This is a genomic window from Micromonospora sp. NPDC050686, from assembly GCF_040654475.1.
GTDB lineage: Bacteria > Actinomycetota > Actinomycetes > Mycobacteriales > Micromonosporaceae > Micromonospora.
This window is the reverse complement of the sequence record NZ_JBFAID010000025.1, coordinates 1-54582: the sequence shown is the minus strand read 5'-3', so window position 1 is coordinate 54582 and position 54582 is coordinate 1. Positions and strand designations below refer to the sequence as shown.

The following is a 54582-nucleotide window of genomic DNA, read 5'->3' as shown; positions in this document are numbered from 1 at the left end:
TCCGCCCCTGGGTCAGCGCCCGCAGCCGGGCCAGCCGGGCGTCGCTGAACGAGGCGAGCAGCACCCGCTGGGCGGCGCCGGTGCGCCGTACCGTCTCGACGGTGGGGTGGACCCCGCCGTCGGCCTTGACGTCGATGTTGAACCGGACCTGCGGCCAGGCGTCCAGCACGTCGGCGAGGCGGGGCACCACGGCGGCGCCGCCGACGCGTACCGAGGCCAGGTCGGCCCAGCGCAGGTCGGCGATGCGCCCCGGTTCGCCGGTGACCCGGCGCAGGGTGGCGTCGTGGAACACCACGGCCACCCCGTCGGCGGTGCCGTGCACGTCGGTCTCGACGTACCGGTAGCCGAGGGCGACGGCCCGGGCGAACGCCTCGGCGGTGTTCTCGTCGCCGTCGGCGGCGCCCCCGCGGTGGGCGAACGCCAGGGGCCCGGGGGAGTCGAGGTAGCCGCTGCCGCTCAGCACGCAGCGCAGTATGCCCCGCTCGGGTGGCCGACGGGCGACCGCCCGGCGACCATCCGGCGACGCCGGATGCCCCAACCTTCCCTTTCACTCCATCAACTGGCTAGGATGAGCGCTGATGAGCGAAGATGTGTACTCCGTGGAGAGGGCGGCGGCCCTGCTCGACCTGCATCCGCGCACCGTGCGCGGCTACATCCGGTCCGGGCGGCTGCGGGCGACCCGGATCGGCAAGCAGTACCGCATCACCCGGGCCGACCTGGACGCGCTGACCGGCCGGCCGCCGTCGCCGCCCACCGTCCCAGCGGTGGAGGTGTCCAGCATCGTGCAGGTCGACGGCGTCGACCGGGCCGCCGCCGACCGGCTGGGCACGCTGGTGCTGGCCGCCGCGAACAGCGCCCACGATCCGGGGCGTCCGCTGCGGGTGCAGACCGTCCACGAGCCGGAGCGGGGCCGGCTGCGCATCGTCGTGCTCGGCGGCGCGGCCGACACCGCCGAGTTGTTGCACCTGCTCGACGCCCTGCTGACCGGCGGGGGCGGGCTACTGACCGGGGAGGCCGAGGATGTCTGACGAGCTGCAGGACCGAGCCGGGGTGCCGGTGCTGGTGTGCGACCCGCACGGCCCGCCGGTGGCCACCGAGGCCGACGCGCTGGACCTGATCGGCGCCGCGTTCGTCGGCGCCGAGGTGGTGGCGGTGCCGGCGAGCCGACTCGACCCCGCGTTCTTCGCCCTCGGCACCCGGTTCGCCGGCGAGATCATGCAGAAGTTCGTCAACTACCGGCTGCGCCTGGCGATCGTCGGCGACATCTCGGCGCACCTGGCGGCCAGCGCCGCGCTGCGGGCGCTGGTCCACGAGTCCAACCGTGGCGGGCACGTCTGGTTCGTCCCGGACCTCGCCGCCCTCGACGACCGGCTGCGCGCCACCGCGTGACCGGTCTCGGCCGCCGTGGCCGTTGTGGCCCGAACGAGCGTGATACCTCAGAGGTATTTTGATGACTCTCAGGTATCACGCTCACGGGCACGGCATGCTCCTGGACCACGTGGTCACCAGGCAGGCGGCCCAGCCCGCCAGTCCGGAGGCGCGGCTGACGCCACCGGCTCACCCGGAGGTGTGGCGGCGGTGGGAGCGGCTGGTGTCGGTGGGGCGGCCCGGGTCGACGTGCCGGGGCCGCTCCGGTTCGTCGGGGCGCAGCGGGGCCAACTCCTCGGTGATCGCGTCGATGATCCGGTCGGTGGCCCGCCGGGCCGCTCCCGGGGTGCCGCGGTGCAGGTCGCGCAGCAGGACCGGAGTGCCGAAGTGCACCCGGATCGCCGGGCGGCGCGCAACCGCCCGGGCCAGGCCGCGCAGCATGCCCTTGGGCGCCCGGTAGGGCAGCACCTCGTGGGAGCCCCACTGGGCCACAGGCACGACGGCGGCGCCGCTGGCGAAGGCGAGCCGGGCGACGCCGGTCTTGCCGCGTTCGGGCCACATGCCGGGGTCCAGGCCGATGCGTCCCTCGGGATAGACCAGTACGACCGATCCGGCGGCGACGGCCGTGGCGGCCTGGTCGAGGGCCTGGTGCACGGCGGCGGTGCCGCGGTCCACGCGCAGGTGCCCGGCGTGGCGCATCAGCGCCCCGATCACCGGGGCGCGGAACAGTCCGCCGGTGGCCATGATCCGCGGGGCGACGCCGCGGGCGCGGCAGGCCGCGGCGAGCACCACGGGGTCGAAGGGGCTGATGTGGTTGGCGGCCAGGATCAGCGGTCCGCGGCGCAGTTCGGCCGGCACGTCGCCGGTGACCTCGAGGCGGCCGAGCGCGCCGACGAGGCCGCGGGCGAACAGTTGAGCGGCGCGCCAGAACAGGGGCGGGCGCCATCCGGTGGTCTCCATCAGGGGTGGATGGTCGCACGCCGGCGGGGGAGCGGGTGACCCGATCCCGGGTCGAGCGGCCGAGGTGATCAGGGTCATTGGTCCCGGGCCGATTCGGGCCCCCCGCCCCTGCCGGATCGTCTACGACGAGCAGTAGTATTTACTACGTCTCGTAGTATGCAGAGCTGGGGGTTTCCAGGTGGACGCGTTGGACGTCGCCCGCTGGCAGTTCGGTGTCACCACCGTCTACCACTTCTTGTTCGTGCCGCTGACCATCGGCCTGTCCGTGCTGGTGGCGATCCTGCAGACGCTGTGGCACCGCACCGGCAACGAGCGCTACCTCAAGCTGACCAAGTTCTACGGCAAGCTTTTCCTGATCAACTTCGCGATGGGCGTGGTCACCGGCATCGTGCAGGAGTTCCAGTTCGGCATGAACTGGAGCGACTACTCCCGCTTCGTCGGCGACATCTTCGGCGCGCCCCTCGCCATCGAGGCCCTCGTGGCGTTCTTCCTCGAGTCGACCTTCATCGGCCTGTGGATCTTCGGTTGGGACCGGCTGCACAAGCGGCTGCACCTGGCCAGCATCTGGGCCGCCGCGATCGGCACCAACCTGTCCGCCTACTTCATCCTCGCCGCGAACTCGTTCATGCAGAACCCGGTCGGCTTCCGGATCAACCCCGACAGCGGCCGCGCCGAACTGACCGACTTCGTCGCCGTGCTCACCAACAAGGTCGCCCTGATCACCTTCCCGCACACCCTGGCCGGATCGTTCCTGGTCGCCGGCTCGCTGGTGCTCACCGTCGGCCTGTGGCACGTGATGCGCAACCGGGACAGCGCCGACACCGGCGCGTACCGCTTCGCCACGAAGTTCGGAGCCTGGGTGGTCATGGTCTCCACCGCGGCGGTGCTGATCACCGGCGACATCCAGGGCAAGATCATGACCCAGGTGCAGCCGATGAAGATGGCCGCCGCCGAGGGCCTCTACGCCACCGAGAGCCCCGCCTCGTTCTCCGTGCTCACCATCGGCAGCCTCGACGGCAGCCGGGAACTGTTCGCCATCAAGATCCCGCACCTGCTGTCGTACCTGGGCACCGGCGACCCCAACGGCACCGTGCACGGCATCAACGACCTGCAGGCCCAGTACGCCAGCCAGTACGGCGCCGGCAGCTACACCCCGATCATCCCGGTCACCTACTGGAGCTTCCGGATGATGATCGGCTTCGGGCTGGCCGCCGCCGCCATCGCCCTGCTGGTGCTCTGGAGCCAGCGCAAGGGCCGCACCCCGACCAACCGCTGGCTGCTGCGCGCCGGCCTGGTCCTGCCCGTGCTGCCGCTGCTGGCCAACTCCTTCGGCTGGATCTTCACCGAGATGGGCCGCCAGCCGTGGATCGTCTTCGGCGAGATGCTCACCCGCAACGGCGTGTCCCGCAGCGTGTCGCTGGCCGAGGTGCTCACCTCGTTCACCGCGTTCACCCTGATCTACGCCACCCTCGCCGTGATCGAGTTCAAGCTGCTGGTCCGCTACGCCCGCGCCGGCGTGCCCGAGCTCGACCCGACCCCCGCCGACGACGACACCGACGACGCCGAGCGCCCGCTCGCCTTCGCCTACTGAGCCCCGGAGCCCATCGTGGAACTGACCACCATCTGGTTTCTCCTCGTCGCCGTGCTGTTCACCGGCTACTTCATCCTCGAAGGCTTCGACTTCGGCGTCGGCATGCTGCTGCCCGTGCTCGGCCGCGACGACCGGGAACGCCGCGTCCTGATCAACACCATCGGACCGGTCTGGGACGGCAACGAGGTCTGGCTGATCACCGCCGGCGGCGCCATGTTCGCCGCCTTCCCCGAGTGGTACGCCACCCTCTTCTCCGGCTTCTACCTGCCGCTGCTGCTGATCCTGCTCGCCCTGATCGCCCGTGGGGTGGCCTTCGAGTACCGGCACAAGCGGTCCGAGGCGTCCTGGAAACGCCGCTGGGACCAGGCCATCTTCGTCGGCTCGCTGCTGCCGGCGGTGCTGTGGGGCGTCGCCTTCGCCAACATCCTGCGCGGGGTGCCGCTGGACGCCGACCACGAGTACGTCGGCGGCCTGCTCGACCTGCTCAACCCGTACGCCCTGCTCGGCGGCCTGACCACCGCGGCGCTGTTCGGAACGCACGGCGCGGTGTTCCTCGCCCTCAAGACCACCGGCGACATCCGCGACCGCGCCGGCGCCCTCGCCGTGAAGCTCGGCGCCGGCACCGCCGTGGTCGCGGTGGCCTTCCTGGCCTGGACGTTGACCATCCGCTCCAGCGCGGCGGCCGTCGTGCTCGCCGTCGGCGCCGCGCTCGCGCTGCTCGCCGGCCTGGCCGCCGCCCGGGTACGCCGGGAGGGCTGGGCGTTCACCGGCACCGCGCTGGCCATCGCCCTGGCCGTGGCCACCCTGTTCGCCGCGCTGTTCCCGAACGTGCTGCCCTCCACCCTGGACGCGGCCGGCACGCTGACGGCCACCAACGCCGCCTCGACCCCGTACACCTTGAAGATCATGACCTGGGTGGCGGTGGTGTTCACCCCGATCGTGCTGGCCTACCAGGGCTGGACCTACTGGGTGTTCCGCAAGCGGATCGGGGTGGCGAACATCCCGCAGCACTGAGGCCGAGCGGGGCCGGTTGCCACACCGGCCCCGCTCGGCGTTCACCCGGCCAGCTCGGCGTCGGCCCGCTGCCGGATCAGGGTGAGCACCCGCCCAGCGACCGCCAGGTCGTCGGGGGCGATGTCGCCGTACAGCCGGGCGGTGAGCGCGGCGACGACGCCGGCGAGGCGCTGCTGCACGGCCCGGCCGGCGTCGGTGAGGGCCAGGCCGGAGCCGTCGGCGGGCAGCGTCCGCAGCAGCCCGGCGCCGATCCCGTCGTCGAGCGCCGCGAGCGCCGTCGCCTCGGCGACCTTCAGCGCCGCGGTCATCCGCCGGGCGAGCAGGGCCCGGGGCGCGGCCCCGCCCTCGGCCGCGACGAGGTTGAGCGCGACCGACTGGTGGAAGGTGATCCCGAGGCCGGTCAGCTCGCGCTCGAGGACCGCTCGGGTGGCGTGGTGGGCCTGGCCGATGACCTGGCCGTTGAGAACGGACACCGTCGACTCCTATCCCGTTGGCCGAGCCAACGTTGGTTACGCCAACGTATCAGTTTTCGTGGGTGCCGCCAACGATTCTGGTAACGTCCCGACCATGAACCCCGGCACCCAGCCCCCGGCCCGGCTGCACGCCACCCCCAGCTGGCTGCTCACCCAGACCGCCGCCCACGCCGCCCGCCTCGTCACCGAAGGGCTGGGCGCCGTCGCCGCCCGCGGCTACCACTACCGCCTGCTCGCCGCCCTGCACGACGACGGCCCAGCCAGCCAGGCCGACCTCGGCCGGCGCAGCGGCATCGACCGCAGCGACGTGGTGGCCGCCCTCAACGAACTCGCCGCCCGGGACCTGGTCCGCCGCGCACCCGACCCCGACGACCGGCGCCGCAACGTCATCACCCTCACCCCGGCCGGCCGCCGCCAACTGCACCGCATGGAACAGGCCCTCGACCACGTCCAGGCCACCCTGCTGGCACCCCTGTCCAGCCCCGAACGCGCCGAACTGACCCGCCTGCTCACCGTCCTGCTCGACCACCACCAGCAGCCCCGCTGACCCGCGCCCCGCTCAACCCGCCTCGCGCAGCTCCGCCAACCGGGCCTCGATCTCCGCCAACTCGGCACGCAACTTCTCCGCCTGCTGCTCCGCCTCCGACCGCTCCGCCGCCAGGATCTGCTCCACCGCCTCCCGCACCCCGGCCACGTCCACCAACGCCACCATCCGCAACGCCTCCGCCGGCTTCACCACGTACGGCTTCGCCAGCGCCTTGCTGCCCTGCTGCGCCGCCACCGTCCACTCACCGTCGGCGTACGCCAGGGTCACCGTCAACCCCGCCGGGCCCTTCGGCCGGGCCGCCTTCGCCGCCCGCCGCGGCGCCGGCCGCTCCACCTGCTGCTGGTCCACCTTCGGTTCCTCCCGCCGCGGCGCCGGCACCCGCGGCCGATCCAACACGAACTCCGGCTCCTCCGCCGCCGCCGGTTCGGGCTCCGGCGCCGGCTTCGGCTCCACCACCCGACGCCCCGCCCCCTTCGGCGCGACCGCCACGTCGGCGGGGGAGAACGGCAACTCGTCCCGCCCGAACCGCACCACCACGAACTCGTCGGAAACCGCCGGGTCCGTCAGCTCCACCACCTGACCCACCTGACCGGCGACCTGCCCCGCCGACGCGGTGAACACCACCTTCGGCTTACGGCCCGCCGCCAACGCCTCCCGGAAACCACGCACATCCTCATCGGACAAACCCTGGCCCGCCATCACAGCCCTCTTCCGTACCCGTGTCTGATGCCTGCCTTGATACCAGCCCACACCGACACCCCGAAGATCAACCCCCGAGCGCCCGCAACGCCCGATCAGCGTGCGCGTTCATACCGACCTCACTGTGGATCACCTCGATCACCCGCCGGTCCGGCCCGATCACGAACGTCATCCGCCGCGTGCCCAACGCCCCCAACGGCAGCCACCGCCGCACCCCGAACGCCGCCGCCACCACCCCGTCGACGTCCGACAACAGCGGAAAGTCGAAACCGTGCCGGCGGGAGAACTCCGCCTGCCGCGCCACCGGGTCCCGGCTGATCCCCACCCGCTGCGCCCCCACCGCCGCGAACTCCGCCGCCAGATCCCGGAAATGACAGCTCTCCGCCGTGCACCCCCGGGTCAACGCCGCCGGATAGAAGAACAACACCACCGGACCCCCGGCACAGAACTCCGACAACCGCCGCGGCACACCCGTCTCGTCCGACAGCGCGAAATCCGCCACCACGTCACCCACGCCCACACCCACCGCGCACCTCCACCCCGACCCCACCGACGCGCCGAGCGTAGGGCAGCCCCACCGTCAACCCCACACCGCCGCCACCGCCGCGCACACCGCCTCCGCCTGCGCGTACCCCGCCCGCGCCGCCCCGGCCCGCCGCCCCTGATCCAGCACGTTGCGCCCGATCGCCGCCCGCGCCGCCCGGTCCGGACACACCACCACCACCCGCGCACCCGCCGCCCGCAACCCCGCCACCTGCGCCGACAACCTCGGCATCGGCCCGAACGACCGCGTCACCGGCGCCACCACGACCACCCGCCGCGCACCCGCCGCCAGATCCGCGTTCACCAACGACCGCACCCCACCGTCGACGTACCGGCGCCCACCGATCGTCACCGGCGGCCACACCCCCGGCACCGCGCAACTGGCCCCCACCGCATCCACCAACGACACCCCGCTGCCCGCGTCGAACACCACGAACTCACCCGAGGACGCCTCCACCGCCGTCACCCGCAACCGCCCCGCCGGCCACGCCTCACCCGGCAACCGCGCCGCGATCACCGCCCGCCGCGCCGCCTCCGGCTCCGTACGCGCCGCCAACGCCAACGCCCCGATCCGCGCCCGCGCCCGCCGCCCGTCCCTCGTCCGCCCACCCGCCCACACCAGCCGCGCCACCTGCCCCAACCCGAACCGCGCCGACGCCTCCGGCGCACCACCACCGGCCAACTCCGCCTCGTACCACCGCGACACCGGCGCACCCGAGCGCAACTGCGCCCCCACCACCGACCCCGCCGACGTGCCCACCACCAGATCCGCGCCCGCCAGCACCACACCCCGCCGCGCCAACCCCGCGATCAACCCCCACTCCCAGGCCACCCCGGTCACCCCGCCGCCACCCAGCACCAACGCCCGCACCATCTGTGACCACCCTCTCCGTCGACCGGCACGCGCCGAAACGGTAGCGTCGCCAGCACACCGACCCGGGGGAGCGGTCCGTTGAATCCCGTCACCGTCATCACCGGCGCCGGACGCGGCATCGGCGCGGCCACCGCCCGCCGCCTCGCCACCGCCGGCCACGACCTCGTCCTCGGCTACCGCAGCGACCACGCCGCCGCCGCCACCGTCCTGGCCGACGTGCACGCCACCGGCCGCCGCGCCGTCGCCATCGCCGCCGACACCGGCGACCCCGACCAGGTCCAGCGGCTCTTCACCGCCGCCGACGACCTCGGCCCCCTCACCGGCCTGGTCAACAACGCCGGCGTCACCAGCCCCATCGGACCGTTCACCGACCTCACCGTCACCGACCTGCGCCGCGTCGTCGACGTCAACCTCATCGGCTACGTCCTCTGCGCCCAGCAGGCCGTCCGCCGGATGCGCGACGGCGCCGCCATCGTCAACGTCTCCTCCGCCGCCGCCACCCTCGGCAGCCCGGGGGAGTACATCCACTACGCCGCCGCGAAGGCCGCCACCGACACCCTCACCGTCGGCCTCGCCAAGGAGTTCGCCCCGCACGGCATCCGGGTCAACGCCGTCGCCCCCGGCATCATCCGCACCGACATCCACGCCGTCTCCGGCGTACCCGACCGGCCCGACACCGCCGCCGGCCGCATCCCGCTCGGCCGCGCCGGCGAACCCGACGAGGTCGCCGCCGCCATCGCCTGGCTGCTCAGCCCGGAAGCCAGCTACACCACCGGCGCCGTCCTGCGCACCGCCGGCGGCCTGTAGCGGAAAGGAAAGGGGCGCCGGCCACCGCCGACGCCCCCGTTCCGCCACCCGCCTCAGTGGGTGAACAACTTCGCCGCCGTGAGCAACGTCTGCACCACCCCATAACCGAGCAGTACCGACACCACCACCCACGACACGACCAGGCGCGCCTGCTGCCCGCCGCGCGACACCTCACCACTCATCGCGAACCACTCCTCTCCGTCACCGGCTGCCCACCGGCCACATCGTCACCGTCACCAGCCGGCTCGTGGAACCGCTCCGGCACCGGCCGCACCAGCAGGTTCGCCAGGAAACCCACCGCCAACACACCGACCATCGTGAACAGCGCCGGCCGGTACGCCGCCGCCGTCAACGTCCCCGGCTTGCCCTGCGCGTCCAGGAACGCGTTGACGATCAGCGGCCCGGCCACGCCCGCCGCCGACCACGCGGTCAACAACCGCCCGTGGATCGCACCCACCTGGTACGTGCCGAACAGGTCCCGCAGGTACGCCGGGATGGTGGCGAACCCACCGCCGTAGAACGACAGGATCACGCACGCCAGCAGCACGAACAGCGCCGTCGCGGTCTGCCCGAACAACGCCAGCAGTGCGTACAGCACCATCCCGACGCCGAGGTACACCAGGTAGATCGGCTTGCGGCCGATCACGTCGGACGTCGACGACCACACGAACCGGCCCGCCATGTTGAACAGCGACAGCAGGCCCACGAACCCACCGGCCGCCGCCACCGTCACCGCCGACGTGCCACCGGACCGGAAGAAGTCCTGGATCATCGGACTGGCCTGCTCCAGGATGCCGATGCCCGCCGTCACGTTGCAGAACAGCACCACCCACAGCAACCAGAACGAGCGGGTCCGCAACGCGTTCGCCGCCGACACGTTCGCCGTGGTCACCAGCGGCTTCGCCGCCACCCGCGCCGGGTCGAAGCCGGCCGGACGCCAGTCGTCCGCCGGTACCCGCACGTTGAACACCCCGAACATCATGATCAGGAAATAGCCGATGCCCAGCGTCACGAACAGCCACACCAGCGCGCTGCCGGACGCCACCGACCCCGCGTTCGACGGGTCGTAGCCGGAGTCGTAGAACGACAGCAACTGCCGGGACAGGGGAGAGGCCACCATCGCCCCACCACCGAACCCCATGATCGCCAAACCGGTCGCCAGACCCGGCCGGTCCGGGAACCACTTGATCAACGTGGAGACGGGGGAGATGTATCCGATCCCCAGCCCGATCCCGCCGAGCAGCCCGTACCCGAGGTACAGCAGCCACAGCTGCTTCGTCGCGATGCCCAGCGAACCCACCAGGAACCCGGCCGCCCAGCAGCAGGCCGAGACGAACATCGCCTTGCGCGGACCGTTGGCCTCCACCCAGGTCCCGGCCACCGCGGCGGACAGCCCCAGCATCACGATCGCGATGCTGAAGATGACCCCGATCGCGGTCTGGCTGGCGTCGAAGTGCGCGATCAGCGAGTTCTTGTACACGCTGGTCGCGTAGACCTGCCCGATGCAGAGGTGGATCGCCAGGGCCGCCGGCGGGATCAGCCAGCGACTGTAACCAGGCGGCGCGACGGTGTGCCGCCGATCGAGCGCGGAAAGCATGAGGCTGCTTCCTCTCCGAAGATGTCGAGAAACGTTCCCGCTTCTTGCCCGCTTCGAAGTGCGGCGCTAAACCCCACCTGCGCCCGACGGTCCGAAATATGAGCCGAACGGTAATCCCAACCATCCGGCCACCGGCGCCGACTCAGCTGATTCGATAATGTACATTATGTCAAGTAGGCGTTCTGCCGGCCCTCCCTCGGAAGGGGTGCCCGCCCGCCTACTTCGGGCGCCAACTGCCGCGTCAGCCGCTCCGGGCCACCCTTGATCAGCTGCCCGTACTCGTCGTCGCCGAGCGCGCCGATGCTCGCCTGCGCCTGCCGGAGGTGCTCGCGGGCGCGCACGCCGGCCTCCGTCACCCGGTCCTCGATGAGCAGGTCGGCCGCCGCCAGCGCTCGCTGATCCCAGAGCAACTCCTGCTGGACGTCGTCCATCCCGTGCGCGAGGACGCAGATGCGCACGGGATCCCCGCGCTCCCCTCCCCGACCGGCGACCGCCCAGAAACGCGAGAATCATGCATAATATCCCTTATGCATGACAAATGGGATGAAACGGTTGAAGTGCTCGTCGGAGAGTTCCTGACCGCCCGGGCCACCCGCAAGCCCTCCCCGCACACCCTCGCGGCCTACCGGCGGGATTTGCGGGCGGTGGGCGAGCTGGTGGCGCAGGATCACACCCCTCCCCTCCCCCTGGCCGCCCTGCCCGTGCACGCCCTCTCCCCCCGGGCGCTGCGGGCGGCGTTCGCCCGTTTCGCCGGCGCGCGGGCCGCCGCCTCGGTGCACCGGGCCTGGTCGAGTTGGAACGCGTTCTTCGTGTTCCTGGTGGCCGAGGGGGTGGTGGCGGGCAACCCGATGCCCGCGGTGGGCCGGCCCCGGGCGCCCCTGCCCTCCCCCAAGCCGCTGCGTGGCGAGGACACCCCGGAGGTACTGCTGGCCTCGGTCGCCCGGGCCGACGGGCGGCAGCGGGACCCGTGGCCCGAGCGGGACGTGGCCGTGCTGGCGTTGGCGTTGTGCGCCGGGTTGCGCCTGTCGGAGCTGCTGGCGCTGCGGGTCGGCTCGCTCGGCGGCCGGGCCGGTGAGCGGCGGGTGGATGTGGCGGGCAAGGGTGGCCGGCCGCGGGTGGTGCCGGTGGAGCCGGAGTTGGACGGGGTGCTGCGGGCGTATCTGGACAGTCGGGCGCGCCGGTTCGGGGCGCGTAGCGTGCGGCCGGACTCGCCGTTGCTGGTCGATCGGCGGGGTGAGCCGTTGCGGCGAGGTGGGTTGCAGTATCTGGTGGACTCCTGCTATCGGCGGGCGGGGGTCGGTGATCGGGTGCCGGCGGGGGCGCGGTTGCACGCGCTGCGGCACACGTTCGCGACCCGGTTGGCGGAGGACGGGGCGAGCGCGGCGGAGATCATGCGGTTGCTGGGGCACGCGTCGTTGGCGTCGTCGCAGACGTACATCGAGGTGACGGCGGCGCAGCAGCGGTACGCGGTGCGGGCGAATCGCACCAACCGGGCGCTGGCCGGGTTGGCCGGGCCGGGATCGCGGTCGTGACGGTTGGGGTCAGTGGGCGCGGTGGCCGTTGCCGTCGGCGGTGGTGGGCAGGGTGCCGAGCACCGCGTTGACGATGTGGATGCGGGCGTTGGTGGCCTGGTAGTCGCCGCAGACGGCCTCGGCGCGGTCGGCGAAGCGGGCGGTGTCGGGGGTGCGGGTGACGGTGATGGTGGTGCCGTCGGCGGTGGTGGTGGTGCCGGCGTCGGTCAGTTCGTCGAGCGGGTGGGTTCCGGTGATGAGGTGGGCCTTGAGCAGGGCGCGCAGGTCGTCGTGGTGGCGGGCCATCAGCTCGTCCCAGTTGTCGTCGGAGAACTTGGCGGCGAAGGCGTCGTCGGAGGGGGCGAGCAGGGTGATGCCGTCGGTGGTGTCGAGTTCGGTGAGCAGTCCGGTGGTGCGCAGCGCCGCCTCGAAGGTGGTGAGGGTGGGGATCCACTGGAGTGCGGCGTCGACGGGTTGGCCGGCGAGGAATGCCGGGTTTCCCGGGTCGGTGCCGGTCGGCAGGGCGGCGCAGAGCGGGCCGGTGACGTGGGGTGTCGCGGCGCTGCCGGCCGCTGTCGCGGGTTTCGGCGGGGTGTCGGTGTCGCCGCTGGTGCAGGCAGCGGTGGTCGGCAGCAGCAGGGCGGCCAGGGTCAGGTAGCCGAGGGCGCGGTGTCGCGTACGGGCGTTGCGGGCGGTTGGGAGCGCGGGGTGCGACACGGCGGTCTCCACGGGTCGGGGTGGGGTGGGTGGGTCGTGCCGGCAGGGTGGGCCGGAGCCCGTCCTGCCGGCACGACGGTCGTGGGATGGCTAGCGGGTGGGCCTCACAGCGCGGCGCACTGGTCGGTCCGGGGGCCTTGGCCGGTGTTGGGGAGGGTGAGGTTGGTCGGGGCCGGGCTGTTGGCGGTGCAGGTCAGCGGGCCGTCGATGGTGTTGCCGGCGAGCAGCGGGGTGTCGGTGCCGGTGGTGTTGGCGGACAGGGTGACCGGGCCGGTGATGGTGACGTCGATGACGGAGATCGCGTCGGTGGTGCCGGTGATGTGGACGGGGCCGGTGACGGTGGTGTCGGCGAGGATGACGCCGGCGGCGCCGGCTGCGGTGACCGGTCCGGTGAAGGTGGTTCCGGTCGCCACGAGCGCGGCGCCCGGCTTGACGGTCACCGGTCCGTTGATGGTGGCGTCGTCGAGGCAGGCGAAGCCGGTGACGACGAGTTTGCCGTCGCGCTGGCCGGTGAGGGTCGGGTAGACGCGTTCGCCGCTGGTCAGTTTCTCGACGCCCTGGGCGTCGAGGAGCAGCGGGATCAGGCCTCGTTCGGGCTGGGCGAGCGGGACGTAGTAGTCGCCGCCGGTCTTGACGACCTTCCAGCCGTGTGCGGCGAGGCGTTGCGCGACGGTGGTGCCGGTGCCGCCGGGTCCGTCGGTGCGGGCGCCGTGGTACTGCTCTTCGGTCAGTTTGTAGGCGCAGGGCGCGTTGTCGAGGATCAGGTCGGGTCGGGGGGCGTCCAGCGGCGGCGGGCTGTCGCCGGGGTGGGGTGCCGGGTGGGCGGGGATCGGTCGGGAGCCGCGGAAGACGATCCGGCCGGTGTTGGCCGCCTGGAAGGTGATGGCGTCGGCGCGGGCCTGGGTGATGCCGGGCAGGTTGGCGCGGTGGTAGTCGAGGAACTGCTGGAAGGTCCAGAGGGCGGAGTAGGACTTGCGGCGTCGGTTGTTGGCGGTGTTGCCCTCGTCGGGGCGGGTCTGGCCGCCGGAGCTGCGCAGTTCGAGCAGGGAGTTGACGACGTTCTTGAGGCCGAGGGTGTTGCGCAGGATGGTCTCTTCGCTGAGGCCGACGTTGCCGCCGCCTTCGCAGCCGTAGGGGCAGGCCCACCAGCCGGCTTCGGCGCCCTCGCGGTACATGTGGTCTTCGATCATGTGTTGGGACTGGTCGAAGATGCTCTGCGCGACGTTCTGGTGGCGGGGCGGGAGCATGGGCAGGTCGCCGGCGCGGGCGTTGCCGAATTCGTGGCCGTCGTAGCCGGCGATGGGCCGGTAGTCGCGGACCATCCGGATGAGGGCGTCGGTCTCGGGTTGGCGGATGAGGGAGTAGTCGCGGTTGAGGTCCTGGCCGGTGGAGTTGCCGCGGGTGTTGGCGGCGCGGCCGTCGCCGTTGATGGTGGGGACGATCAGGACGGTGGTGTGGGTGAGCAGGTCGATGGTGCGGGGGTCGTCGCTGAAGGCGAGTTGCCGGGCCATGATCAGGCAGGCTTCGCGGTCGCCGGGTTCGTTGCCGTGGACGTTGCAGTTGATCGACAGTGGTGTGGTGGCGGCGACGGCGGCGGGGGTGGCCGGTGGGGCGGGGTGGCCGATGACGAGCATGTTGATCGGTCGGTTCTGGATGGTGCGGCCGATCTCGACGACGCGTACCCGGTCGCTGAGGGCGTCGAGGGCGGCCGTGTAGGCGTACTCGGCGGTGTCGCTGGTGTACTGGGCGGCGCGGGTGGTTTCCCACTGGGTGCGCAGCTGTTCGCCGGGGACGTTGGGGTCTCCCCAGGGTTGCCGGGTGGTGTCGGTGGTGGCCGTGGAGTAGGGCGCTTCGGTGGTGCCGATGCGGGCGCGTACCCGCCACTGGAAGCGGTCGCCGGGGTTGAATCCGGCGTCGGCGAAGGTGGGTGCTTCCTGGTTGATCTGGCGGTTGGGGCGCCAGATACCGACGATGGTGGGTTGGCCGGTGGGGGTGTTGTCGGCGGCCACCGGGGTGCGTTCGATCTGGTAGTCGGTGGCGTCGTCGACGGGCTGCCAGGCGAGGGTGGCGTAGCCGTCGGCCTGCCGGACGGTGAGTTGGGTGACCTGGTGGGGTTCGGCTGCCGAGCGTGCCATGGCGTTGGTGGGTGTGGCGATGGCGGTGAGGCCGGTGGCGAGGAGTGTCGATAGTGCGATGAGGGCTGGTCGCTGGTGTATCAAGCTGGGGCCTCCGTGTCTGGCCTGGTGGAACGTGGTGTGGGCCTCAGCATGAGCTGCGAACTGTCACGAGATCAATGATCTTGAGGGAATCTTGCGCTTGTGGTGGGGGTGGCCTGAGCCGGTGCGGGTCAGCCGCCGGTGGCGTGGTGCAGGGCGTCGGGGACGGCGGCGGGGATGTCGGTGACCGGGTGGAGCGCGTGGGTGATGGTGCGCGGGGCGTTGCTGGACGGCGCCGGGGTGGCGGAGCTGGCCGGGCCGTTGGCGGGGCTGGCCGTCCTGACGGTGGGCCTGTTCGCCGCCGCGGCGGGGCTGCTGCGCTGGGGTGAGGCGCGGGGGGCCCGCACCGGCGGCCTGCAGCCGTTCTAGCCGAGGTCGACCAGGAGCGGGCGGTGGTCGGAGATGGTGGACAGCGGGGTGTCCACCGCGGTCACCGGGGGCAGTCGGCGCTGGGCCTGCCGGTCGGCGAGGACGTGGTCGAGCTGCACCCTCGGGGCCGCCGCCGGGTAGGTGGGGCGGCGGCCCAGGGGCCGCCAGCCGGTGAGCAGGCGGGCCGGCCCGGCGGGCAGGTTGAGGTCGCCCAGCAGGATGCGGGGCGCGGGGAGGGTGCGCAGCGCGCGGACGACCTGGCGTAGCTGGTGGGCGTTCCAGCCGGGTACGAACGACAGGTGGGTGGCGGCGACGGTGAGCGGCCCGTACGGGGTGTCGAGCGCGGCGGCGAGGACCACCCGGGGTTCGTCGCGCAGCAGCACCAGGCCGCCGCCGGGGCCGGGCACGTAGATGGGTGAGCGCACGGGCGCCGGGCGCAGCCGGGTGACCCGCCAGGCGCGCACCGGGTGGCGGCTGACCAGGCCGACGCCGTAGCAGGGTTCGCCGTGGCCGTCGTCGTCGTGGGTGAGCGGGCGGAACGCCTCGCCGGGGGTGCCGACGACGGCGGCGGCGAAGCGGTGCTCGGGTGCGTCGAGGGCCCGGGCGGCGATGGCGGTCAGGTCGAGCTTGCCGGAGCGGGACTGGTCCCGGTCGACTTCCTGCAGGGCCAGGACGTCGGCGTCGAGGGCCCGGACCGCGGCGGTCAGCCGGTCGGGGTCGACCAGGCCGTCGGTGAGGGACCGGCCGTGCAGCAGGTTGAAGGTCGCCAGGCGCACCTCTGCACCCTACGTGTCCGTGGCACAGTTGCCGGGTGATCAAGGTGCTGCTCTGTTCGATGCTGGTGTTCGTGGCGGTGGCCTCGGTCGGGGTGTGGCTGCGTCGCCGGCGCGGCCGCTGACTGTCCGTCCTGGCCCGCCCGGGGCTCCGGGTTCGTGGTGAGGCTGGCCACAGCCGGCCCCGGGTGGGTGCGGTGGTGGGCAGAATGGCCGCCCGTGGATCCCTTCTCGCTGAGCACCCTGCTCGCCGCGGCGGCCGTGGCGGGGTGGGTGGACGCGGTGGTCGGCGGTGGCGGGTTGCTGCTGCTGCCGGCGCTGCTGGTGGCCGCCCCGGGGGTGCCGGTGGCCACGGCCCTGGGCACGAACAAGCTGGCCGCGATCGCCGGGACCGGCACCGCGGCGGTCACCTACGCCCGGCGTACGAAGATCGACTGGCGGGTGGCGGGGCCGTCGGCGGGGCTGGCGGTGGTGGCCTCCGGGGTGGGCGCGGCGCTGGCCGGCGCGGTGCCGGCGCAGGCGTACCGGCCGGTGGTGCTGGTGGTGCTGCTGTCGGTGGCGCTGTTCGTGCTGGTGCGGCCGAATCTGGGGGTGCTGTCCCGGCCGGAGCGGCGCACCCGGGGCCGGGTGGTCGTGGCCGTGGCGGTCGCCGGGGTGGGCATCGCCCTCTACGACGGTCTGATCGGACCGGGTACCGGCACGTTCCTGGTGGTGGCGTTCACCGCGCTGGTCGGGGCGGACTTCCTGCACGGCTCGGCGATGGCGAAGCTGGTCAACGCCGGTACGAACCTCGGGGCGCTGGTGGTGTTCGGGTTGACCGGGCACGTGTGGTGGCTGCTCGGCGCGGCGATGGCGGTGTGCAACATCGCCGGGGCGGTGGTGGGGGCGCGGATGGCGCTGCGCCGCGGGTCCGGTTTCGTGCGGGTGGTGCTGCTGGTCGTGGTGCTGGCCCTGGTGGCCAAGCTGGGCTACGACCAGTGGTCCGGCTGACCGTCGCGGGTGGGCCGGCCGGTCGGGCGGGGGCCGCTCAGGCGGCGTGCCGGACCACCTCGTCGTAGTCGAGGCGGGGCAGCCGCGGCAGCCAGGCGTCCGGGCCGGGCCGGCCGATGTTGACCACCAGCAGTGACTTCCAGCCGCTGTCGGCGAAGAACTCCTTGTCCACGGCCTCGGCGTCGAAGCCGGCCATCGGGCCGGCGGCCAGCCCGGCGGCGCGTACGGCGAGCAGCCAGTAGCCGATCTGCAGGGTGGCGTTGAAGCGGGCGGTGCCCTCCCGGGCGACGGCGTCGGCGCCGAGGACGTCGCGCAGTTCGGGGCGGATCGGGAAGACCCGTGGGATGAACTCGTGGAAGTCGGGGTCGGTGGCGAGCACGGCGACGACCGGGGCGGTGGCGGTCTTGGCCCGGTTGCCGTCGGCCAGGTGCTCCAGCAGGCGGTCGCGGGCCTGGCCCGGGCGGACGAACAGCACCCGCAGCGGCTGTGCGTTGAGGGCGGTCGGCGGGTACTTGGCGAGGTCGAAGATCGCGCGTAGCTGGTCGTCGGTGACCGGCTCGTCGGTGAAGGTGTTCGCGGTGCGGGCGTCGGTGAACAGTTGCGCCTGCGCCTGCGGGTCGAGGGAGATCAGCTCACTCATCGGGGTTTCCTCGCTCGAAGAAAGGGTTGGTCCTTGTGGAACCATAGCAGCTAGTTTTTTAAAAGCACCCAGTGTCGTCGACATCACCCGTATCCTTGGGGCCATGACGGTCGGTCCGGAGCTGCAGGGCAGGCATCGCACCTGTGACCAGGGCATCGCCCGGGCCTTCGCGTTCCTGGGCAAACGGTGGAACGGGGTGATCCTCGGGACGCTGGCCAACGGGCCGGCCGGTTTCGCCGAGCTGACCCGGGCGCTGCCCGGCATCAGCGAGTCGGTGCTCTCCGACCGCCTCGGCGAGCTGGCCCGGGTGGGGCTGGTCTCCCGCACCGTCCGGGAGGGCCCGCCACTGGGGGTCAGCTACCAACTCACCGACCGGGGCGCCGCCCTCGTCCCGGCCCTGGACGCCCTGGCCCGGTGGGCGCACCAGAACCTGCCCGCCGAACCGGACAGGTGATCGCCACCCGATGCCGGTACGCGCCGAACACGACCGGGCGGTCCTCGCCGACCTGCTCTGCCGGGACCCCGCCCTGCACGCCTACCAGCTCGGCGACCTGGACGACTTCTGCTGGCCGTACACCTCGTGGTTCCGCCGGGGCGACCAGGTGGCGCTGCTCTACCACGGCGGGGACCCGCCGGTGCTGATCGCCCACCCGGTCGGCGGCGACGTCGCGGGCATGTCGGCGCTGCTGGCCGACCTGGCGCCGCTGCTGCCCGCCCGCGTCTACGTCCACCTCTCCCCCGGCCTGCACCCCGCGCTGCGGGACCGGTTCACCCTGGAGCAGCCGGCGCCGCACCGGCGGATGGTGCTCACCGATCCGGCCGGGCTGCGCCGGGTCGCGCCGGCCGGCCAACCGCTGGCCGCCACCGACCTGCCCGAGCTGGAGAAGCTCTACGAGGCCGCCTACCCGGGCAGCCACTTCGACGCCCGGATGCTGGACACCGGGCACTACCTCGGGGTCCGGGAGGGCGGCGACCTGGTCGCGGTGGCTGGGGTGCACGTCTGGTCGCCCACCTACCGGGTCGCCGCGCTGGGCAACGTGACCACCCACCCGGCCGCGCGCGGCCGGGGGCTGGCCGCCGCCGCGGTCAGCGCGCTGTGCCGGCGCCTGGCGGCCACCGTGGACACCGTCGCGCTCAACGTCCGGGCCGACAACACCACCGCCCGCCGGCTGTATGCGCGGCTCGGCTTCACCGACGCCGCCGAGTTCGACGAGGGCTGGCTGCACGCCCGCCGCTGACCGGCGTCACCCTGCCACCTCCGGCCGCCGCGCCGGGTCGGGAACCCGACCCTGACCTGGGCTTGTGTCGGACCGTCCGGCCCGCGTGCGACCCCTAACCTCGGCAGGCAGAGGCCGCGTCCACCCCCGCGGCGGAGCGAAGGGGAAGCATATGAGAAGACCAGCAGTTCCGCGGGTGGTGGCGCTCGTCGCCGCCGCGACCGCGATGCTGACCGCGCTGGCCGCGCCGGCGTGGGCGGCGCCCGGCGTCAACCCCGCCACGGTGGACCGCGACGCGGACCCCGGCACCTCGATCCCGATCAGCAAGGTCGTCTCCACCCCGGCGATCCCGCCGAAGCCGGACGTGGTGCTGCTGGTCGACACGACCGGCAGCATGGGCGGGGCGATCGCCGACGTCCGCACCAACCTGCAGACCATCATCGGCAACGTGCGCGCCGCGCAGCCCGGCGCCGAGTTCGCCGTGGCGTCCTACCGGGACACCGGCGACGGGGCGGAGCTGTTCCGGGTGCGCCAGGACCTGACCGGTGACGCCACCGCCCTGCAGAACGCGGTGGACGGCCTGGCTGCCAGCGGTGGCGGCGACTTCCCCGAGGCGTGGATCAACGCGCTGTTCCAGGTCTCCGCCGGGGCGGTCAGCTACCGGCCCGACAGCAGCCGGATCGTGGTCCTGGTGGGCGACGCGCCCAGCCACGACCCCAGCGCCGGGCACACCCTGGCCGACGCGACGGCCGCGTTGCAGGCCGACGCCGCCCGGGTGCTCGCCGTCAACGTCGGGCCCGCCGGCAGCGGCCTGAACACCGACGGGCAGGCCGCCGCCGTGGCCACCGCCACCGGCGGACAGCTCGTCAACAGCACCCCGGACACCGTCACCGCGGCGATCCTCGGCGGGCTGCGCGACCTCGACATCACCGTCACCCCGACCGTCGTGTCCTGCGACCCGGGCCTGTCGGTGAGCTTCGACGCGGCCTCGCGCACCCAGCAGAGCGGCACCGACGTGCCGTTCGCCGAGACGATCACCGTGGCCGCCGGCGCCACCCAGGGCGCCACCCTGCACTGCACGGTGGACTTCCTGCTCAACGGCGTCTCCGGCGGCGCCGCCTTCCGGCAGCAGATCAACGTCACGGTCAACGACGTCACCCCGCCGGTGGTCGTGGTGGACGACCGGACCGTCGAGGCGACCGGCCCGGCCGGCGCGATGATCAACTACCCGGCCACCGCCACCGACAACGTCGACGGGCCGCTCACCCCGAGCTGCGTGCCCCCGCCGGGCGCCACCTTCCCGCTCGGCGCCACGCCGGTCACCTGCACGGCCACCGACGCCGCCGGCAACACCGGCAGCGACACCGCCACGATGACCGTCCGCGACACCACCCCGCCGAGCACCGGCTGCGTGCCGACCAACAACCCCAGCGGCGGCAACGAGCCCGGCTCGTACAACCCGGACGGCTTCTACCAGCTCACGGCGACCGACGTCGTCGACCCCGCGGTGAAGGTCTACCTCACCGACGCCGCGGACCCGAGCGTGAAGTTCGGCCCCTTCCCCGCCGGCACCAAGATCAAGCTGGTGCAGGCGCCCGGCGCCCAGTCCCGGATCAAGGACGGCACCGGCGACATCGACTACAAGGTGACCCTGCGCGGCGACGCCCTGATCACCGCCGTCGACTTCTCCGGCAACGTCTCCACGGTTGCGGTCTGCCGGGTGGCCCCGCCGCCGAAGTGACCCGACCCTGAGCCACGGCCCGCGAGGGGGCGACCGCCGACGGTCGTCCCCTCGCGGGCCGTCAGGAGCGGCGGCTCGGCGAGGCGAACCGGCCGGCGCGGATCTCCCGCAGCGCCCGGCGCCGGACGTCGCCGCGCAGGGTGTCGACGTAGAGTCGCCCACCGAGGTGGTCGGTCTCGTGCTGCAGCGCCCGGGCCAGGAACCCGCTGCCGGCCACGGTCAGCGGCTGGCCGTGCTGGTCGAAGCCGTGCACGGTGGCGTGCAGGGCGCGCCGGGTCGGGAAGTACAGGCCCGGCACGGACAGGCAGCCCTCGTCGTCGTCCTGCGTCTCGTCGGACAGCTCGATGCGCGGGTTGACCACGTGGCCGCGGTGCCCGTCGGCGTCGTAGACGAACACCTGGGCGCCGACCCCGATCTGCGGCGCGGCCACCCCGGCCCGGCCGGGCGCGCCCAGCAGGGTGTCCATCAGGTCGCCGACCAGGGCGCGCAGCTCGGCGTCGAAGCTGGTCACCGGCTCGCAGCCGGTACGCAGCACGGGGTCACCGATGATCCGGATGGGACGCATAGTCATGCCCGGAAGGCTATCCGGGCATTACCGCCGGTGCTGGCCCGGCCGTGTCGCCGCGCGCGGCGACCAGCATCTGCACCCCGTCGAGGAGCCGTTGCAGGCCGAACTCGAACGCCCCGGCGGGGTCGCCGGCCGCCTGGTACTCCTGCCCGGCGGCGAGGCCGACCCGGGCGGCGACGGGGAACCGGCGGGGGTCCATCACCTTCTCCAGGTAGGGGGCGTGCACCCGCCACCACTGCTCGTCGGTCATGCCGGTGCGCCGCGCCGCCTGGGCGGCCTCCACCGCGCTGCGTACCGCGCCGTGGACGTAGTTGTCGACCAGGGTGACCACGGCGTCCATCTCCAGGTCGGTCAGGCCGATGCCGTCGACGGCGCGCAACTCGTACTCGTACTTGGCGGTGACGTTGGGGCCCAGCGGCGGGCGGGTGGTGGCGACCTGCAGCAGCCACGGGTGGCGCAGGTGCAGCGCCCAGTTCTCCCGGGCGATCTGGGTCAGCCGGCCGCGCCAGCCGCCGGGCACGTCGTCCGGGCGGGCGGTCTGCCCGTACGCCGTGTCGAGCATGACGTCGAGCAGCTCGCCCTTGCCGGGCACGTGGGTGTAGAGCGACATGGTGCCCACGCCGAGGCGTTCGGCGACCCGGCGCATGGACAGCGCGGCCAGGCCCTCGGCGTCGGCGAGCTCGATCGCCGCCCGCACGATCCGGTCGACGCTCAGGTCGCCGCCGCGGCGGCTGGGCTTCTCCCGGGTGCGCCACAGCAGGGCGAGGCTGCGCGCCGGGTCCCCGGTGCCGCTGTACTCGACGCTCATGCCGATCACCCTACCGCCACCCGTACCGTATGGTGTACGGTACGGAGCACGGTTGGATGGGAGGGAAATCCGAATGGACGTCATCGAGGTCGACGGGCTGCGCAAACGCTACGCAGACACCGAGGCCCTGGCCGGCCTGGACCTGGCCGTGCCGGCGGGCACGGTCTGCGCGGTGCTCGGCCCCAATGGTGCGGGCAAGACCACCCTGGTGCGGGTGCTGACCACGCTCACCCGCCCCGACGCCGGCACCGCCCGGGTGGCCGGGCACGACGTGCGCCGCGAGCCGGGGCGGGTACGCGCCCGCATCGGCCTGGTCGGCCAGGCCACCGCCGTCGACGAGGTGCTCGGCGGCCGGGAGAACCTGGTGCTCTTCGGCCGGCTGCACCACCTGGCCCCGGCGCGCGCCCGGGCCCGCGCCGAGGAGCTGCTGGTCCGCTTCGACCTCACCGGCGCCGCCGACCGGCCGGTCGGGACGTACTCCGGAGGCATGCGGCGGCGCCTCGACCTGGCCGCGGCGCTGATCCTCGACCCGCCGGTGCTCTTCCTCGACGAGCCCACCACCGGCCTGGACCCGCGGGCCCGGGCCACCGTGCACGAGGCGGTGCGGGCCCTGGCCGGCGCCGGCACCACCGTGCTGCTCACCACCCAGTACCTGGAGGAGGCCGACCGGCTCGCCGACACCGTCGCGATCGTCGACCACGGCCGGGTGGTGGCCACCGGCGCCCCGCACCGGCTGCGCGCCGACCTCGGCGCCGACCGGGTCGAGGTCGTCTGCGACCAGGCCACCGACCTGGCCCGGGTCGCCGACACGCTGCGCGGGGCCGTCGCCGGCCCGCCCCGGGTCGACGCCGAGGCGCTGCGGGTCAGCGTCCCCGCCACCGACCGGGTCGCCACCCTCACCAGGGTGCTGGCCGCCCTGACCGACGCCGGCCTCTGCGCGGCCGACGTGACGCTGCGCCGGCCCACCCTCGACGAGGTGTTCCTGCACCTGACCGCCACCGGCCGGACGGAGGTGGCGGCGTGAGCGCGATCCCCGCGTCCGGGCGGCACACGGCCCTCGCCGACGCCGCCACGCTCACCGGCCGGGCGCTGCGGCACTGGGCCCGCCAGCCCGCTCCGGTCGTGGTCACCCTGCTCTTTCCGGTGCTGCTGGTGCTGATGTTCGGCTACCTGCTCGGCGGGGCGATGGTGGTGCCCGGCGGCGGCGACTACCGGGAGTTCCTGCTGCCAGGGATGTTCGCCATGGCCATGCTCTTCGGCGTGGAGACCACCTACACGGCGGTGGCCACCGACGCCGCCCGCGGCGTCACCGACCGGTTCCGGTCACTGCCCATCGCCCGCTCGGCCGTGGTGGCCGGCCGCGCCGGCGCCGACGGGCTGCACGCCGTCGCCGCGCTCACCGTCATGGTCGGCTGCGCCCTGGCGGTCGGCTGGCAGTGGCACCTCGGCGTCGGCCGGGCGCTGGCCGGGGCCGGGCTCCTGCTGTTGCTGCGCCTCGCCATGATCGTCGCCGGCATCCACCTGGCGCTGCTGCTGCGCGCCCCGGAGGCGGTGGCGGCGCTGCAGATCCTGGTCTGGCCGCTGGGGTTCGCCTCCAACGCGTTCGTGGCCCCGCAGACCATGCCCGGCTGGCTGGCCGCCGTCGCCGAATGGAACCCGCTGTCGGCGACCGTGGCGGCCTGCCGCGAGCTGTTCGGCAACCCGGGCTGGGGCGGCGACGGGTGGCCGGCCGAGCACGCGGTCGCCCTGGCCGTGGCGTGGCCGCTGCTGCTGATCGCGGTCAGCGGCCCCCTGGCGGTACGCCGCTGGCGGCGCCTGGACCGGTAGGGTGGCCCGGCTGCCGGGTTCGTGGGGAGGCGACGCCGAAATGTATCCACCGATCGAGCCGTACGCACACGGGTTGCTCGACGTCGGCGACGGCCACCGGGTGTACTGGGAGACCTGCGGCAACCCCGAGGGCCGGCCCGCCCTGGTGGTGCACGGCGGCCCGGGCTCCGGCGCCACCGCGTCGTGGCGGCGGCTGTTCGACCCGGCCGCCTACCGGATCGTCCTGTTCGACCAGCGTGGCTGCGGGCGCAGCACCCCGCACGCCGCCGACCCGGCCGTGGACCTGTCCACCAACACCACCGCCCACCTGCTCGCCGACATGGAGCGGCTGCGCGCGCACCTCGGGATACGCGGGTGGCTGCTCTGCGGCGCGTCGTGGGGGTCGTCGCTGGCCCTGGCGTACGCGCAGCGCCACCCCGAACGGGTCAGCGCGCTGGTGCTGTTCAGCGTGGTGGCCAACACCCGCCGCGAGATCGACTGGGTGACCCGGGACATGGGCCGGATCTTTCCCGCCGAGTGGGCCCGGTTCCGCGCCGGGGTGCCGGCCGAGCAGCGCGACGGCGACCTGTCCACCGCGTACGCCCGGCTGGTCAACCACCCGGACCCGCAGGTGCGGGACCGGGCCGCCCGCGACTGGTGCGACTGGGAGGACGTGCACGTCTCCCTCGCCGGCGGGTACGCCCCCGACCCCCGGTTCGCCGACCCGGTGTTCCGGGCGGCCTTCGTCCGGCTGGTCACCCACTACTTCAGCAACCTGGGCTTCCTGCCCGACGGGGAGCTGCTGCGCGGGGCGGCCCAGCTCGCCGGCATCGCCGGGGTGCTGGTGCAGGGCCGCCTGGACGTCAGCGGCCCGCCGGACATCGCCTGGCGGCTCACCCGGGACTGGCCCGACGCGCGGCTGGTGATCGTGGAGGGCGGCGGCCACGGCGGCGGGCACGGCATGACCGAGACGGTGGTCGCGGCGCTGGACGAGTTCGCCCGCCGGTGACCGCCCGGGTCAGCCGGCGGCGAGCAGGGCGCGCACCGGGGCGGCCTTCGCCGCCGCCTCGGCCACCTCGGCCGCCGGGTCGCTGTCCCAGGTGATGCCGCCGCCGGCCCACACGTGCAGCCGCTGCCCGTCGGCGGCCGCGGTGCGGATGGTCAGGCCCAGGTCGACCCGGCCGGGGCCGACCCAGCCGAGCGCGCCCATGCCGGCGCCCCGGCCCACCGGCTCCAGGGCGGCGATCCGGTCCAGCGCGGCGAGTTTCGGCGCACCGGTGACCGACCCGCCGGGGCAGACCGCGCGCAGCAGCGCGGCCAGGCCGATCCCGTCGGCCAGGGCCGCGGAGACCGTCGACTCGGCCTGCCACAGGTCGCACCAGCGGCGTACGGCGAACAGCTCGTCCACCCGCACCGAGCCGGTGCGCGCCATCCGGGCCAGGTCATTGCGTTCCAGGTCGACGATCATCACGTGCTCGGCGCGTTCCTTGGCCGAGGCGAGCAGCTCCCGCCGGCCGGCGGCGGTGGCCGGGCGGGTGCCCTTGATCGGCCGGGTGAGCACCCGGCCGGCGGTGACCTCGACCAGGGTCTCCGGGGAGGCGCAGCCGATCGCCCAGCCGTCGCCGTGCAGGGTGCCGCCGTAGCGGGCGCCGGGCAGCCCGGCGAGGCGGGCCAGGGCGGGCCGCGGGTCGCCGGTGTAGTCGGCGCCGGCGTGCCCGACGACGTTGACCTGGTAGACGTCGCCGCGACCGATGGCGGCGCGGACGGCCTCGACGGCGTCGGCGTGTTCCCGGCCGGTCCAGCTGTCCCGCCACGGGCCGAGCCACCAGGGGCCGGGCGGGTCGGCGGGCGGCGGCGGGGTGTCGGTGTGGCGGTAGACCACGATCGCCAGGTCCGGCAGGGCCGGCGCCGGGTTGGCCGCGCCGGCCGGCGCGGCGACCATCCGGGCCCCGGCGGCGGCGGAGACGTACAGGGCGGCGCCGCAGACGTCGTGCCGGTGCGGGGCGGCCGGGCGGGTCAGGTCGGCGGCGCCGAGGCCGTGGCCGGCGAGGAACTCCTCGGCCAGCGCGGCGGGGTCGCCGCCGTCGGCCAACCGCCATTCCAGGCGGTCCCGTTCGACGAGCCGGTCCCGGCAGGAGGCGGGGGCGGCGGGCACGTCTACCGGCCGTTGTGGGAGCGTTCCCACGCCGTCCGGGCGAAATCTTCTCATCCGTTCAGCGGATTTCGGGCCAACAAGGCGTAAGCCTGCTCGATCCCGCGCGCTTGCGCTTGGTACTGTGCGTCACTGGTCATGTGAACCATGACACAGTGCCCCCACAGCTCGGAGAACCCGATGTGCCAGCACCAACCGACCTGCCCTTCCGCCGAGGCCACCGACCGGGAAGCCGCCCGGGTCATCGCCTGCTTCCCTGAGCAGGGCTGGAGCCTGCTCTGCAACGGGGTGATCGTCTTCGAGGACACCGGGGAGCTGCTGCCCGACGGCAGCACCATCGCCCCGCACCGCGGCCCCGCCCGCCACGCCCTCGTCGCCTGACCACCGCCACGCTCCGTGCAAGGAGCGTACGCGCCGGCAACGCCGCCACGTACGGGCCGGGGCGGCGTGCCACCCCGGCGCCACCACCTCAGCTCTCGAACGCCTCCGGGGACGGGCACGAGCAGACCAGGTTCCGGTCGCCGTACGCCCCGTCGACGCGCCGCACCGGCGGCCAGTACTTCGCCATCCGGTCCACCCCGGCCGGATACCCGCCCACCGACCTCGGGTACGCGTGCGGCCACTCGTCGCCCGACACCATCGCCGCGGTGTGCGGGGCGTTGGCCAGGGGATTGTCCCCGGCCGGCCACTGCCCCGAACCCACCTGGTCGATCTCCGCCCGGATCGCGATCATCGCGTCGCAGAACCGGTCCAACTCGGCCAGGTCCTCGCTCTCGGTCGGCTCCACCATCAGCGTCCCCGCCACCGGGAACGACATCGTCGGGGCGTGGAACCCGTAGTCGATCAGCCGCTTCGCCACGTCGTCCACGCTCACCCCGGTCGCCCTGGTCAGCGGCCGCAGGTCCAGGATGCACTCGTGCGCGACGAGGCCCTTGTTGCCGGCGTACAGCACCGGGAAGTGCCCGCGCAGCCGCGCCGCCACGTAGTTCGCCGCCAGCACCGCCACCCCGGTGGCCCGGGTCAGCCCCGCGGCGCCCATCATCCGCAGGTACGCCCACGGGATGGGCAGGATCCCCGCCGACCCGTACGCCGCCGCCGAGATCGCCGGCCGGCCCTCGACGTGACCGCCCAGCGGGTCACCGGGCAGGAACGGCGCCAGGTGCGCCCGTACCGCCACCGGCCCCACCCCGGGCCCGCCGCCGCCGTGCGGAATGCAGAACGTCTTGTGCAGGTTCAGGTGCGACACGTCCGCCCCGAACTTTCCGGGCTTGGCGAACCCCACCAGGGCGTTCAGGTTCGCCCCGTCGACGTACACCTGGCCGCCGGCGTCGTGGACCTTCGCGCACAGCGACGCGATGCCCGTCTCGTACACGCCGTGCGTCGACGGGTACGTCACCATGATCGCGGCGAGGGCGTCCCGATGCTTGTCGATCTTCGCGTCGAGGTCGACCGGGTCGACGTTGCCGTCGGCGTCGCAACCCACCACGACCACCCGCATGCCGGCCATCACCGCCGACGCGGCGTTGGTGCCGTGCGCCGACGACGGGATCAGGCACACGTCCCGGTGCCCCTGACCGCGGTCGCGGTGGTACGCGCGGATGGCCAGCAGCCCGGCCAGCTCACCCTGCGAGCCGGCGTTGGGCTGCACGCTGACCGCGTCGTAGCCGGTCACCTCCGCCAGCCACCCCTCCAGCTGGCCGATCAGCTCCCGGTACCCGGCGGTCTGCTCCGCCGGGGCGAACGGGTGGATGTGCGCGAACTCCGCCCAGCTCACCGGCTCCATCTCGGTGGTGGCGTTCAGCTTCATCGTGCACGAACCCAGCGGGATCATGCCCCGGTCCAGGGCGTAGTCGAAGTCGGCCAGCCGGCGCAGGTAACGCAGCATCGCCGTCTCGGAGTGGTGGCTGCCGAACACCGGGTGGGTGAGGAAGTCGCTGGTGCGGGCCAGCCCGGCCGGCAACACGACGGCCACGTCGCCGTCGACCCCGCCGACCCCGAACGCCGCCCACACCGCCGACAGGTGCGCGGCCGTGGTCGTCTCGTCGCAGGAGATCCCCACCCGGTCGGCGTCGACCAGCCGCAGGTTCACGTTGCGCCGCGCGGCGGCGGCCACCACCTCGGCGGCCCGACCCGGCACGGTCGCGGTGACCGTGTCGAAGAACGGCACGTCCGGCACCTCGACACCGCCGGCGCGCAGCCCGGCCGCCAGCCGCGCCGCCAGGCCGTGCACCCGCCGGGCGATGCCGCGCAGCCCGTCCGGGCCGTGGTAGACGGCGTACATGCCGGCCATCACCGCCAGCAGCACCTGCGCGGTGCAGATGTTGCTGGTCGCCTTCTCCCGGCGGATGTGCTGCTCCCGGGTCTGCAACGCCAGCCGGTACGCCGGGTTGCCGTCGGCGTCACGGGACACCCCCACCAGCCGGCCGGGCAGCATCCGCTCCAGACCCGAGCGGACCGCCAGGTAGCCGGCGTGCGGCCCGCCGAAGCCCATCGGCACCCCGAACCGCTGGGTGGTGCCCGCGGCGATGTCCGCACCGATCTCCCCCGGCGGGCGCAGCAGCGTCAACGCCAGCAGGTCCGCGGCCACCGTGACCAGCGCCCCGGCGCCGTGGGCCGCCTCGACCAGCCGGCGGTGGTCACGCACCGCCCCGGACGCGCCCGGGTACTGCAGGTGCAGGCCGAAGAACTCCGCCGGCAGGTCGTCGCGCTCGACGTCGACCACCCGCACCTCGATGCCCAGCGGCTCGGCCCGGCCGGTGATCACCGCGATGGTCTGCGGCAGGGCGTCGGCGTCGACGACGTACACCGGGCTCCTGCTCTTCGACGCGCGGCGGGCGAGGGTCATCGCCTCGGCCGCCGCGGTGCCCTCGTCGAGCATGGAGGCGTTCGCGACTGGCAGCGCGGTCAGCTCGGACACCATGCTCTGGAAGTTCAGCAGCGCCTCCAGCCGGCCCTGGCTGATCTCCGGCTGGTACGGGGTGTACGCGGTGTACCAGGCGGGGTTCTCCAGCACGTTACGGCGGATCACCGCCGGGGTGTGGGTGCCGTGGTAGCCCAGGCCGATCATGGACACGGCCACGGTGTTCCGGCCGGCCAGCGCCCGCAGCTCCGCGACCGCCTCGGCCTCCGTGGCCGGCGCGGGCAGGTCCAGGGTGCCGTGCCAGCGGATCACCTCGGGGATCGCCGCGTCCATCAACTCGTCGATCGAGTCGTAGCCGACGGCCTTCAGCATGCGACGCTCGTCGTCGGGGGCGGGACCGATGTGACGGTCGGCGAACTGCTCTGCGCTCATCGTGTGCGCTCCTGCGGGCGAGGTCGACGGGTCGGCCTCCCCCTGAGTCACACCCGCCAAGGCGCTCCACAGTGCCTGCCCACGAGGTCCTTTTGCCTGAGAGGTTCCGGGGAGGAATCTGCCCCTTCGGCGCCACCCGGGTGATTTCCGGGCGGTCTCTCCCACGTGGGTGGTACCGGCACCCTCAACGCTACCAGCGACCGGATCACCGCACGCCGGGGGCGGCCCCGGCGGCGCGCTGCGCCAACTCCCCCAGCAGCGGGCCCAGCGGCGCGTCGACACGCACCGCGGCGTACCCGTCGCCGCGGGTGGGCCCCTGGTTGACGATCGCCACCGGGATGCCCTGCTTCACGGCGCGCAGCACGAACCGGCGCCCCGACATCACCGTCAACGACGACCCGAGCACCACCAACGCCCGGGCCGCGCCGACCATCGCGAAGCAGCGGGCCACCCGCGGCGCGGGCACCGTCTCGCCGAAGAACACCACGTCCGGTTTCAGCACCCCGGTGCCGCAGAAGGTGCAGTCGACGGTGCGGAACCCGGCCACCTGCGCGTCGTCGAGATCCACATCCCCGTCCGGGTTCACCGCGACGGCGGCCGGGCCGAAGCCGGGATTGGCCTCCCGCAGCCGCCGGTCCAGTTCCTCCCGGGAGGTGCGGTTGCCGCAGTCCAGGCAGACCACCTCGTCCAGGCGGCCATGCAACTCCACCACCCCCGGGCTGCCCGCCGCGGTGTGCAGCCCGTCGACGTTCTGGGTGATCACCCCGTCGACCAGGCCGGCGGCCTGCAACCGGGCCACCGCCCGGTGCCCGTCGTTGGGGGCGGCCCGGGCGATCATGCGCCAGCCCAGGTGGCTGCGCGCCCAGTACCGCCGCCGGGCCGCCGGGTCACCGGTGAACGTCTGGTAGGTCATCGGGGTGTGCCGGCGGGCCGCGCCGCTGGGCCCCCGGTAGTCGGGGATGCCCGACTCGGTGGACAGGCCCGCCCCGCTCAACACCACGACACCACCGCCGGCCACCAGGCCGTCGAGGGCGTCGATCGTCTGCGTCACCCGTCCATGCTGCCCCACCCCGCCGCCCGGCGGCGAGCCAGCGCCGGTGACCTCCGTCGCGGCCGACCGGGCGCGCCGCCGCTGCCGCCGGGTTAGGTTGCAGGTATGCGTGTCGTCATCGCCGGGGGCCACGGCAAGATCGCCAGACTGCTGGAACGGGAACTCGCCGGCCGCGGCGACACCCCGGTCGGGCTGATCCGCAACCTCGACCACGCCGCGGCGCTGCGCGCCGCCGGCGCCCAACCGGTCGCCTGCGACCTGGAACGCGCCGGCGTCGACGACGTCGCCGCGCACCTGCACGGCGCCGACGCCGCGGTGTTCGCCGCCGGCGCCGGGCCGGGCAGCGGCGCCGCCCGCAAGGACACCGTCGACCGGGCCGCCGCCGTGCTGCTCGCCGACGCCGCCCAGGCCGCCGGCGTACGCCGCTACCTGCTGGTCTCCTCGATGGGCGTCGACCAGCCCCCCGGCCCCGGCAGCGACGACGGGTGGGCGGCGTACCTGGCCGCCAAGAAAGCCGCCGAGGACGACGTGCGCGGCCGCGACCTGGACTGGACGGTGCTGCGGCCCGGCCGGCTCACCGACGACCCACCCACCGGCCGGATCGCCCTCGCCCCGCACGTCGAGCCGGGGGCGGTGACCCGCACCGACGTCGCCCGGGTCCTGGTCGCCCTGCTGTACCACCCGGGCACCACCGGCACCGTGCTGGAACTCGTCGGCGGGGAAACCCCGATCGCCGACGCGGTCGCCGCCGCCGAGAGCCGCTGAGCACCGCCGCCGGGATCCGTCGAACCGGCAGGTCGCACCACGGGTCGGGCGCGATCTCCCTGGCAGCCCGTGGGGTCGGCCCACCCCGTGGCGGCGGGCCGACCCCACGCGGCTCAGCGCTGGTGTTGCTGGGGCGGCAGCGCCACCCGGATCCGACCGCCACCGGCCGGCGCAGCGGCACCGCCCGCCGGCGCACCGGCCCCCACCGGCGTCCTGCCTGCGGCCCCCGCGGCCTCCGCGGCCAGCCGCTCCATCGTCCGCGCCAGATGCTGGCTGCCGTCGTCCAGATGCCGGGCCGCCGCCTCCATCTGCGAGATCATCATCTCGCCGAAGATCCGCAACGCCTCCCGCGTCGCCACCGAATCGTCGAAGCTCGCGCCGGCGCTGCTCCGATACTCGGCCACCGCCCGCTCGGCTTCCCGCTTCGCATCCTCCGCCGCCGCCCGCATGTAGCTCTCGTACTGCGTCCGGGCGTACTCGGCCACCCGCTGGGCGTAGTCGTGCGCCTGGGCGATGATCTGCTCCGCCTCCCGCTGCGCCGCCGACAGCAGGTTGACCTCCTTCGCCGCGGGCAGGTTCGCCGCCGCGCCGTTGCTCGGAAGCACCCCGTGCCGGTGCAGCTCCAAGTGGTCGTTGAGCCGTTCGTTCTCGGCCCGCAGGTTCGCCACCTGCGTCGCCATCAGATCCAACTCGTCGGCGACCTGCACCCGGAACCGGTCCACGTCCGCCGGGTCGTACCCGCGGCGGGTGAACGACGCAGCGCCGAACTCCCACCGGCGCACCCGGTCAGAGGTCATCCGGACCTGCACGCTGGCCACCTGACCCCCGTCGTACCTGCTGATCGGGGTTGCGCTCACCGGACACCTCCGGAATCGTCACGGGCGGTCGCGGTTCGCCACGTCGGCCCGTACCAGTGCTTGCCGAAACCCTCGTGATGCAGCTGGCCGGCGTGATAGCCCGCCCGGGTCAACGTCGCCACTGAATGGCTGACCATCTCGTCCGACCCGCAGATGTAGACGTGCCGGGACCGCCAGTCCCCATCCGCCAACGCCCGGTCCGCCACATGGGCGAACTCCCCCGGCCGCTGCACGTCCAACCCCACCACGTACGTGACCGCCAACCACGGATACGACGCCGCCAGCTTCTCGATCGCCTCGTTGTCGTAGAACTCGCCCGGCGAACGGGCCCCCACGTACAGGTCGACCCGGCGGTACGAACCCTCCGTCGCGACCTGCTCGATCAGCGCCTTCATCGGAGCCCATCCGGTGCCGCTGGTCAGCAGCAGCAAATCCGCCGACCCGGCCGGCCACAACGTCAACCGGTCCCCCACCGGCGAGGCCAGATACAACTGGTCACCCACCGCGGACCCATACACCAGCCGCGACGACACCGCGCCGCCTGGGGCCGCACGCACATGCAGCTCCATCGTGCCGTCGGCGCGGGGCGCGTTCGCCGGCGAGTAGTACCGCCACGATCGCACCGCCGGGTGGGACACCCCGATCGACTGGCCCGGGTTGAACGGCAGCAGGTACTGCGGGCGCAACGTCAGCACCGCCAGGTCGAACGCCCGCCGCTCGTGCCCGAGGATCTCGGACACCCACCACGGCGGGTTCACCGCCTCCGCGGTCTGCGCCGCCTCGATCATCACCTGCGAGATCAGCCCGTACGCGGCCGTCCAGTCCTGCGCCAGCTCCTCGGTCCATGCCTCGCCGAGGAAATGCCGCAACGTGGCGATCAGGGCCTCACCGACCGCCGGATAGTGCTCGGGCCGCACCGCGAACTTGCGGTGGTCGGCCCCGAGATCCTTCAGGAACCCCATGAGGCTGTCCAGCTGGTCCACATGGGACACGATGTGCCCCAACGCGCCCACCAGCCGGTCCCGCTGACCGGCCATGTTCGTGGGGAACATCGGCCGGGTGTCGGGATGCGCCAGGAACAACGTCGAGTAGAAGTAGAGCGGCACCTCATCGCCGTACGCGGCGACGAGGGACCAGCTCTGCTTCAGTCGTGCGGCATCCACCCTCAGGAGCCCGTCCCGCGTCCGTGGGCCACCACCTGGTCCTGCACCTTCTCCAACACCACCTGCACGTCGCCGATGATGTCCCCCGGCACACCCAGCTCGGTCAACGTCGCCGTCAGGTGCAGGCCGACCTTGGCGTAGTGCTCCACCGGGATATTCAACGGCTGATGCGCCTCGGCGAGCTCCCGGCCGGTGTACTCGTTCGGCCCGCCGAGCACCACCGTCAGCATCAACGCCATGTGCCGCCGCTGCTCCGCCATATTGGTTTCGGCGAAGTATCCGACCAACTCCGGGTCGGCGAGCACCTTGTCGTAGAACAGTGCCACGGCCGCCTTGACCGAACTGGCGCCGCCGATGCGCTCGTAGTGAGAGGGCGCCGTTTTCTCAGTAACCGTCACGGTCGATCCTTCCAGGGTGACAGGCCGCGCGAGTCACGCGCGGAGGGGCAACCGGTCGGCTGGCGGGAGTTGCCGTGACGTCTTTGCGCCAACGCGACCGAGTGGACCTTAGCGCGCCATCCGGATTAGGTCACACTCGGCCTATCAGTTTCCTCACCACAGCCAACCGGCCACCACCACCATCAGTCGGAAGGACCAGCACGCCGTCGAGGCGCTGCGGCTGGTGAATTCCGCTCCCACCGCCGCATCAACGAAGGATCGCGCCGGGCCCCGAGCCACAGCGCGATCGCGAAACCACACCCGGAAGACACCACGGGGAAGCCGAACTCAACCCGCCCGACGCCGCGCCCGCCGCGCCGCCAGCTCGTCACCCACCGGCTTCGCCACCGGCACCGGCTCCGACCCACCTGCCGTCGCCGGCTCCGCCGGCAGATGCGACAGCGAACCCTGGATCTCCTTGAACGCGCCACCGATCGCGATGCCGAACACGCCCTGGCCACCCTGCAACAGGTCGACCACCTCCTCCGGCGACCGGCACTCGTACACCGTCGTCCCGTCCGAGATCAACGTGATGCCCGCCAGATCCTCCACCCCACGCGACCGCAACGCCTCGATCGCCTTACGGATGTTCTGCAACGACACGCCGGCGTCCAACAACCGCTTCACGACCTTCAACACCACGAGGTCGCGGAACGAGTACAACCGCTGGGTCCCCGAACCCGAGGCGTCCCGGACACTCGGCACCACCAGCGCCGTCCGCGCCCAATAGTCCAACTGCCGGTAGCTGATGCCCACCGCGTGACACGCCGTCACACCCCGGTAGCCCACCGAATCGTCACCCTCGGTCACCGACCCCGGCGGGACCACCCCCGCACCCCGCTGCTGCGCACCCGGCTCGGCATCTCGCGGCTCGTGCATCCGGACAACCTCCCCGCCCGTGCGGTGACACGTCCCATCCGAAACGCGCACCCCTCGACACGGCAACCCTATAGCGACACCGAAGAGTTACCACGCAGGAACCCACGCGACACGCCGCACCGCACCAGCGAAGATCACCAACCGCACCGGAACAACACCCACAGTGACGGCCAAACCGAGCCGGCCCACCCCGACCCGGACCACCGGAATCAACCGGCGAAATCCTCCGGACGCACCTGCTCCAGGAACTCCCGGAACTTCTCCACCTCGTCCTCCTGCTCGTCGGGGATCACGATCCCCGCCTCACCGAGGACCTGCTCGGCACAACGAATCGGCGCACCGACCCGCAACGCCAACGCGATCGAATCACTCGGCCGCGCCGACACCCGCACCCCGTCCCCGATCAACAGGTCGGCGTAGAAGACGTTCTCCTTCAACTCGGTGATCTCCACCGCCCGCAGCGGCGCGTCCAACGCCACCAGCACATCCCGCAGAAGATCATGAGTCAACGGTCGGGCCGGCTTGACGCCCTGCTGCTCGTAGGCGATCGCCGTCGCCTCGACCGCGCCGATCCAGATCGGCAGATAGCGGTCCCCCTCGACCTCCCGCAGCAGAACGATCGGCTGGTTGCTGGGCAGTTCCACCCGAACCCCGACCACGCTCAGCTCGCGCACCGCCGCCTCCGTGTCGTTGTCACCTACGCCCGCACCCCGCCCTTCCCTGCACGGTACACGGACCGCGACACGGCCGTCCCATGCGCCACCTGCACCACGCGTCGCCGGAAAGGGGTTACCCCGGCAAGCCTACGACACGCTTCCCCACACCGATCTTCTCGCCAGCCACCCACACCGACGGGCGCCGGCAACAACCACCGACGCCCGCCCAACCCGGGATCACCGACCCAACGTCGACCGCAACCCCACCCGCACCAACGCGGCATGCAACTGCTGCGACAACGCCGCCAACTCCCGCACCGTCTCCGCCGCCCGAGCCTTCGCCGCCGGATCCGACTGCCGCGCCAACGGCGCCACCAACTGCGCGAACAGACCGACCTCCCGATCCGCCGCCGTCCGGTAACCCCGCAGATGCCGCGGCTCCAACCCGTACGCCGCCAGACCCGCCACCGCCCGCGCGATGATCAACGCATCACCGTCGTACCAGCCCGGCGGATCCGACACCACCACACCGAGCCGCTCCAACTCCACCAACGTCGACTCGGCGATCCCGCTCCGCGCGACCAGATCCACCCGACCCAGCCGCAACTCCGACGACTCGACCGGCTGCTCCGGGACAGCACGCCCCGGCACCTCACCACCCGGACCCACCGCCACCAACGCCGGCCGCTGCCGACCCGACGACGCACCCGCGTCGCGCTCCGCCAACTGCTCCCGGATCACCCGCAACGGCAGATACTGATCCCGCTGCGCCGCCAGCACGAACTGCAACCGCGACACATCGTCCCAGCTGTACTTCCGGTAACCCGCCGCCGTCCGCTGCGGCTCCACCAGGCCCTCCGCCTCGAGGAACCGCAACTTCGAGATCGTCACGTCCGGAAAATCCACCCGCAACTGCGCCAACACCTCGCCGATACTCATCAGCGGTTGGGACCGCGCCGCCCCGGGCGGCGTCGAAGCCGCAGGCTCGTTCACCCCCGGCCGGCCTCCTCCTCCGGACGCGGACCGGCGATGAACACCACCCGGAACTTGCCGATCTGCACCTCGTCACCATTGCTCAACGTGGCAGCCTCGACCCGCTCCCGGTTCACGTACGTGCCGTTCAAACTTCCCACGTCCCGCACCGTGAACGTGCCACCGTCCCGGTGGAACTCCGCGTGCCGCCGCGACACCGTCACGTCGTCCAGGAAGATGTCACTGTCCGGATGCCGGCCACTGGTCGTCACATCATGGTCCAACAGGAACCGAGCACCCGCGTTCGGACCACGACGCACCACCAGCAGCGCCATCCCCGGCGGCAACGAACCGGACATCCGGCTCGGCACCACATCGGTGTCCGGCCCTTCCAGCACTTCGTCGAGCGAGCCGAGATTGAGCGTCGAAGTGACGTCGAGCGGGGGGAACTCGTCGCCTGGGCGCGTCATGGGACCACCTCACGGATCAGATCGGTCAGCGTCGGACGATGGCGGAACTGGCCGCCGGGCAAATCCACCACCCGGCGGCTGGCTCCCCCGTGCCACGAAGGCAACTGCACAACGCTCAACTATTGGATTCTCGGTCGACTGGGCGAGCCTAGCCAGCACCGAAATGCAGGGCAACCGGACGCGCGGAGTCAACTCCCGCACCGGCCAGGACAACTCTCAGCTCTCGATGAGCTCACGGTACGCGCCAGCGGACAACAGACTCTCCACCGCCGCCGGATCATCAGGCGTGATCTCCACCAACCAACCCGCACCGTACGGATCAGTGTTGATCACCTCAGGCGTGTCGCCGAGCGCCTCGTTGCGCGCGGCCACCGTACCGCTCAACGGCGCGTAGATCTCCGACACCGACTTCGTCGACTCGATCTCACCCAGCGACTCACCCGCCGCCACCACCGCACCCTCGTCGGGCAACTGGACGTACACGATGTCACCCAGCGCATCCTGAGCGAAGTGGGTGATACCGACCCGCACCTTGCCGGCGCCGTCACCCACCACCCACTCGTGCTCGGCGGTGTAACGCAGATCCTCAGGAATCACCAGACGCGTCCTTCATCCATCGATGCACCGGAAAACCGGCGCGGCCGCGCCGGTCACGAGACCGGACGGGCGTGTTCCAGCTTCAACGGACCATGCAGCGCCGAAACCTCGACCGCCCCACGATCCTCGACGATCACGTTACCGCCGACACCCTGAACCGACGCGACCACCCCACCAGGAATGTTGAGCGCCGTACGCATCGTCGCCGGATCACCGATCACCGTGATCGTAAACGGACCCGACAACCGACGCCCGTCCACCACCAACCCGCCGGTATCCCCGTCGTCCAGGAAGTACGTCGACGCGACGATCCGCGCCGGGGTGCCACCCCCACCGGAGATCTGCATCGCCTCCGCGCCCGCACCCCGCAACTCCTGCACCGCGTCCAGCACCCGGCTCGCCGCGATCGGCTGCGACCCCGCCTCGAACCGCACCGTCAACCCCGGCCCCCGCGCCGGCAACGTCCCCGCCAGGATGCCCAGCTCGTCCGCCCGCCGCGTCGCCTCCTCCAACGCCGCCTGCCGGCCCTGCTCACCCGAACGCAACTGCCGCTGGCTCTCCTCCAACGACGCGATGTCCTGCCGCAGCCGCGCCTCCCGCTGCCCCAGGTCCGACAGGATCCGGACCAGGTCCTCCTGCCGGGTCGCCCCCGCGGTCGGATCCGTCGACGTCGTCCGCAACTGCACCACCAGCGTGAACCCGAGCAACGCCAGCAGGACAGCGATCATCACCGAGGCGCCGGTGAGCCGCTGCCGCCAACCGGCCGCCGCGGGCTCCGGGCCGCCCTCGTCGCCCTCGTCGCCTGCGCCACTCTCCGCCTGCTCCGACGGTTCGCCGCCCGGCGCGTCCGACTCCGCCGGCGCCAACGGACTCAACTCGTCGGCATCCGGCGCCTCCGGCCGCGGATCCGGCTCACCCGCCGGCCCCTCCGGACGCGTCGGCCCCGCCGGCTCCGGCCAGCCGGTCCCGCTCCGCTCGTCCTCACTCATCCCGCGAACCTACGCCCGGAACAGGTGACGACGGATCGCCGCCACATTGCCGAAGATGCGCACACCCAGCACGACCACCACTCCGGTGGACAACTGACCACCCACGCCCAACTGGTCACCGAGATACACGATCAGACCCGCGACCAGCACGTTCGAGATGAACGACACCACGAACTGCTTGTCGTCGAAGATCCGGTCGAGCTTCGCCCGCACCCCGCCGAACACGGCGTCGAGCGCGGCCACCACGGCGATCGGCAGGTACGGCTGCAACGCCACCGGCACGGTGGGGTCGAGCAACACCCCGAGCACCACACCGGCGAGCAGCGCCAGCACCGCGATCATCGGCCACCTCCGGAGGGGCTGGAAGACACACCCGGACCGGACGGTCCGGGACCGGCAGACCGACCGGCACCCGAGACGGACGGACTCGGACTCACCGACGGCTTGGCGTAGCGTAACTGCGGCTCCGGAGCGGCCGGCAGGGTGAGGTCCTCCGCCTCCCGGACCCCGAACGACACCCCTGTCGTCTCGGCCACCTCACGCATCAACAACGCCGCCCGGCTGTCCCGGAACCGTCGCGCCATCGAATCCGGCCCGATCGCCGACACCTCGTACGGACCAGTCACCGGGCGGAAGTCCACCAGGATCGCCTCACCCGCCGACCGGATCGTCGACGTCGCCGTCAACCGTTGCCCGTTGATCGCGACCGCCTCCGCGCCTGCGCCCCACAGGTCGTTCGCCACCCGCTGCAGATCCGTGTACAACACCTGCGCCGGACCCGCACCCACGCCGGTCACCGCGTCCTTGTCCTGCACCGGGTCGGCCAACCGCACCACCACGCCGTCGCCGTGCACCCGGCCCAGCCCGGTGCCCGCCTCCAGGTCCCGCAACCGCGCCGCCTGCGAACCACCCAACGCCGCGGCCCGCTGCCGGCTGACCTCCTCGCGCAACTGGTCCGCCCGGTCCGACAACCGGTCGGTCTCCCCCGCCCGCTCCCGGATCTGCTGCACCAGACCCGCCCGGGTCTTGCCGCGCTCCGGCTCCGCCGCCGCGGTCTGCCGGTACGCCACCGCGAACAGGAAGCCCAGCGCCACCGTCACGACCAGGCTCACCACCCGCGCCGAGGCGCCCCGCCAGCCGGGTGCGCGCCCCGGCGGGCGACGCCGGGCCGCCGCCGCCGCGTCCGAGTATCCGGGGTCCAACGGGTTGCGGAACAGCTCGGTCAGGAAGTCCGGTGCGTACACCCGCCCCGCCGGACCCCGCTCCTCCCCGGACCTGCCGCTCACGCCGTCAACCCTCCGGATCGTTGCCGGACCGCCGCTCGCACCAGGCGGTTCGCCTGCACCACGTACATCGCGCCGGCCGCCCAGTAGAGCACCAGCCCCCACCAGGCCAGCGCCCAGCCGATCGCGCCCGCCGCGGTCGCCGCCGCCGGGACCGACGCGGCCAGCAGCAGGATCGGGAACGCCGCCAGCAGCAGGAAGGTCGCGGTCTTGCCGACGTAGTGCACCGGCGGCGGCCCGTAGCCGTACCGGCGCAGCACCGCCAGCGAGCCGAGCAGCAGCAGTTCCCGCGCCAGCAGCGCCCCGGTGAACTGCCACGGCACCACCTCGCGGGCGGTGAACGCCAGCAGCGTGGCCAGGATGTAGAGCCGGTCGGCGAGCGGGTCCAGCAGCTCACCCAGCCGGCTGACCTGCCCGAGCCGGCGGGCGATCCAGCCGTCCACCCAGTCGGTGGTGCCGCCGACGGCCAGCACCACCACGGCGGCGACGTCCGCCCGGACGACCAGGAAGAGCCAGAGGAACAGCGGCACGCCCAGCAGCCGGATGAAACTGATGACGTTGGGCAGGGTGAGCACCCGGTCCCGCGCGGCATCCACCAGCGACGTTGCCTGCTCCCCCCGAGCCGGTCGACGCGACACCGAACCTCCCCCTCGCAGCACCCTCCGACGCCCGGGAGTGCCAGGCGCTGCGTGGGACGTGCGCGTAACCGGGCCGGTCGTCCGAACGCCCTCCCGGACCCTCCCCCGACGACCCACTGATCGCGGACCGGCCAATTGCGTTGCCACTATATCTGGCTCGCGTCCGCTCTCCGGCCGCCGCTGTCCCGGTGTCGAGGGCGGCGTGAGTGGCGGTGGTCACCACGCGTAGAGCGTCCTAGGATACTAGTGGAACGGCTTCCCGGAGAGCGCCCGGAACGCGGGCCTCAGGCGGTGCGCGCCGGCGGATCCGACTCGGCGCCCGTCGTGGTGGTCGCCGCCTGGGCGAACGCCAGCAGGGCCAGCAGCAGCTCATGCTGCACCCGCGGGGGCATCCGGTCCAGCACCGCCTGCACCGCCCGGTGCCGGCGCTCCGTCAGCTCGCGCAGCAGGGCGTCCGCGGCCGCGGTCGGCACCAGCCGCACCTCCCGCCGGTCCCGCGGATCCGCCACCCGGCGCAGCAACCCCGTCGCCTCCAGCCGGTCGCAGAGCCGGCTCGCCGAGGACGGCACCACGTCGAGCAGCTCCGCCAGCCGGTTCACATTGACGTCCGACCGGCTGCTGACCAACGAGAGCACCCGCAGCTGGGTCGGTGAGACCGGCACGGTGTGGCGCGAGGCGGCGCCGTCCAGCACCCCGAGCAGCGCCTCCGCAGCAGCGTCGATCGCCTCGGCCAGATTCGGAGGTCGCTCCACCCGATGTCCCCTGCGATCGTCCTGCTCCCGTGCTGCCGCGCCGCCGGCTATCGCTGCCATCCGCCGTCGTGACCAGCGGAACCGCGCCAGTCCAGACAGACGACCACCGCGTCGTCGCGCAGGTCGACATCGGCATGGTAGGCGTGCAGTTCCCGCATCACCGTACCAACTGCCTCGGTCGCCGGTTGCAGCCGAGTCGACCGCATCGCGCGCGCCATCGCCCGGCCGCCGTATGCCTCCCGCCCCGCCGGCTCGGCGGCGTACACCCCGTCGCTGACCACGAAGAGCCGATCACCGGGCGCCACCTCGAACTCCTGCGCCGCGTACCGGATCTCGGCGAACATCCCCAGCGGCAACTGCTGCTCCAACTCGATCCGGTCGACCGCGCCGGCGCGCAGCCGCAACAGGTGCGGGGAGCCGGCGTCCACCGCCCGCGCCCGGCCGGTGCGGGTGTCCAGCTCCAGCAGCAACGTAGGCACGTGCCGGGCGCCGCGGTGCTGGTAGAAGATGGTGTCCGAGGCCAGTTCGGCCTGCTCCGTCAGGCTGCCGCCGGAGCGCCGGGCGTTGCGCATCGCGTTCACGCTGACCGCGGTCAGCAGGGACGCGGCCAGTCCGCTGCCCGCGCCGTTGAGGACGGTCACGGTCAGCCGGTCACCGTCCACCGACCAGTCGAAGTGGTCACCACCCACGGTGTACGCCGGTTCCAGCTGCCCGGCGAGCAGGAACGCCGCCTGCGCCACGCTGCGCCCGGGCAGCAGATCCCACTGCATCTCGGCGGCCATGGTGAGCCGCTCCCGGCGCCGCACCCGCCGGTACCGGTCGGTCTCCCGGTCCGCCGCCCGCAGCGCCACCGCCAGGTCCCCGGCGATGTCGGCCGCCCGCTCGACCGTGCCGGCGTCCGGCGTACGGTCGAGCTCGATCAGCATCACCCCGAGCCGCTCCCCCCACACCGTCAGCGGCAGGTAGAGCCGGCAGCGGCCCCGCTCGTCGGTGTCCGCCACCGGCTGCTGGCTGCTGAAGCAGCGCTGCGCCACGGTGTGGCAGGCCAGGAACCCGGCGTCGGGCAGCTCCGGGTCGAGCACCGGCCACAACCCGCTGATGCGGTAGTCGGCGATGAACACGTCCGTCCGCGACGCGTCCAGCGCGGACCGGACGGCGCGGTCGGCGGCCTCCACCAGCTGGTCGGGTGGAGCCTCGCGGAGAGCGCGCGACACCGGTCCGGGCGCGTGCGGCATGTCGTCCTCCGATTCTTGCATCAGAGCAAGCATCATACGAACCCCGGCTGCGGCCGCCCCACCCGGCGCACCCCGGGTGGCCTGCGCCGGTATCGCCCCGGTTGCCCCGCGCCGGCCGGAATACTGGCATCGGGCGTCCCACGGCCAGGAGGTGTGCGGTGAACTCGGCGAACGGCGCGGCCGTGGTGGTCGGGGTGGACGGGTCCGAGGAGGCACTGCGCGCCGTACGGCTGGCCGCCGCGGAGGCCGCCCGGCGCGCCCGGCCGCTGCGGGTGGTGCACGGTTTCATCTGGCCGCTGCTGCGGGTGTCGGTCGGACCGGCCGCCCAGGGACCGCCCGGCGGCGGGCTGCGCCACCGGGCCGAGGCCCTGGTCGAGGCGGCCGTGGCCGAGGCCGAGGCGGCGGCGCCAGGGCTGCGGGTGACCGGCGAGATCATCGACGGGGAGGCGTCGGCGGCGCTGCTCGGGGAGTCCCCCACCGCGGTCATGATCGTGCTCGGCAGCCGGGGTCTGGGCGGGTTCGCGGCCCTGGTGGTCGGCTCGGTGGCGATCCAGGTGGCCACGTACGCCGATTGTCCGGTGCTGGTGGCGCGCGGCGCGGACCGGACGGAAGGGCCGGTCGTGGTCGGGGTGGACGGCTCTGCGCTGTCCCGCGAGGCCGTCACCTTCGCGGCCGAGGAGGCCGCGCTGCGCGGCACCGCGCTGCACGCCGTGCACGCCTACCGGCACCCGGCCTCCAGCGGTCCCGGGGACATGCAGCCCCTGGTGTACGAGGAGAGCCAGCTGCGCGGCGAGGAGGACCGGGTGCTCGTCGAGGCGCTGGCCGGGCTGGCCGACCGGCACCCCGAGCTGTCGGTCAGCCGGGAGGCGACCCGGGGCCGGCCGGTGCGCGTGCTCGCCGAGGCGTCCCGGCGGGCGCAGTTGCTGGTCGTCGGCGGCCAGGGCCGGGGCGAGCTGAGCGGCCTGCTGCTCGGCTCGGTGAGCCAGGGGGCGCTGCACCACGCCGGCTGCCCGGTGGCGGTGGTGCGGGCGCCCGGCTGACCCGGGCCGTCCCGGCACGTTGCGCACCGACCAGAACGGGTAGACGCGGTGGGCACACCGCAACGGTGACGACGACCGGAGGAGGCAGCGATGCCAGGACCACGGCCGGGTAGCAACGCCTACGACAAGGAACGGGCGCGACTGCGGGACCTGATCGAGAATTCCGGCCGCGCGGCCGACCAGGAGGCGAACCAGGTCGCCAACCGGATCCTCCAGGAGGATCGGGGCCAGCGAGGGGTGGTCCGTGGGGAACGCACCTACGGCCCCAAGGGCGAACGCGAACCCGGCGACCCGAAGTGAGGGCGCGGCTTCTGGACGGTGCCGTCGCCGGCGCGGTCGGCAGCGTCGCCCTCGACGTGGTCAGCTACCTGGACATGGCGGTGCGGGCCCGGCCGGCGAGCAGCACGCCGCAGGCGAGCGCCGAGCGGCTGGCCGGGCTGGCGCACGTCGACCTGGGGTCCGAGGACCAGGCGGCCAACCGCCGCTCGGGCCTCGGGCCGCTGCTCGGGTACGGCCTGGGCGTCGCCGCGGGCGCCGCGTTCGCCGTGCTCGCCGGCCGCCGCCGGATCTCCACCCCGCTGGCCGTCGCGCTACTCGGCGGTGGGGTCATGGCGGCCTCGGACGGCTCGATGACAATGCTCGGGGTGACCGATCCGCGCAGCTGGCGACGCTCGGACTGGGTCGCCGACCTGGTGCCCCACCTGGCGTACGGCGTGGCGGCCGCAGCCACCTGGAACCGGCTGCGGCCGCCACGCTGAGCACCGCTCAGCCGTCGCTGTCGTCGTCGGCGGTGTCACCGGCCGGGCCGTACGGGGATGCCTGGCCCTTGGGGACCCGCCGGCCCCGGTCGCCGGTCGAGTGGCCGCCCTCCGGGTGGCCGGCCGGGCCGGGGCCCTTGCTGTCCTGGCTGGTCGCGCCCTTGTCGTTGCGGCGGAACTCCTCCTGCTGCGGTTGCATGACGGCGGTCTCCTCTCCCCGTGGGAGCACGCGGCGGATCCGCCACGCACCCGGTCGAGTTACCCGCCACCGGGGCCCGCATTCGGCCCCCGGCCACCGGGCTGATCGGCGCCAGGGCGGGTACTGCGTCGGCATGGGGGACGAACGCCGGGTGGCCCGGGCGCTGTTGACGCGGCAGGGCCGCACGTACGCCGAGGAGGCCGGGATCAGCCTCGCCGACCGACCGGCCCCGCTGTACCAGCTGCTGGTGCTGACCACGCTGCTGAGCACCCGGATCCGGGCCTCGGTGGCGGTGGCCGCCGCGCGGGAGCTGTTCGCCGCCGGCTGGCGCACCCCGCAGGGGATGGAGGGGGCGACCTGGCAGGAGCGGGTGGACGCGCTGGGCCGCGGGCACTACCGCCGCTACGACGAGCGGACCTCGACGATGCTCGGCACGGGGGCGCGGCTCTGCCTGGACCGCTGGCACGGCGACCTGCGCCGGTTGCATCGGGAGGCCGACGGCGAGCCGACCGTGCTGCGCCGGCTGCTGACCGGGTTCCCCGGGATCGGCCCCACCGGCGCGGACATCTTCCTGCGCGAGGTGCAGTCGGTGTGGCCGGACGTCCGCCCGTACGCCGACCGGCGGACGCTGGCCGGGGCGAGGCGGCTCGGCCTGCCGGCGAACCCGCGCGGCCTGGCCGGCCTGGTGCCCGACGGCGAATTCGGCCGGTTCGCCTCAGCCCTGGTCCGGGTGGCGCTCGGCGAGGAGTCGGCGGGCGAGGTGAACCGCGTCGCCGCCACGGCCCGCTGAGCTCAGTCGACCGGCTTGTTCCCGGGCTTGGTCAGGTGCCACACCAGCAGCGACACCAGCAGGGCGAGCACCACCACGCCGCCGGAGATCCCCCGCTCGTCGCTGCTGCGGCCGGTGACGGCGAAGTAGATCACCGCGAGGCCGGCGAGCACGGCCAGGACTTTCCGTATCCCTCGGTCCTTCACGTCCCGGACCGTACGGGCGCCCCCGGCGGGCCCGCCGGATTTTCGGCCCCCGTCACCCGACGGGGTGGCGTCAGTCGGCCTCCAGGTCGTCCAGCGAGACGGCGTGCGTCATCAGCCAGCGGGCCAGTGCCGCCATGCCGAACAGCCACAGCGGCGCCGACTCCGTCGGCCCGTTCGTGGCGAAGATGGCGAACCGCAGGTCCGGCGCCCGGTACGCCTCGATCCGCCAGCGGTGGTTCTTGTCCCGCCACACGGCCGAAGGGTCCATGGCGTCACGGTAGGTGATCCCCGGGCCGGCGCGGGCCGCTTGCGCGTGGCGAAACCGGCCGTGTCACCGGCGACCGGCCGGCCGCTCACGCCGGTGGGGCGGCGACGACCTCGCGGGCGTCGTCGGGCAGCCGGCGGGTGGCGCCCCGCCGGTCCAGCAGCTCCAGCAGCGGCACCGCCACCCGGCGGGTGGTGTCCAGGGCCTGCCGGGCGGCGCTGAGCGTGAACGGCTGCGGCAGCCGGCCCAGCACCCGCACCGCGTCGTCGACCGCCCCGGGCAGCAGCACCACGTTCTCGGCCAGCCGCAGCAACGCGCCGGCCCGGACCGCCGCGCCGATCTCCCGGGGCCCGAGGCCCAGGTCGGCCAGGCGCTCGGCCTCCGGCGCGCGGAACGGCCGGTCGCCGAACTCGGCGCGGACCCGGGCGACGGCCCGGGCCACCGGCTCGGGTAGCGCGTCCACCGCCGCGGCGGTGACCCGGCCGGAACGCAGCCGCAGCGGCGGGGCCAGCAGCGCCTCCACCAGGGCGCGGTCGGGCAGGTCGAGGCGGCGCCGGAGCACGTCCACCGGCGCGCCGGGCTCCAGCGGGTGCTCGCGGGCGTACCGGCTGACCTCCCCGGTGAGCCGGGCGGCGAGCCGCCGCCAGTGCCCCGGGTCGGCCAGCCAGTCACCGGCGACCGGTGGCATGCTCACCGGCACCCCCATCCGGGTCAGGTCGCCGGCCCGGACCAGCAGCCGGCGCCGCAGCTCCCCGGCCAGGTCGGGGCGGCCGTCCAGCTCGGCGAGGACCTTCGCCCGGGCGACGGCCGCGCCGCGCCGGGCCAGCGGCGGTGGGGCCACATCCAGCACGGTCACCCCGCCGGCGACGTGGTGCCGGCCGGGGTCGCGCAGCACCGCCCGGTCGCCGATGAGCAGCGGCAGCGGCCGGGCCAGGCGCAGCCGTACGGTGTCCGGGCCCAGCGGGCGGACCCGGGCCGCGACGGCGGCGGAGCCGACGTGCAGGGTCAGCGTGGCGGGCAGGTCGGCGGCCGGGTCACCGGCGAGCCGCACGTCGAGCAGGTCGGTGCGGTGGAACCGGCCGGGGGTGAGCAGCGCGTCCCCGCGGGCCAACCGGTCCCGGGACACCCCGCGCAGGTTCACCGCCACCCGGGCCACCGCGGCCACCTCGTTGCGGGCGCCGCCCAGGCAGTGCAGGCCGCGGACCCGGACCGGCTCGCCGGTGCCGGCCAGTTCCAGCTGGTCGCCGACGCGCAGCCGGCCACCGCCGAGGGTGCCGGTGACCACCGTGCCGCTGCCCCGGATGGTGAACGCCCGGTCCACCCAGAGCCGCACCGGCGCGTCCGGCGCCGGGTACGGCAGGCCGGCGACCAGCCGGTCCAGGGCGGTCCGCAGCTCGGGCAGACCGGCCCCGGTGACGCCGCTGACCGCCACCGCCGGCACCTCGCCGAGGGAGGTCGCGGCGATCTCCGCCCGGGCCTGGGCCAGCGCCGGTGCCGGGTCGGCCAGGTCGGCGCGGGTCACCGCCAGCAGCCCGTGCGAGACGCCCAGGGCGTGCAGCGCGGCCAGGTGCTCGGCGGACTGCGGCATCCAGCCCTCGTCCGCGGCGACCACCAGCATCGCGGCCGGCACGGGGCCGACCCCGGCGAGCATGTTCGGCACGAACCGCTCGTGCCCCGGCACGTCGACGAAGGCCACCGTGCCGCCGGAGGGCAGGTCGGTCCAGGCGAAGCCGAGGTCGATGGTCATGCCCCGGCGGCGTTCCTCCGCCCACCGGTCCGGTTCCATCCCGGTCAGCGCCCGGACCAGCGTCGACTTGCCGTGGTCGACGTGCCCGGCGGTGGCGACGACCCACACGGCTCAGCCCTCCCCCGGCGCCCGCAGCACCGCCGCCCGCAGCAGGTCGTCGGCGGCCGGCGGCACGCAGCGCAGGTCCAGCAGTAGCCGGCCGCGCACCACCCGGCCGAGCACCGGCGGCGTGCCGGCGCGCAGCGGTTCGGCGTACCGGGCGGGCAGGCTCAGCGCCCACGAGTCCAGCTCGACGCCGGGGGCGCCACCGCCGCCGACCACCGACGCGCACGGCGCCACGTCCGCCTTGCGGCCCTCGACGCCGAGCGCGTCGCGCAGCCGCTCGGCCCGCTCACGCAGCCCGGCGGGATCGGCGTGCAGGGCGGCCCGGGTGGGGGTGTCCGCGCCGTGCAGGGTGCCGGCCAGCGCGGCCAGGGTGAGCTTGTCCACCCGCAGCGCCCGCGCGAGGGGGTGCCGGCGCAGCCGTTCGACCAGCTCCGCGGTGCCGAGCAGCAGGCCGGCCTGGGGTCCGCCGAGCAGCTTGTCGCCGCTGGCGGTGACCAGGTGCGCGCCGGCGCGCAGCGTGCCGGCCGCGTCCGGCTCGGCCGGCAGCAGCGGGTCGGGGGCGAGCAGCCCGGAGCCGATGTCGGCCACCACGGGCACGCCGAGGGTGGCGAGCCGGCGTACCGGCACCGCCGAGGTGAAGCCGGTGACCAGGAAGTTCGACGGGTGCACCTTGAGTACGAACCCGGTGCGCGGGCCGATCGCCGCGGCGTAGTCGTCCAGGGTGGTGCGGTTGGTGGTGCCGACCTCGCGCAGCCGGGCGCCGGTGCTCTCGAGCAGGTCGGGCAGGCGGAACCCGTCGCCGATCTCGACCAGCTCCCCGCGGCTGACGACGATCTCCCGGTCGGCGGCGAGGGCGGTGGCGGCGAGGACCAGGGCGGCGGCGCCGTTGTTGACCACGTGCACCGCCCCGGCGTCCGGCACGGCGGCGGCGAGGGCGGCGAGCGCGTCCCGGCCGCGCCGGGCCCGGCGGCCGGTGACCAGGTCGAGTTCCACGTCGGTGTGCCCGGCGGCGGCCACCACCGCGTCGACGGCGGTGGCCGACAGGGCGGCCCGGCCGAGGTTGGTGTGCAGCACGACGCCGGTGGCGTTGAGCACCGCCCGGGGCGTACGCCGGGGCAGGGCGGCGACGGCGGCGTCGCGTACCTCCTCCGGGGTGATCTCGCCGCGCCGGGCGCGGTCCTGGGCCGTGGTGATCGCGGCCTTCACCCGGTCGCGGCCGAGCGTGGCCACGGCGGCGGCAAAGGCGGGGTCGGCGAGCAGCGTGTCGGTGCGCGGCACGCGCCGCCGAGGGTCGGCCGTGCCGTCGGGCATCGCGTCAACTCCACAGGTTGCTTGGCGGAGACGGACGGGAATCGAACCCGCCTGGCCCGGATTCCGGACCACACCGGTTTTGAAGACCGGGAGGGGCACCAGCCGCCCGAACGCCTCCACCCCGCACTTAACCACATGGGATCTCCGCCCGCTGCGGTGGGAGTCAGGACGCGGGCCTCTCCGGGTGCGAACGCCGCCGGTCGGCGCGCTCCCGCTGCGGCACGACCGTGTACTTCGGGTCCTTCGCCGAGGCGACGCCGCCGTGGAAGATGCCGAACCGGGTGCAGACCGACGCGGCGAGCAGCGCGCCGCCGGAGAGCACGGACAGCGCCCGGTTGCGCCGGCCGGCCAGCGCCCCGACCACACCGGCCACGGTGAGCGCCCGCCCGGCCCGCAGCAGCCGCCCGGCGCTGCCGACCGTGTAAGGCTCGCTGAGCAGGCCCAGCCGCTTCTCCACCCGGTGCGAACCCCACAGCTCCAGGGCCGCGCCGGCCACTGCGAGGCGGCGCGCCGGTCCGGCCTGCTCGACCGGCGCGGCGAGCAGGCCCACGCCGGCGCCGCTGGCCAGGGCGCTGCCCGCGAAGATGGCCGGCAGCTCCGGGTACGCCTCGTGCCAGGACGGCACGGCGGTGTCGGCCAGCAGCACCCCGGTGTACGTGGCCAGCGCCGGCGCGGTGGCGGCGGCGACCAGCCCGGCGGCGTGCCCGACCGGGGGCAGCAGGCGCCGGCCCACGCCGAGCACGCCCCGCTCGGGCAGCCACGGCGCGGCCTCGGCGATCGCGGCCACGCCGGCGGCCGGACCGAAGACGCTGAGCACCCAGGTGCCCACCGACATCGGGGAGGTCAGCTTCGCCACCCGCAGCATGTGGTGGAACCGGGACGGCATGCCCAGGTCCCGGATCAGGAAGACGGCGCTGGCGCTGACCGCCGCGAGGGAGCTGACCCGGCCGGCGCGGCGCAGCGCCGGCCGGTCGGTGAGCTGCCCGCCGGCGGCCACCAGCGCCGAGCCGGCGGCGAGGCCGCCGGTGAACAGGTACGCGGGGATGTCCCACGTCCACACCGGCGCCTTCAGGATGGGCCGCCCGTAGTAGGAGGTGAACTCGGCGGGCGGCACGTTGAGCTGCTCGCCACCGCCCCGACGTCGCCCACCGCCGCGCCGCCGCCCGGTCGGCGGGACGTCGCGGGGCGGCTGCGGCGCCAGGCCGGCCCCGGCCGCACCGGCGTCGGTGCGCGCCACGCCGGCTCCGCTGCCGGTCGCCCGGCTACCGCCGGCCCGGTCGGCCGCGGCGGCGCGCTCCTCGGCGGCCAGCCGCTCCCGGAACCGGCGGAACAGGGCACCGACCGGGGCGCGGTCCGGACTCACGAGGAACCTCCGACGAACGCGGCGACGGCGGCCGCCACCATGGCGAGTGCGGCCAGCCCGGCCCGCTTGTACATCTTCGGCAGGTCCCGGGTGGTGACCACCGGGTCCGGGGGCAGGCCGTACACCTCCGGCTCGTCGAGCAGCAGGAAGAACGCGCCGTCGCCGCCCACCCCGTCGGTCGGGTCGTGGCCGTACAACCGAGCCTCCGGCACGCCCCGCTCGTGCAGCGTGGCGACCCGCTGGGCGGCGCGTTCGCGCAGCTCGTCCAGCGGGCCGTACTGGATGGACTCGGTGGGGCAGGCCTGCGCGCACGCCGGGGTCTGCCCGGCGCCCAGCCGGTCGTAACAGAGCGTGCACTTCCACGCCCGGCCGTCCCCCTTGCGCTGGTCGATCACCCCGTACGGGCAGGCGGAGATGCAGTAGCCGCAGCCGTTGCAGATGTCCTCCTGCACCACGACGGTGCCGAACTCGGTACGGAACAGCGCGCCGGTCGGGCAGACGTCCAGGCAGGCCGCGTGGGTGCAGTGCTTGCACACGTCGGACATCATCAGCCAGCGGAAGTCGGCGCGCCCGTCCGCGCCGGTGCCCCGCCCGGGCGGCTGGGAGCCGGGCATGCCGAGGAACTGGCTGCCGTTCGCGCCACCCGGCGGCGGCGTGTCGTTCCCGCTGGTCGGCGCCGACGGCGGTGTGTCGTCACCGGTGGCCGGGGCGCCGGTCGGGCTGCCGGCGAACGGCGGGGTGCGGTGCCCGGCGGGCCGGGGCTGCTCGATGAACGCCACATGCCGCCACGAGTTGGCGGTCAGCGCGCCGGTGTTGTCGTAGGACATGCCCAGCAGGTCGAAGCCGGAGTCCGGGACGGCGTTCCACTCCTTGCAGGCCACCTCGCACGCCTTGCAGCCGATGCAGACGCTGGTGTCGGTGAAGAAGCCCATCCGGGGCCCGGCGTCGGCCCAGCCGGCGTCCGGCGCCGGGTCGAGGGGCCCGTACAGGCTGTTGGCGTCCGGGATCATCGTGGGTGCTCCCTCGGCCCGTCGTCGCTCGGCCCGGCCGGGTGGCGGACCTCGGCGGTGAGCTGCGGTGGCATCCCGTGGCCGGGCGGGATCCCGGCGCGGCGCCGGTAGTCGGCGACCAGGTCCCGCAACCCCGCCCCGGTCGGCCGACGGCCCGGGCGGATGTCGCAGGTGCCGACCTTGCTCTCCTGGATCAGCACGTTCGGGTCGAGGGTGATGCCGAACAGGTCGTTGGCGGAGTCGCCGGTGACCAGGCCCTCGAAGCCGAAGTGGTACGGCAGCCAGATCTGGTGGATCACCCGCCCGTCGACCCGCAACGGGGTCAGCCGGTCGGTCACCAGCACCTTCGCCTCGATCACCGCCCGGCCGCTGATCAGGTGCGCCCAGCCCAGGTGCGCCAGTCCCACCTCGGCGGCCAACTCCGGCGACACCTCGACGAACATCTCCGGTTGCAGCTCCGCCAGCGGCCGCACCGTCCGGCTCATGCCACCGGCGGTGTGGTGCTCGGTGAGCCGGCTGACCGTGAACACGTACGGGAAGACCTCGCTGTGCTGCTGAGGCGGGCTCGGGTTCACCGAGTTCACCGGGTGGTCGTACACCTTGCGGGTGGGGTTGGCCTGCTGCCCGTACAGCGGGTTGCGCATCGGCGACTCGGCCGGCTCGTAATGGGTCGGCAGCGGGCCGTCGAGAACGCCGCTCGGCGCGTACAGCCAGCCCTTCCCGTCGGCCTGCATGACGAACGGGTCGTCCCCGGCGAGGGCGGCCGAGCCGGAGGCGTCCGCCGCCGGCCGGTACCACGGCGGCTTGGTCTTCTCGAAGTCCGGCACGTCGTAGCCGGTCCACTCGCCCTTCTCCTCATCCCACCAGACGTACTTCTTCCGGCCACTCCACGGCCGGCCCTGCGGGTCGGCGGAGGCACGGTTGTAGAGAGTGCGCCGGTTCGCCGGCCAGGCCCAGCCCCACTCGGCGGCGACCCAGTCCTGCTCGTGCCGCGACTTGCGGCGGGCCGCCTGGTTGACGCCCTCGGCGTAGACCCCGGAGTAGATCCAGCAGCCCACCGCCGTCGAGCCGTCGTCCTTCGCCTCGGCGAACGACGCCAGCGGCCGGCCGGTGACCACGTCGTACCCGTTGATCTCGCGCAGCACCGCCTCCGCGCTGGGCTCGGCGTACCGGCCGTGCGTGGGGTAGTCCCAGGCCAGGTCGAGCAGCGCCCGGTCGCGGGGCTTGTCGGAGTTGGCCAGCTTCTCCCGCAGCTTGCGCCCCAGGTGGTAGAAGAACCACAGCTCGGAGCGGGCGTCACCCGGCGGGTCGACGGCCTTCTCCCGCCACTGGAGCAGCCGTTGGGTCTGGGTGAAGGTGCCCTCTTTCTCCACGTGCGAGGCGGCGGGCAGGAAGAACACCTCGGTCCGGCACTCCTGCGGGACGATCTCGCCGGTGGCCACCTCCGGCCCGTTCCGCCAGAACGTGGCGCTCTCGATCATGAACAGGTCCCGGACGACCAGCCAGTCGAGGTTGGCCATACCCAGCCGCTGGGCCCGGCCGTGCGCCGAGCCGACCGCCGGGTTCTGGCCGAGCAGGAAGTAGCCCTTGACCTTGCCGTCGATCATGTTCAGCACCTGCCGATAGGTGCCGTGGTCACCGGTCATCCGCGGCAGGTAGCCGTAGCAGAAGTCGTTCTCCGGCGTCGCCGCGTCCCCCCAGTACGCCTTGAGCAGGCTGGCCGCGTACGACCGGGCGTTGCCCCAGAAACCCTTCTGCCCCGGGTGGTGGATGCTGTCCACCCACTCGTCGAAGGTCGGGTGGTCGGCGTGGTGCGGCATCGGCAGGTAGCCGGGCAGCAGGTTGAACAGGGTCGGGATGTCGGTCGAGCCCTGGATGCTGGCATGCCCGCGCAGCGCCAGCACCCCGCCGCCGGGGCGACCCATGTTGCCCAGCAACAGCTGGATGATTGCGCCGGTGCGGATGTACTGCACGCCGACGGAGTGCTGGGTCCAGCCCACCGAGTAGATGAGCACGCCGGTGCGCTCCCGGCCGGAGTTCTGCGTCCAGGCGCGGGCCAGCTCCAGGAACTTCTCCTGCGGGATGCCGCACACCCGCTCCACCGTCTCCGGGGTGTAGCGGGCGAAGTGCCGCTTGAGGATCTGGTAGACGCAGCGCGGATGCTGCAACGTCTCGTCGCGCCGGGTCTTCCCGCTCACCGCGGCGCCGTGCGACTCGTACCGAAGGCCGGCCGCGGTCTCCCGTTCCTTGGCGGTGTGCCCGCTGCCGGACTCCTCCTCGTTCCCCTCGTACTGCCAGCTGTCCTGCACGTAGCTGCCGGTCTCGGGGTCGAAGCCGGAGAAGAAGCCGTCGCCGTCCTCTGCGTCGACGAACTTCTCGCTGATGATCGTGGCGGCGTTGGTGTACGCCAGCACGTACTCCCGGAAGTCGAGCTCGTGGGACAGGATGTAGTTGACCACGCCACCGAGCAGCGCGATGTCCGTACCGGCCCGGATCGGCAGGTAGGTGTCGGCGAGCGCGCTGGTCCGGGTGAACCGGGGGTCGACGTGGAAGATCTTGGCCCCGCGGCGCTTGGCCTCCATCACCCACTGGAAGCCCACCGGGTGGGCCTCGGCCATGTTCGAGCCCTGGATGACGATGACGTCAGCGTTGGCGACGTCCTGCTGGAAGTCCGTCGCACCACCGCGACCGAAGCTGGCCCCCAGACCGGGGACGGTGGCGGAGTGTCAAATGCGGGCCTGGTTCTCGATCTGGAGTGCCCCCATCGCCGTGAACAGCTTCTTGATGAGGTAGTTCTCCTCGTTGTCCAGCGTCGCCCCGCCCAGGCTGGAGATGCCCAGCGTACGGTTCAGCGGCCGGCCCTTGTCGTCGACGTCCTCCCAGGTCTCGTCGCGGGCGGCGAGGATCCGGTCGGCGATCATGTCGAGCGCGACGTCGAGGTCCAGGTCCTCCCACTCCGTGCCGTACGGCCGGCGGTAGCGGACCTTGGTCTGCCGCAGCGGGCTGGTGACCAGGCTCCTGCTGGCCGAGCCCTTCGGGCAGAGCCGGCCCCGGGAGATCGGACTGTCCGGGTCGCCCTCGATCTGGCTGACCTTGCCGTCTTTGACGAACACCCGCTGCCCGCAGCCCACCGCGCAGTACGGGCAGACCGAGCGGGCCATGCTGTCGGCGGTCTCGGTGCGCGCGGTGAGCGCGGCACTGTGGCCCGACTGGGCGGCGGCCCCGCGACCGAGCGGGTCGGTCCCGGTGAGTTGCCGGTAGACCGGCCAACCTTCGATGAAGGTACGCAGCCCCATACCGGACACCTCCTCCGCACCGCCGAAAGCTGACCTTCTTGAAGATAGGACAGGGTTCACGGGTCCGCGAGCTGAGAGACGATCATTTTCCGGCGGATGCAGTTCCGCCCCCGACCAGGGGCCGGGGGCGGAACGGGCGTCGGTGTGCAGGTCGCCTCTCGGCGAGTGGCACGACGCGGCTCCAGCCGAACGGTATTCCGCGAAGGCAATTTAGGTGAGGCCCGGGGACACTGGACACACCGACACCTCACTCAACCTACCGCGGTCCCCCGTTGTTCCACTCTGCGCGTGACCGCGGCCACTCCCGTCACGCCGAAGGCCGGCACCCGTGTTCGGGGTGCCGGCCGGTGTTGTTGGCTCAGCTGTTCCAGTGCTGGTTGACCAGGTCGGTGGCCTGCTGTTCCCACTGTGCGTACGCGTCCGGGTAGGCGGACACCTGCACGGTCTGGGCGGCCTTGGTCAGCGGCATGTCCTGCCAACCGTCGACCTGCTTCAG

The 54582-nt window shown here is 73.5% G+C and carries 61 protein-coding genes, 1 tRNA gene and 1 riboswitch (1 of these 63 only partly in view); of the genes, 21 read left to right on the top strand and 41 right to left on the bottom strand.

Annotated features, from left to right (window positions below):
• Positions 1-463, bottom strand: the 5' portion of a protein-coding gene (locus AB0H57_RS18050) for a glycerophosphodiester phosphodiesterase (protein ID WP_357507741.1). It extends 305 nt beyond the left edge of the window; the window shows 463 of its 768 coding nt (coding positions 1-463); the start codon lies at positions 461-463; the stop codon falls past the left edge of the window.
• 115 nt (positions 464-578) lie between these two features.
• Between AB0H57_RS18050 and AB0H57_RS18045 the strand changes: the two genes are divergently transcribed.
• Both AB0H57_RS18045 and AB0H57_RS18040 read left to right on the top strand, forming a co-directional pair.
• Complete coding sequence (locus AB0H57_RS18045; RefSeq protein ID WP_357507739.1) at positions 579-1028, top strand: helix-turn-helix domain-containing protein; 450 nt, start codon at positions 579-581, stop codon at positions 1026-1028.
• Positions 1021-1389 (top strand): DUF4180 domain-containing protein, encoded by a 369-nt coding sequence (locus AB0H57_RS18040; RefSeq protein ID WP_357507737.1) that lies wholly within the window; start codon positions 1021-1023, stop codon positions 1387-1389. Before AB0H57_RS18045 ends, AB0H57_RS18040 begins: the two co-directional genes overlap by 8 nt.
• A gap of 168 nt (positions 1390-1557) precedes the next feature.
• Here the strand turns inward: AB0H57_RS18040 and AB0H57_RS18035 are convergent, their stop codons facing one another.
• Entirely contained in the window at positions 1558-2328 is a 771-nt protein-coding gene (locus tag AB0H57_RS18035) for a lysophospholipid acyltransferase family protein (protein ID WP_357507735.1), read from the bottom strand.
• A gap of 178 nt (positions 2329-2506) precedes the next feature.
• Here AB0H57_RS18035 and AB0H57_RS18030 point away from each other — a divergent pair, with 178 nt between their 5' ends.
• Positions 2507-3919, top strand: coding sequence for a cytochrome ubiquinol oxidase subunit I (locus AB0H57_RS18030; RefSeq protein WP_357507733.1), 1413 nt, complete (start codon positions 2507-2509; stop codon positions 3917-3919).
• A 15-nt stretch (positions 3920-3934) separates the two neighbouring features.
• Positions 3935-4933, top strand: coding sequence for a cytochrome d ubiquinol oxidase subunit II (cydB, locus tag AB0H57_RS18025; RefSeq protein WP_357507731.1), 999 nt, complete (start codon positions 3935-3937; stop codon positions 4931-4933).
• Positions 4934-4974: 41 nt separating this feature from the next.
• On the opposite strand, the gene AB0H57_RS18020 is transcribed toward cydB, so the two are convergent.
• Positions 4975-5406 carry a hypothetical protein gene (locus tag AB0H57_RS18020; protein WP_357507729.1) on the bottom strand — a complete coding sequence of 144 codons (432 nt, stop codon included), beginning with the start codon at positions 5404-5406 and terminating at the stop codon, positions 4975-4977.
• Between the two features lie 94 nt (positions 5407-5500).
• On the opposite strand from AB0H57_RS18020, the gene AB0H57_RS18015 reads away from it, so the two are divergent.
• Positions 5501-5953, top strand: coding sequence for a MarR family transcriptional regulator (locus AB0H57_RS18015; RefSeq protein WP_357507727.1), 453 nt, complete (start codon positions 5501-5503; stop codon positions 5951-5953).
• A 12-nt stretch (positions 5954-5965) separates the two neighbouring features.
• On the opposite strand, the gene AB0H57_RS18010 is transcribed toward AB0H57_RS18015, so the two are convergent.
• The 3 genes from AB0H57_RS18010 to AB0H57_RS18000 form a co-directional block, all read right to left on the bottom strand.
• A complete protein-coding gene (locus AB0H57_RS18010; RefSeq protein ID WP_357507725.1) occupies positions 5966-6652 on the bottom strand; it encodes a hypothetical protein in 687 nt (228 codons plus the stop codon).
• Between the two features lie 67 nt (positions 6653-6719).
• On the bottom strand, positions 6720-7172 hold the full coding sequence (locus AB0H57_RS18005; protein WP_357507795.1) for a peroxiredoxin: 453 nt from the start codon (positions 7170-7172) through the stop codon (positions 6720-6722).
• Positions 7173-7232: 60 nt separating this feature from the next.
• A complete protein-coding gene (locus AB0H57_RS18000) occupies positions 7233-8069 on the bottom strand; it encodes a patatin-like phospholipase family protein (protein WP_357507723.1) in 837 nt (278 codons plus the stop codon).
• Positions 8070-8147: 78 nt separating this feature from the next.
• Here AB0H57_RS18000 and AB0H57_RS17995 point away from each other — a divergent pair, with 78 nt between their 5' ends.
• Positions 8148-8876, top strand: a complete 729-nt coding sequence (locus tag AB0H57_RS17995; RefSeq protein WP_357507721.1) for an SDR family oxidoreductase — start codon at positions 8148-8150, stop codon at positions 8874-8876.
• A gap of 53 nt (positions 8877-8929) precedes the next feature.
• Here the strand turns inward: AB0H57_RS17995 and AB0H57_RS17990 are convergent, their stop codons facing one another.
• From AB0H57_RS17990 to AB0H57_RS17980, 3 genes are all read right to left on the bottom strand, one after another.
• Positions 8930-9058 (bottom strand): hypothetical protein, encoded by a 129-nt coding sequence (locus AB0H57_RS17990; RefSeq protein WP_357507719.1) that lies wholly within the window; start codon positions 9056-9058, stop codon positions 8930-8932.
• Positions 9055-10473: an OFA family MFS transporter gene (locus tag AB0H57_RS17985; RefSeq protein ID WP_357507717.1), complete on the bottom strand. Its 1419-nt coding sequence runs from the start codon at positions 10471-10473 to the stop codon at positions 9055-9057. The genes AB0H57_RS17990 and AB0H57_RS17985 overlap by 4 nt, the downstream gene beginning before the upstream one ends.
• A gap of 164 nt (positions 10474-10637) precedes the next feature.
• Entirely contained in the window at positions 10638-10931 is a 294-nt protein-coding gene (locus tag AB0H57_RS17980; protein WP_357507715.1) for a hypothetical protein, read from the bottom strand.
• 69 nt (positions 10932-11000) lie between these two features.
• On the opposite strand from AB0H57_RS17980, the gene AB0H57_RS17975 reads away from it, so the two are divergent.
• Positions 11001-12005, top strand: a complete 1005-nt coding sequence (locus AB0H57_RS17975; protein WP_357507713.1) for a tyrosine-type recombinase/integrase — start codon at positions 11001-11003, stop codon at positions 12003-12005.
• A gap of 9 nt (positions 12006-12014) precedes the next feature.
• Here the strand turns inward: AB0H57_RS17975 and AB0H57_RS17970 are convergent, their stop codons facing one another.
• Together AB0H57_RS17970 and AB0H57_RS17965 are read right to left on the bottom strand one after the other, a co-directional pair.
• On the bottom strand, positions 12015-12701 hold the full coding sequence (locus AB0H57_RS17970; protein ID WP_357507711.1) for a fasciclin domain-containing protein: 687 nt from the start codon (positions 12699-12701) through the stop codon (positions 12015-12017).
• Between the two features lie 104 nt (positions 12702-12805).
• Entirely contained in the window at positions 12806-14836 is a 2031-nt protein-coding gene (locus AB0H57_RS17965) for a M14 family zinc carboxypeptidase (RefSeq protein ID WP_357507709.1), read from the bottom strand.
• A 264-nt stretch (positions 14837-15100) separates the two neighbouring features.
• Here AB0H57_RS17965 and AB0H57_RS17960 point away from each other — a divergent pair, with 264 nt between their 5' ends.
• Entirely contained in the window at positions 15101-15286 is a 186-nt protein-coding gene (locus tag AB0H57_RS17960; protein ID WP_357507707.1) for a hypothetical protein, read from the top strand.
• Here the strand turns inward: AB0H57_RS17960 and AB0H57_RS17955 are convergent.
• The gene (locus AB0H57_RS17955; protein ID WP_357507705.1) at positions 15283-16062 is read right to left on the bottom strand and encodes an endonuclease/exonuclease/phosphatase family protein; all 780 of its coding nucleotides are present in this window, start codon (positions 16060-16062) and stop codon (positions 15283-15285) included. The genes AB0H57_RS17960 and AB0H57_RS17955 overlap by 4 nt on opposite strands.
• Positions 16063-16278: 216 nt before the next feature.
• Between AB0H57_RS17955 and AB0H57_RS17950 the strand changes: the two genes are divergently transcribed.
• Entirely contained in the window at positions 16279-17049 is a 771-nt protein-coding gene (locus AB0H57_RS17950; protein WP_357507703.1) for a TSUP family transporter, read from the top strand.
• Between the two features lie 37 nt (positions 17050-17086).
• On the opposite strand, the gene AB0H57_RS17945 is transcribed toward AB0H57_RS17950, so the two are convergent.
• Complete coding sequence (locus AB0H57_RS17945; RefSeq protein WP_357507701.1) at positions 17087-17689, bottom strand: malonic semialdehyde reductase; 603 nt, start codon at positions 17687-17689, stop codon at positions 17087-17089.
• 103 nt (positions 17690-17792) lie between these two features.
• Between AB0H57_RS17945 and AB0H57_RS17940 the strand changes: the two genes are divergently transcribed.
• From AB0H57_RS17940 to AB0H57_RS17930, 3 genes are all read left to right on the top strand, one after another.
• Complete coding sequence (locus tag AB0H57_RS17940) at positions 17793-18143, top strand: helix-turn-helix domain-containing protein (protein ID WP_357507699.1); 351 nt, start codon at positions 17793-17795, stop codon at positions 18141-18143.
• Positions 18144-18153: 10 nt separating this feature from the next.
• The gene (locus tag AB0H57_RS17935) at positions 18154-18927 is read left to right on the top strand and encodes a GNAT family N-acetyltransferase (RefSeq protein WP_357507697.1); all 774 of its coding nucleotides are present in this window, start codon (positions 18154-18156) and stop codon (positions 18925-18927) included.
• A gap of 151 nt (positions 18928-19078) precedes the next feature.
• On the top strand, positions 19079-20647 hold the full coding sequence (locus AB0H57_RS17930) for a VWA domain-containing protein (RefSeq protein ID WP_357507695.1): 1569 nt from the start codon (positions 19079-19081) through the stop codon (positions 20645-20647).
• Positions 20648-20708: 61 nt separating this feature from the next.
• On the opposite strand, the gene AB0H57_RS17925 is transcribed toward AB0H57_RS17930, so the two are convergent.
• Together AB0H57_RS17925 and AB0H57_RS17920 are read right to left on the bottom strand one after the other, a co-directional pair.
• Positions 20709-21218 carry a peptide deformylase gene (locus tag AB0H57_RS17925; protein WP_357507692.1) on the bottom strand — a complete coding sequence of 170 codons (510 nt, stop codon included), beginning with the start codon at positions 21216-21218 and terminating at the stop codon, positions 20709-20711.
• Positions 21219-21228: 10 nt separating this feature from the next.
• Positions 21229-22023 (bottom strand): TetR/AcrR family transcriptional regulator, encoded by a 795-nt coding sequence (locus AB0H57_RS17920; protein ID WP_357507690.1) that lies wholly within the window; start codon positions 22021-22023, stop codon positions 21229-21231.
• Positions 22024-22096: 73 nt separating this feature from the next.
• Between AB0H57_RS17920 and AB0H57_RS17915 the strand changes: the two genes are divergently transcribed.
• Genes AB0H57_RS17915 through pip form a run of 3 tightly spaced genes read left to right on the top strand, consistent with a single transcriptional unit; the run spans position 22097 to position 24838 of the window.
• Positions 22097-23047, top strand: coding sequence for an ATP-binding cassette domain-containing protein (locus AB0H57_RS17915; RefSeq protein WP_357507688.1), 951 nt, complete (start codon positions 22097-22099; stop codon positions 23045-23047).
• Positions 23044-23850, top strand: a complete 807-nt coding sequence (locus AB0H57_RS17910; RefSeq protein WP_357507686.1) for an ABC transporter permease — start codon at positions 23044-23046, stop codon at positions 23848-23850. The genes AB0H57_RS17915 and AB0H57_RS17910 overlap by 4 nt, the downstream gene beginning before the upstream one ends.
• Before the next feature lie 40 nt (positions 23851-23890).
• Positions 23891-24838, top strand: a complete 948-nt coding sequence (gene pip, locus AB0H57_RS17905; protein ID WP_357507684.1) for a prolyl aminopeptidase — start codon at positions 23891-23893, stop codon at positions 24836-24838.
• A gap of 9 nt (positions 24839-24847) precedes the next feature.
• Here pip and AB0H57_RS17900 read toward each other — a convergent pair whose 3' ends face one another.
• A complete protein-coding gene (locus AB0H57_RS17900; RefSeq protein ID WP_357507682.1) occupies positions 24848-26038 on the bottom strand; it encodes a chorismate-binding protein in 1191 nt (396 codons plus the stop codon).
• A gap of 123 nt (positions 26039-26161) precedes the next feature.
• On the opposite strand from AB0H57_RS17900, the gene AB0H57_RS17895 reads away from it, so the two are divergent.
• Complete coding sequence (locus AB0H57_RS17895; RefSeq protein WP_088974232.1) at positions 26162-26362, top strand: DUF5999 family protein; 201 nt, start codon at positions 26162-26164, stop codon at positions 26360-26362.
• 88 nt (positions 26363-26450) lie between these two features.
• Here the strand turns inward: AB0H57_RS17895 and gcvP are convergent, their stop codons facing one another.
• Together gcvP and AB0H57_RS17885 are read right to left on the bottom strand one after the other, a co-directional pair.
• Positions 26451-29273 (bottom strand): aminomethyl-transferring glycine dehydrogenase, encoded by a 2823-nt coding sequence (gcvP, locus tag AB0H57_RS17890; protein ID WP_357507679.1) that lies wholly within the window; start codon positions 29271-29273, stop codon positions 26451-26453.
• 74 nt (positions 29274-29347) lie between these two features.
• Positions 29348-29447, bottom strand: a riboswitch (glycine riboswitch).
• A 31-nt stretch (positions 29448-29478) separates the two neighbouring features.
• On the bottom strand, positions 29479-30324 hold the full coding sequence (locus AB0H57_RS17885) for an NAD-dependent protein deacetylase (protein WP_357507677.1): 846 nt from the start codon (positions 30322-30324) through the stop codon (positions 29479-29481).
• 105 nt (positions 30325-30429) lie between these two features.
• On the opposite strand from AB0H57_RS17885, the gene AB0H57_RS17880 reads away from it, so the two are divergent.
• The gene (locus AB0H57_RS17880; RefSeq protein ID WP_357507675.1) at positions 30430-31089 is read left to right on the top strand and encodes an NAD(P)H-binding protein; all 660 of its coding nucleotides are present in this window, start codon (positions 30430-30432) and stop codon (positions 31087-31089) included.
• A 113-nt stretch (positions 31090-31202) separates the two neighbouring features.
• Here AB0H57_RS17880 and AB0H57_RS17875 read toward each other — a convergent pair whose 3' ends face one another.
• From AB0H57_RS17875 to AB0H57_RS17810, 14 genes are all read right to left on the bottom strand, one after another.
• On the bottom strand, positions 31203-31946 hold the full coding sequence (locus tag AB0H57_RS17875) for a DivIVA domain-containing protein (protein ID WP_357507673.1): 744 nt from the start codon (positions 31944-31946) through the stop codon (positions 31203-31205).
• On the bottom strand, positions 31943-33109 hold the full coding sequence (locus AB0H57_RS17870; protein ID WP_357507671.1) for a globin domain-containing protein: 1167 nt from the start codon (positions 33107-33109) through the stop codon (positions 31943-31945). The genes AB0H57_RS17875 and AB0H57_RS17870 overlap by 4 nt, the downstream gene beginning before the upstream one ends.
• Before the next feature lie 2 nt (positions 33110-33111).
• The gene (locus AB0H57_RS17865; RefSeq protein ID WP_357507668.1) at positions 33112-33507 is read right to left on the bottom strand and encodes a group 1 truncated hemoglobin; all 396 of its coding nucleotides are present in this window, start codon (positions 33505-33507) and stop codon (positions 33112-33114) included.
• Between the two features lie 327 nt (positions 33508-33834).
• Positions 33835-34425, bottom strand: coding sequence for a MerR family transcriptional regulator (locus tag AB0H57_RS17860; protein ID WP_357507666.1), 591 nt, complete (start codon positions 34423-34425; stop codon positions 33835-33837).
• A gap of 209 nt (positions 34426-34634) precedes the next feature.
• Positions 34635-35099: a bifunctional nuclease family protein gene (locus AB0H57_RS17855; protein WP_222957239.1), complete on the bottom strand. Its 465-nt coding sequence runs from the start codon at positions 35097-35099 to the stop codon at positions 34635-34637.
• A gap of 219 nt (positions 35100-35318) precedes the next feature.
• Positions 35319-36020 carry a MerR family transcriptional regulator gene (locus AB0H57_RS17850; RefSeq protein WP_357507664.1) on the bottom strand — a complete coding sequence of 234 codons (702 nt, stop codon included), beginning with the start codon at positions 36018-36020 and terminating at the stop codon, positions 35319-35321.
• A 50-nt stretch (positions 36021-36070) separates the two neighbouring features.
• Positions 36071-36523, bottom strand: a complete 453-nt coding sequence (locus AB0H57_RS17845; protein ID WP_088962138.1) for an FHA domain-containing protein — start codon at positions 36521-36523, stop codon at positions 36071-36073.
• 216 nt (positions 36524-36739) lie between these two features.
• Entirely contained in the window at positions 36740-37120 is a 381-nt protein-coding gene (gene gcvH, locus AB0H57_RS17840; RefSeq protein WP_357507662.1) for a glycine cleavage system protein GcvH, read from the bottom strand.
• 53 nt (positions 37121-37173) lie between these two features.
• On the bottom strand, positions 37174-38109 hold the full coding sequence (locus AB0H57_RS17835) for a DUF881 domain-containing protein (RefSeq protein WP_357507660.1): 936 nt from the start codon (positions 38107-38109) through the stop codon (positions 37174-37176).
• A gap of 9 nt (positions 38110-38118) precedes the next feature.
• The gene (locus tag AB0H57_RS17830; protein WP_357507658.1) at positions 38119-38451 is read right to left on the bottom strand and encodes a small basic family protein; all 333 of its coding nucleotides are present in this window, start codon (positions 38449-38451) and stop codon (positions 38119-38121) included.
• Positions 38448-39395 (bottom strand): DUF881 domain-containing protein, encoded by a 948-nt coding sequence (locus AB0H57_RS17825; protein ID WP_357507656.1) that lies wholly within the window; start codon positions 39393-39395, stop codon positions 38448-38450. The genes AB0H57_RS17830 and AB0H57_RS17825 overlap by 4 nt, the downstream gene beginning before the upstream one ends.
• On the bottom strand, positions 39392-39991 hold the full coding sequence (locus AB0H57_RS17820; RefSeq protein WP_357507793.1) for a CDP-alcohol phosphatidyltransferase family protein: 600 nt from the start codon (positions 39989-39991) through the stop codon (positions 39392-39394). The genes AB0H57_RS17825 and AB0H57_RS17820 overlap by 4 nt, the downstream gene beginning before the upstream one ends.
• 323 nt (positions 39992-40314) lie before the next feature.
• Complete coding sequence (locus AB0H57_RS17815; RefSeq protein ID WP_357507653.1) at positions 40315-40782, bottom strand: MarR family transcriptional regulator; 468 nt, start codon at positions 40780-40782, stop codon at positions 40315-40317.
• A gap of 47 nt (positions 40783-40829) precedes the next feature.
• Complete coding sequence (locus tag AB0H57_RS17810; RefSeq protein ID WP_357507791.1) at positions 40830-42017, bottom strand: PP2C family protein-serine/threonine phosphatase; 1188 nt, start codon at positions 42015-42017, stop codon at positions 40830-40832.
• 158 nt (positions 42018-42175) lie between these two features.
• Here AB0H57_RS17810 and AB0H57_RS17805 point away from each other — a divergent pair, with 158 nt between their 5' ends.
• From AB0H57_RS17805 to AB0H57_RS17795, 3 genes are all read left to right on the top strand, one after another.
• Entirely contained in the window at positions 42176-43057 is an 882-nt protein-coding gene (locus tag AB0H57_RS17805) for a universal stress protein (protein ID WP_357507651.1), read from the top strand.
• Between the two features lie 90 nt (positions 43058-43147).
• Entirely contained in the window at positions 43148-43357 is a 210-nt protein-coding gene (locus tag AB0H57_RS17800) for a phosphatidylethanolamine-binding protein (protein ID WP_091609202.1), read from the top strand.
• Complete coding sequence (locus tag AB0H57_RS17795) at positions 43354-43815, top strand: hypothetical protein (RefSeq protein WP_357507649.1); 462 nt, start codon at positions 43354-43356, stop codon at positions 43813-43815. Before AB0H57_RS17800 ends, AB0H57_RS17795 begins: the two co-directional genes overlap by 4 nt.
• 7 nt (positions 43816-43822) lie before the next feature.
• On the opposite strand, the gene AB0H57_RS17790 is transcribed toward AB0H57_RS17795, so the two are convergent.
• Positions 43823-44014: a hypothetical protein gene (locus tag AB0H57_RS17790; RefSeq protein WP_357507647.1), complete on the bottom strand. Its 192-nt coding sequence runs from the start codon at positions 44012-44014 to the stop codon at positions 43823-43825.
• A 133-nt stretch (positions 44015-44147) separates the two neighbouring features.
• On the opposite strand from AB0H57_RS17790, the gene AB0H57_RS17785 reads away from it, so the two are divergent.
• Positions 44148-44804 (top strand): hypothetical protein, encoded by a 657-nt coding sequence (locus AB0H57_RS17785; protein WP_357507645.1) that lies wholly within the window; start codon positions 44148-44150, stop codon positions 44802-44804.
• A 2-nt stretch (positions 44805-44806) separates the two neighbouring features.
• Here AB0H57_RS17785 and AB0H57_RS17780 read toward each other — a convergent pair whose 3' ends face one another.
• The 8 genes from AB0H57_RS17780 to fdh form a co-directional block, all read right to left on the bottom strand.
• Complete coding sequence (locus AB0H57_RS17780) at positions 44807-44989, bottom strand: hypothetical protein (RefSeq protein WP_357507797.1); 183 nt, start codon at positions 44987-44989, stop codon at positions 44807-44809.
• Between the two features lie 70 nt (positions 44990-45059).
• Positions 45060-45257, bottom strand: a complete 198-nt coding sequence (locus AB0H57_RS17775) for a hypothetical protein (RefSeq protein WP_357507643.1) — start codon at positions 45255-45257, stop codon at positions 45060-45062.
• A gap of 85 nt (positions 45258-45342) precedes the next feature.
• A complete protein-coding gene (gene selB, locus AB0H57_RS17770; RefSeq protein WP_357507641.1) occupies positions 45343-47109 on the bottom strand; it encodes a selenocysteine-specific translation elongation factor in 1767 nt (588 codons plus the stop codon).
• A 3-nt stretch (positions 47110-47112) separates the two neighbouring features.
• Positions 47113-48417 carry an L-seryl-tRNA(Sec) selenium transferase gene (selA, locus tag AB0H57_RS17765; RefSeq protein ID WP_357507639.1) on the bottom strand — a complete coding sequence of 435 codons (1305 nt, stop codon included), beginning with the start codon at positions 48415-48417 and terminating at the stop codon, positions 47113-47115.
• 22 nt (positions 48418-48439) lie between these two features.
• Positions 48440-48535, bottom strand: a tRNA-Sec gene (locus tag AB0H57_RS17760).
• A gap of 45 nt (positions 48536-48580) precedes the next feature.
• Positions 48581-49780, bottom strand: coding sequence for an NrfD/PsrC family molybdoenzyme membrane anchor subunit (gene nrfD, locus AB0H57_RS17755; RefSeq protein ID WP_357507637.1), 1200 nt, complete (start codon positions 49778-49780; stop codon positions 48581-48583).
• Positions 49777-50787 carry a 4Fe-4S dicluster domain-containing protein gene (locus tag AB0H57_RS17750; protein ID WP_357507789.1) on the bottom strand — a complete coding sequence of 337 codons (1011 nt, stop codon included), beginning with the start codon at positions 50785-50787 and terminating at the stop codon, positions 49777-49779. The genes nrfD and AB0H57_RS17750 overlap by 4 nt, the downstream gene beginning before the upstream one ends.
• A complete protein-coding gene (fdh, locus tag AB0H57_RS17745; RefSeq protein WP_357507635.1) occupies positions 50787-54086 on the bottom strand; it encodes a formate dehydrogenase in 3300 nt (1099 codons plus the stop codon). Before fdh ends, AB0H57_RS17750 begins: the two co-directional genes overlap by 1 nt.
• Positions 54087-54582 lie beyond the last annotated feature (496 nt).

Bases quoted from the DNA above. Each gene is read 5' to 3' on its own strand.
- AB0H57_RS17935 (WP_357507697.1), top strand. From the start codon at position 18,154: ATGCCGGTACGCGCCGAACACGACCGGGCGGTCCTCGCCGACCTGCTC.
- AB0H57_RS17920 (WP_357507690.1), bottom strand. From the start codon at position 22,023: ATGAGCGTCGAGTACAGCGGCACCGGGGACCCGGCGCGCAGCCTCGCC.
- selA (WP_357507639.1), bottom strand. From the start codon at position 48,417: ATGCCCGACGGCACGGCCGACCCTCGGCGGCGCGTGCCGCGCACCGAC.
- AB0H57_RS18010 (WP_357507725.1), bottom strand. From the start codon at position 6,652: ATGGCGGGCCAGGGTTTGTCCGATGAGGATGTGCGTGGTTTCCGGGAG.
- AB0H57_RS17775 (WP_357507643.1), bottom strand. From the start codon at position 45,257: ATGGACCCTTCGGCCGTGTGGCGGGACAAGAACCACCGCTGGCGGATC.
- AB0H57_RS17925 (WP_357507692.1), bottom strand. From the start codon at position 21,218: ATGACTATGCGTCCCATCCGGATCATCGGTGACCCCGTGCTGCGTACC.
- AB0H57_RS17830 (WP_357507658.1), bottom strand. From the start codon at position 38,451: ATGATCGCGGTGCTGGCGCTGCTCGCCGGTGTGGTGCTCGGGGTGTTG.
- AB0H57_RS17900 (WP_357507682.1), bottom strand. From the start codon at position 26,038: ATGAGAAGATTTCGCCCGGACGGCGTGGGAACGCTCCCACAACGGCCG.
- AB0H57_RS17945 (WP_357507701.1), bottom strand. From the start codon at position 17,689: ATGAGTGAGCTGATCTCCCTCGACCCGCAGGCGCAGGCGCAACTGTTC.
- AB0H57_RS17985 (WP_357507717.1), bottom strand. From the start codon at position 10,473: ATGCTTTCCGCGCTCGATCGGCGGCACACCGTCGCGCCGCCTGGTTAC.
- AB0H57_RS17940 (WP_357507699.1), top strand. From the start codon at position 17,793: ATGACGGTCGGTCCGGAGCTGCAGGGCAGGCATCGCACCTGTGACCAG.
- AB0H57_RS17835 (WP_357507660.1), bottom strand. From the start codon at position 38,109: ATGAGTGAGGACGAGCGGAGCGGGACCGGCTGGCCGGAGCCGGCGGGG.
- AB0H57_RS18000 (WP_357507723.1), bottom strand. From the start codon at position 8,069: ATGGTGCGGGCGTTGGTGCTGGGTGGCGGCGGGGTGACCGGGGTGGCC.
- AB0H57_RS17845 (WP_088962138.1), bottom strand. From the start codon at position 36,523: ATGACGCGCCCAGGCGACGAGTTCCCCCCGCTCGACGTCACTTCGACG.
- AB0H57_RS17790 (WP_357507647.1), bottom strand. From the start codon at position 44,014: ATGCAACCGCAGCAGGAGGAGTTCCGCCGCAACGACAAGGGCGCGACC.
- AB0H57_RS17880 (WP_357507675.1), top strand. From the start codon at position 30,430: ATGCGTGTCGTCATCGCCGGGGGCCACGGCAAGATCGCCAGACTGCTG.
- AB0H57_RS17800 (WP_091609202.1), top strand. From the start codon at position 43,148: ATGCCAGGACCACGGCCGGGTAGCAACGCCTACGACAAGGAACGGGCG.
- AB0H57_RS18045 (WP_357507739.1), top strand. From the start codon at position 579: ATGAGCGAAGATGTGTACTCCGTGGAGAGGGCGGCGGCCCTGCTCGAC.
- AB0H57_RS17810 (WP_357507791.1), bottom strand. From the start codon at position 42,017: ATGCCGCACGCGCCCGGACCGGTGTCGCGCGCTCTCCGCGAGGCTCCA.
- pip (WP_357507684.1), top strand. From the start codon at position 23,891: ATGTATCCACCGATCGAGCCGTACGCACACGGGTTGCTCGACGTCGGC.
- AB0H57_RS18035 (WP_357507735.1), bottom strand. From the start codon at position 2,328: ATGGAGACCACCGGATGGCGCCCGCCCCTGTTCTGGCGCGCCGCTCAA.
- AB0H57_RS17860 (WP_357507666.1), bottom strand. From the start codon at position 34,425: ATGCACGAGCCGCGAGATGCCGAGCCGGGTGCGCAGCAGCGGGGTGCG.
- AB0H57_RS17965 (WP_357507709.1), bottom strand. From the start codon at position 14,836: ATGGCACGCTCGGCAGCCGAACCCCACCAGGTCACCCAACTCACCGTC.
- AB0H57_RS17915 (WP_357507688.1), top strand. From the start codon at position 22,097: ATGGACGTCATCGAGGTCGACGGGCTGCGCAAACGCTACGCAGACACC.
- AB0H57_RS17930 (WP_357507695.1), top strand. From the start codon at position 19,079: ATGAGAAGACCAGCAGTTCCGCGGGTGGTGGCGCTCGTCGCCGCCGCG.
- gcvP (WP_357507679.1), bottom strand. From the start codon at position 29,273: ATGAGCGCAGAGCAGTTCGCCGACCGTCACATCGGTCCCGCCCCCGAC.
- AB0H57_RS18015 (WP_357507727.1), top strand. From the start codon at position 5,501: ATGAACCCCGGCACCCAGCCCCCGGCCCGGCTGCACGCCACCCCCAGC.
- AB0H57_RS17850 (WP_357507664.1), bottom strand. From the start codon at position 36,020: ATGAGTATCGGCGAGGTGTTGGCGCAGTTGCGGGTGGATTTTCCGGAC.
- AB0H57_RS17975 (WP_357507713.1), top strand. From the start codon at position 11,001: ATGCATGACAAATGGGATGAAACGGTTGAAGTGCTCGTCGGAGAGTTC.
- AB0H57_RS17895 (WP_088974232.1), top strand. From the start codon at position 26,162: ATGTGCCAGCACCAACCGACCTGCCCTTCCGCCGAGGCCACCGACCGG.
- AB0H57_RS17785 (WP_357507645.1), top strand. From the start codon at position 44,148: ATGGGGGACGAACGCCGGGTGGCCCGGGCGCTGTTGACGCGGCAGGGC.
- AB0H57_RS17990 (WP_357507719.1), bottom strand. From the start codon at position 9,058: ATGAGTGGTGAGGTGTCGCGCGGCGGGCAGCAGGCGCGCCTGGTCGTG.
- AB0H57_RS18040 (WP_357507737.1), top strand. From the start codon at position 1,021: ATGTCTGACGAGCTGCAGGACCGAGCCGGGGTGCCGGTGCTGGTGTGC.